This is a genomic window from Thalassoroseus pseudoceratinae, assembly GCF_011634775.1.
Classification (GTDB): domain Bacteria; phylum Planctomycetota; class Planctomycetia; order Planctomycetales; family Planctomycetaceae; genus Thalassoroseus; species Thalassoroseus pseudoceratinae.
The window spans coordinates 1,095,756-1,153,426 of the sequence record NZ_JAALXT010000002.1 but is presented as its reverse complement, the minus strand read 5'-3'; the positions used below and the strand labels follow the sequence as shown (position 1 = coordinate 1,153,426).

42 protein-coding genes (2 of these 42 cut by a window edge) are annotated in these 57,671 nt (G+C 55.5%); 22 read left to right on the top strand and 20 right to left on the bottom strand.

The genetic code is table 11. From position 1 onward, the window contains the following. The 3 genes from G6R38_RS09970 to ftsH all read left to right on the top strand — a co-directional run. A protein-coding gene (locus tag G6R38_RS09970) for an SNF2-related protein (RefSeq protein WP_166823709.1) crosses the window boundary here: on the top strand, positions 1-2,074 show its 3' portion. Its footprint begins 1,250 nt before the window's first position; only the last 2,074 of its 3,324 coding nucleotides appear in the window; the start codon falls outside the window, past its left edge; the stop codon is at positions 2,072-2,074. 229 nt (positions 2,075-2,303) lie between these two features. Further along, positions 2,304-3,500, top strand: coding sequence for a ribonuclease D (locus G6R38_RS09965; RefSeq protein WP_166823706.1), 1,197 nt, complete (start codon positions 2,304-2,306; stop codon positions 3,498-3,500). A 106-nt stretch (positions 3,501-3,606) separates the two neighbouring features. Further along, complete coding sequence (gene ftsH, locus G6R38_RS09960; protein ID WP_166823703.1) at positions 3,607-5,676, top strand: ATP-dependent zinc metalloprotease FtsH; 2,070 nt, start codon at positions 3,607-3,609, stop codon at positions 5,674-5,676. Here ftsH and purN read toward each other — a convergent pair whose 3' ends face one another. Both purN and G6R38_RS09950 read right to left on the bottom strand, forming a co-directional pair. Further along, complete coding sequence (gene purN, locus G6R38_RS09955; RefSeq protein WP_240928138.1) at positions 5,677-6,345, bottom strand: phosphoribosylglycinamide formyltransferase; 669 nt, start codon at positions 6,343-6,345, stop codon at positions 5,677-5,679. An 83-nt stretch (positions 6,346-6,428) separates the two neighbouring features. Continuing rightward, complete coding sequence (locus G6R38_RS09950) at positions 6,429-7,772, bottom strand: Nramp family divalent metal transporter (protein ID WP_166823700.1); 1,344 nt, start codon at positions 7,770-7,772, stop codon at positions 6,429-6,431. A 280-nt stretch (positions 7,773-8,052) separates the two neighbouring features. Between G6R38_RS09950 and G6R38_RS09945 the strand changes: the two genes are divergently transcribed. The 4 genes from G6R38_RS09945 to G6R38_RS09930 all read left to right on the top strand — a co-directional run bounded on the left by G6R38_RS09945 (position 8,053) and on the right by G6R38_RS09930 (position 11,931). Then, complete coding sequence (locus G6R38_RS09945) at positions 8,053-8,469, top strand: hypothetical protein (RefSeq protein ID WP_166823697.1); 417 nt, start codon at positions 8,053-8,055, stop codon at positions 8,467-8,469. A gap of 125 nt (positions 8,470-8,594) precedes the next feature. After that, entirely contained in the window at positions 8,595-9,314 is a 720-nt protein-coding gene (locus G6R38_RS09940) for a YggS family pyridoxal phosphate-dependent enzyme (RefSeq protein WP_166823693.1), read from the top strand. Between the two features lie 200 nt (positions 9,315-9,514). Beyond that, the gene (locus G6R38_RS09935; protein WP_166823691.1) at positions 9,515-11,125 is read left to right on the top strand and encodes a lipopolysaccharide kinase InaA family protein; all 1,611 of its coding nucleotides are present in this window, start codon (positions 9,515-9,517) and stop codon (positions 11,123-11,125) included. Beyond that, positions 11,125-11,931 carry a DUF1570 domain-containing protein gene (locus tag G6R38_RS09930; RefSeq protein ID WP_166823688.1) on the top strand — a complete coding sequence of 269 codons (807 nt, stop codon included), beginning with the start codon at positions 11,125-11,127 and terminating at the stop codon, positions 11,929-11,931. Before G6R38_RS09935 ends, G6R38_RS09930 begins: the two co-directional genes overlap by 1 nt. A 103-nt stretch (positions 11,932-12,034) precedes the next feature. Here the strand turns inward: G6R38_RS09930 and G6R38_RS09925 are convergent, their stop codons facing one another. Continuing rightward, positions 12,035-13,537 (bottom strand): Do family serine endopeptidase, encoded by a 1,503-nt coding sequence (locus G6R38_RS09925; protein WP_166823685.1) that lies wholly within the window; start codon positions 13,535-13,537, stop codon positions 12,035-12,037. Between the two features lie 469 nt (positions 13,538-14,006). On the opposite strand from G6R38_RS09925, the gene G6R38_RS09920 reads away from it, so the two are divergent. Continuing rightward, positions 14,007-14,738, top strand: coding sequence for a tetratricopeptide repeat protein (locus G6R38_RS09920; RefSeq protein WP_166823682.1), 732 nt, complete (start codon positions 14,007-14,009; stop codon positions 14,736-14,738). A 207-nt stretch (positions 14,739-14,945) separates the two neighbouring features. Here the strand turns inward: G6R38_RS09920 and G6R38_RS09915 are convergent, their stop codons facing one another. From G6R38_RS09915 to G6R38_RS09900, 4 genes are all read right to left on the bottom strand, one after another. After that, positions 14,946-16,202 carry an outer membrane protein assembly factor BamB family protein gene (locus G6R38_RS09915; protein WP_166823677.1) on the bottom strand — a complete coding sequence of 419 codons (1,257 nt, stop codon included), beginning with the start codon at positions 16,200-16,202 and terminating at the stop codon, positions 14,946-14,948. 77 nt (positions 16,203-16,279) lie between these two features. Continuing rightward, complete coding sequence (locus G6R38_RS09910) at positions 16,280-17,353, bottom strand: TolB family protein (protein WP_240928137.1); 1,074 nt, start codon at positions 17,351-17,353, stop codon at positions 16,280-16,282. A gap of 109 nt (positions 17,354-17,462) precedes the next feature. Beyond that, positions 17,463-18,263 carry a polyprenol monophosphomannose synthase gene (locus tag G6R38_RS09905; protein WP_240928136.1) on the bottom strand — a complete coding sequence of 267 codons (801 nt, stop codon included), beginning with the start codon at positions 18,261-18,263 and terminating at the stop codon, positions 17,463-17,465. Positions 18,264-18,282: 19 nt separating this feature from the next. Continuing rightward, positions 18,283-19,179, bottom strand: a complete 897-nt coding sequence (locus G6R38_RS09900; protein WP_166823673.1) for a tetratricopeptide repeat protein — start codon at positions 19,177-19,179, stop codon at positions 18,283-18,285. Positions 19,180-19,335: 156 nt separating this feature from the next. On the opposite strand from G6R38_RS09900, the gene G6R38_RS09895 reads away from it, so the two are divergent. Then, entirely contained in the window at positions 19,336-19,806 is a 471-nt protein-coding gene (locus tag G6R38_RS09895) for a c-type cytochrome (RefSeq protein WP_166823669.1), read from the top strand. A 96-nt stretch (positions 19,807-19,902) separates the two neighbouring features. Here G6R38_RS09895 and G6R38_RS09890 read toward each other — a convergent pair whose 3' ends face one another. Both G6R38_RS09890 and rnr read right to left on the bottom strand, forming a co-directional pair. Then, complete coding sequence (locus G6R38_RS09890; protein ID WP_166823666.1) at positions 19,903-20,649, bottom strand: SDR family oxidoreductase; 747 nt, start codon at positions 20,647-20,649, stop codon at positions 19,903-19,905. Positions 20,650-20,771: 122 nt separating this feature from the next. After that, positions 20,772-22,988, bottom strand: a complete 2,217-nt coding sequence (rnr, locus tag G6R38_RS09885) for a ribonuclease R (RefSeq protein WP_206028528.1) — start codon at positions 22,986-22,988, stop codon at positions 20,772-20,774. A 164-nt stretch (positions 22,989-23,152) separates the two neighbouring features. Between rnr and G6R38_RS09880 the strand changes: the two genes are divergently transcribed. The 4 genes from G6R38_RS09880 to G6R38_RS09865 all read left to right on the top strand — a co-directional run bounded on the left by G6R38_RS09880 (position 23,153) and on the right by G6R38_RS09865 (position 29,652). After that, a complete protein-coding gene (locus tag G6R38_RS09880; protein WP_166823659.1) occupies positions 23,153-24,238 on the top strand; it encodes a Gfo/Idh/MocA family protein in 1,086 nt (361 codons plus the stop codon). A 428-nt stretch (positions 24,239-24,666) separates the two neighbouring features. Continuing rightward, positions 24,667-26,040, top strand: coding sequence for a TolC family protein (locus tag G6R38_RS09875; protein WP_166823656.1), 1,374 nt, complete (start codon positions 24,667-24,669; stop codon positions 26,038-26,040). An 88-nt stretch (positions 26,041-26,128) separates the two neighbouring features. Then, positions 26,129-27,220: an NHL repeat-containing protein gene (locus tag G6R38_RS09870; RefSeq protein WP_166823653.1), complete on the top strand. Its 1,092-nt coding sequence runs from the start codon at positions 26,129-26,131 to the stop codon at positions 27,218-27,220. Positions 27,221-27,327: 107 nt separating this feature from the next. Further along, positions 27,328-29,652 carry an alkaline phosphatase D family protein gene (locus tag G6R38_RS09865; RefSeq protein WP_166823650.1) on the top strand — a complete coding sequence of 775 codons (2,325 nt, stop codon included), beginning with the start codon at positions 27,328-27,330 and terminating at the stop codon, positions 29,650-29,652. An 8-nt stretch (positions 29,653-29,660) separates the two neighbouring features. On the opposite strand, the gene G6R38_RS09860 is transcribed toward G6R38_RS09865, so the two are convergent. Then, positions 29,661-33,380 carry a COG1361 family protein gene (locus G6R38_RS09860; protein ID WP_166823647.1) on the bottom strand — a complete coding sequence of 1,240 codons (3,720 nt, stop codon included), beginning with the start codon at positions 33,378-33,380 and terminating at the stop codon, positions 29,661-29,663. Positions 33,381-33,595: 215 nt separating this feature from the next. Further along, positions 33,596-33,970 (bottom strand): chorismate mutase, encoded by a 375-nt coding sequence (gene aroH / locus G6R38_RS09855; RefSeq protein ID WP_166823644.1) that lies wholly within the window; start codon positions 33,968-33,970, stop codon positions 33,596-33,598. 352 nt (positions 33,971-34,322) lie between these two features. Between aroH and G6R38_RS09850 the strand changes: the two genes are divergently transcribed. Next, positions 34,323-35,114 (top strand): hypothetical protein, encoded by a 792-nt coding sequence (locus G6R38_RS09850; protein ID WP_166823641.1) that lies wholly within the window; start codon positions 34,323-34,325, stop codon positions 35,112-35,114. Positions 35,115-35,127: 13 nt separating this feature from the next. On the opposite strand, the gene G6R38_RS09845 is transcribed toward G6R38_RS09850, so the two are convergent. The 4 genes from G6R38_RS09845 to G6R38_RS09830 all read right to left on the bottom strand — a co-directional run bounded on the left by G6R38_RS09845 (position 35,128) and on the right by G6R38_RS09830 (position 41,858). Continuing rightward, positions 35,128-35,757, bottom strand: coding sequence for a hypothetical protein (locus G6R38_RS09845; RefSeq protein WP_166823638.1), 630 nt, complete (start codon positions 35,755-35,757; stop codon positions 35,128-35,130). A 110-nt stretch (positions 35,758-35,867) separates the two neighbouring features. Continuing rightward, on the bottom strand, positions 35,868-36,386 hold the full coding sequence (locus G6R38_RS27835; protein WP_206028527.1) for a hypothetical protein: 519 nt from the start codon (positions 36,384-36,386) through the stop codon (positions 35,868-35,870). Between the two features lie 160 nt (positions 36,387-36,546). Then, on the bottom strand, positions 36,547-38,337 hold the full coding sequence (locus G6R38_RS09835; RefSeq protein WP_166823635.1) for a hypothetical protein: 1,791 nt from the start codon (positions 38,335-38,337) through the stop codon (positions 36,547-36,549). Next, the gene (locus tag G6R38_RS09830) at positions 38,334-41,858 is read right to left on the bottom strand and encodes a DUF5682 family protein (RefSeq protein ID WP_166823632.1); all 3,525 of its coding nucleotides are present in this window, start codon (positions 41,856-41,858) and stop codon (positions 38,334-38,336) included. The genes G6R38_RS09835 and G6R38_RS09830 overlap by 4 nt, the downstream gene beginning before the upstream one ends. Before the next feature lie 185 nt (positions 41,859-42,043). Between G6R38_RS09830 and G6R38_RS09825 the strand changes: the two genes are divergently transcribed. Both G6R38_RS09825 and G6R38_RS09820 read left to right on the top strand, forming a co-directional pair. Next, complete coding sequence (locus G6R38_RS09825) at positions 42,044-42,982, top strand: DUF1559 domain-containing protein (protein ID WP_166823629.1); 939 nt, start codon at positions 42,044-42,046, stop codon at positions 42,980-42,982. 123 nt (positions 42,983-43,105) lie between these two features. Then, positions 43,106-43,525, top strand: a complete 420-nt coding sequence (locus tag G6R38_RS09820) for a hypothetical protein (RefSeq protein WP_166823626.1) — start codon at positions 43,106-43,108, stop codon at positions 43,523-43,525. A gap of 24 nt (positions 43,526-43,549) precedes the next feature. Here the strand turns inward: G6R38_RS09820 and G6R38_RS09815 are convergent, their stop codons facing one another. Beyond that, positions 43,550-44,710 (bottom strand): ATP-binding protein, encoded by a 1,161-nt coding sequence (locus tag G6R38_RS09815; protein ID WP_166823623.1) that lies wholly within the window; start codon positions 44,708-44,710, stop codon positions 43,550-43,552. 81 nt (positions 44,711-44,791) lie between these two features. Continuing rightward, entirely contained in the window at positions 44,792-46,198 is a 1,407-nt protein-coding gene (locus G6R38_RS09810; RefSeq protein WP_166823620.1) for a HEAT repeat domain-containing protein, read from the bottom strand. Between the two features lie 311 nt (positions 46,199-46,509). On the opposite strand from G6R38_RS09810, the gene ppdK reads away from it, so the two are divergent. The 4 genes from ppdK (at position 46,510) to G6R38_RS09790 (ending at position 51,758) form a co-directional block, all read left to right on the top strand. Next, complete coding sequence (gene ppdK / locus G6R38_RS09805) at positions 46,510-49,242, top strand: pyruvate, phosphate dikinase (RefSeq protein ID WP_166823617.1); 2,733 nt, start codon at positions 46,510-46,512, stop codon at positions 49,240-49,242. A gap of 168 nt (positions 49,243-49,410) precedes the next feature. Next, positions 49,411-49,899, top strand: coding sequence for a hypothetical protein (locus G6R38_RS09800; RefSeq protein ID WP_166823614.1), 489 nt, complete (start codon positions 49,411-49,413; stop codon positions 49,897-49,899). A 54-nt stretch (positions 49,900-49,953) separates the two neighbouring features. Then, positions 49,954-50,838: an ATP-grasp domain-containing protein gene (locus G6R38_RS09795; RefSeq protein WP_166823611.1), complete on the top strand. Its 885-nt coding sequence runs from the start codon at positions 49,954-49,956 to the stop codon at positions 50,836-50,838. Next, complete coding sequence (locus tag G6R38_RS09790) at positions 50,838-51,758, top strand: inositol monophosphatase family protein (protein WP_166823604.1); 921 nt, start codon at positions 50,838-50,840, stop codon at positions 51,756-51,758. The genes G6R38_RS09795 and G6R38_RS09790 overlap by 1 nt, the downstream gene beginning before the upstream one ends. Here G6R38_RS09790 and truA read toward each other — a convergent pair. Further along, entirely contained in the window at positions 51,749-52,558 is an 810-nt protein-coding gene (gene truA / locus G6R38_RS09785) for a tRNA pseudouridine(38-40) synthase TruA (RefSeq protein ID WP_166823598.1), read from the bottom strand. The two genes, G6R38_RS09790 and truA, sit on opposite strands and share 10 nt — an antisense overlap. Before the next feature lie 78 nt (positions 52,559-52,636). Then, complete coding sequence (locus tag G6R38_RS09780) at positions 52,637-53,341, bottom strand: YkgJ family cysteine cluster protein (protein ID WP_166823593.1); 705 nt, start codon at positions 53,339-53,341, stop codon at positions 52,637-52,639. A 292-nt stretch (positions 53,342-53,633) separates the two neighbouring features. On the opposite strand from G6R38_RS09780, the gene G6R38_RS09775 reads away from it, so the two are divergent. Continuing rightward, positions 53,634-54,917, top strand: a complete 1,284-nt coding sequence (locus tag G6R38_RS09775; RefSeq protein ID WP_166823588.1) for an OmpP1/FadL family transporter — start codon at positions 53,634-53,636, stop codon at positions 54,915-54,917. Between the two features lie 174 nt (positions 54,918-55,091). On the opposite strand, the gene gatB is transcribed toward G6R38_RS09775, so the two are convergent. Next, positions 55,092-56,591, bottom strand: a complete 1,500-nt coding sequence (gene gatB, locus G6R38_RS09770; protein ID WP_166823583.1) for an Asp-tRNA(Asn)/Glu-tRNA(Gln) amidotransferase subunit GatB — start codon at positions 56,589-56,591, stop codon at positions 55,092-55,094. A 197-nt stretch (positions 56,592-56,788) separates the two neighbouring features. Between gatB and G6R38_RS09765 the strand changes: the two genes are divergently transcribed. Then, on the top strand, positions 56,789-57,671 hold the 5' portion of the coding sequence (locus G6R38_RS09765; protein ID WP_166823578.1) for a DUF1559 family PulG-like putative transporter. It continues 131 nt past the right edge of the window; only the first 883 of its 1,014 coding nucleotides appear in the window; the start codon lies at positions 56,789-56,791; its stop codon lies beyond the right edge, outside the window.

Genomic DNA, 57,671 nt, shown 5'->3' with positions numbered 1-57,671 from the left:
CCGCTCGCCACGCGGCAAACGCTGGCATTGGGAACGATTGCAAGGCGATGTCCGTTTCGACTACCTCGGAACACAGGTGTCGGCATCGAGCACGCAATGGGCCATTGTCCAGCGTGAGCAAGGCCGTTGTATCTTGCGAAATCGGGAAGCCGAGGAAACCGCCTGGACACAACTGCAAGAGAACGGCTTCCGGCGACTGCTCGACCAACGTCGGAGTGGTTTTGATGTGGAAATCGCCGCTCGTTCGTTGGGGCCGGCGGTGCGGACGATGATCGAGCAAGGTTGGATCATCAAAGCCGACGGTCAAGAAGTTCGTCAACCTGGCAAAGTCCAATTCCGTGTGGAGTCTGGAATCGACTGGTTCGAGTTGCATGCGAAAGTCGATTTCGGTGGCGGCAGCGTATCGTTTCCGGAATTGCTCTCAGCGTTGTCTCGCGGCGACACCACGATTCGCCTCGATGACGGCTCGTGGGGGATTCTACCGGAAGAATGGCAGCGACAATTCGGATTGCTGTCTGGTTTGGGCATCCCCGAAGACGAACACGTTCGGTTTTCCCACAATCAAGTCGCATTGTTGGATGCACTGCTTGGCTCGCAGGAACTTGTTGAACGCGACGAGCAATTCGAAGAACTACGCACCCGATTCCGGGAATTCGGCGGGGTTCAGGAAGACAAGGAACCGACCGGCTTCAAAGGGGAATTGCGGGGTTATCAGCGGGAAGGGCTCGGTTGGCTCTCGTTCCTTCAAGACTTCCGGCTCGGCGGTTGTTTGGCCGACGACATGGGCTTGGGGAAAACGATTCAAGTGTTGGCCCTGTTGATGCGTCGCCGTCAAAATCGTGACAAACGACTGCCATCGCTGATTGTCGTGCCGAAATCTTTGTTGTTCAACTGGCATCAGGAGTCCACACGATTTACCCCCGAACAAGCCGTTCTGGATTACTCCGGTTTGGACCGCGAGGCACTTCGCGAAAAGTTCGATGAATACGACATCATTCTTACAACCTACGGCACGCTTCGCCGGGACATCGTGAATCTGAAGGACGTGCAATTTGACTACGTGATTCTCGACGAAGCCCAAACCATCAAGAATCCCTCGTCGCAAATTGCGAAGGCATCGCGGTTGTTGCGTGCGAATCATCGCGTGGCTCTCAGTGGGACTCCCATCGAGAACCACCTGGGCGATTTGTGGTCGATTTTCGAATTCCTCAACCCAGGGATGTTGGGACGAAGCTCGATTTTCAAGAGCTACACGACCGACACCAAGGACGAGAATTCCCGTCAGTTGCTCACCTCGGGTCTGCGGCCATTCATTCTCCGCAGAACCAAATCGCAAGTGGCGGGCGAATTGCCGGAGAAAGTCGAACAAACTCTGTACTGCGATATGGGGACCGATCAACGTCGTCTGTACGACGAATTGCGGGATCACTACCGCAGTTCGCTGTTGGGCATGGTCGAAAAGCAGGGTTTGGGCAAATCGAAAATGCACGTGCTCGAAGCCCTCTTGCGACTCCGTCAGGCCGCGTGCCATCCGGGTTTGTTGCGGGAAGACTCGAAAGCCGAGCAAGGTGCGAAGCTGGAAGTGCTCGTTCCACACCTGGAAGAGTTGATTCAAGAAGGCCACAAATCGTTGGTGTTCTCGCAGTTCACGAGCATGCTCAGCATCGTTCGCGATCACCTCGACGAAGCCGGCCTGAAGTACGAATATCTCGACGGTCAAACTCGTGACCGGGCCGAGCGTGTGGAATCGTTCCAGAACGATCCTGAGAAGGGGATCTTCCTGATCAGTCTGAAAGCCGGTGGATTGGGTTTGAACCTGACCGCTGCGGACTACGTGTTCCTGCTGGACCCATGGTGGAACCCCGCTGTCGAGGCTCAAGCAATTGACCGGGCGCACCGGGTGGGTCAGACGCGTCAGGTGTTCGCGTACCGATTGATTTGTCGCGGGACAGTGGAAGAGAAAATCGCCGAACTACAGAAGAAAAAGCGAGGGTTGGCCGAAGCGATTCTCGAAGCCGATAACAACCTGCTTCGGGATCTCTCGACCGATGACCTCGAACTGCTGCTTTCGTAATTCGCGGCGGTGTGTCACGACTCTGCGGGCTTGAAGGATCAAAATCCTTCGAAAAACCGGGTTCTCAGAGGCGTGACACGAGTTTTGCGCGGGAAGTTTCCGGCAAACTTCCGAACACGCTTGCAGTCCACTGAGCGTAATGGGATCATCAGTCCGAAAATTCAGACGCCAGCAGGTGAAGCGGCGTCTTTCCGGGACAGGATGGTGCCCAAAGCCAGAGATTGTGGGAATGTCAAGCCGGCTGATTGAGGATCAAAAATCCTTCGAAAAACTGTGTCAACAGATTGCCGAAGAAGGCCAAGTCGCCTTCGATACGGAATTCGTCTCCGAATACAGCTACCGACCAGAGTTGTGTCTGCTTCAATTCGCGACTCGGAATGAGTCGGCTGCGGTCGACCCTTTTCGAGTTGACGATCTGCAGTGTTGGTGGAACCTCATGGCCGACGACAACGTACAAGTTGTCGTTCATGGTGGCCAAGCGGAAATTCGATTCTGCCTAGAGTTGGGCGGTGTCCGACCGTCGAATTTGGTCGATGTCCAGCTCGCCGAAGGTCTTCGTAGTCGCAGCTATCCCCTGGCGTACAATACACTTGTGTCACGGGTGCTCAAGCAGAAAGTTCATGGTAAGGAAACGCGAACTGATTGGCGACGACGGCCGTTGTCCGATCGGCAAATCACCTATGCCCTTGAAGATGTGAATTACGTACTCGGTGTTTGGCGGAAGCAGGAAGCTTGGCTGAAACGCAATCACCGCCTTTCTTGGGCCAATGCCGAGTTCGAGCGAATGGTGACGGAGTTGGCCGACGACTGCGAACGGCCGCCCTGGGATCGCATCAATGGTTTGCATCGGCTCACTCGACGTGAGCTGGCCGTGCTCCATGCGCTGGCTGAGTGGCGAGATGCCGACGCCTGCGAGCGAAATCGGCCGGTTCGACGAATCCTACGTGACGACCTTCTCGTGGAAATGGCACGTCGCCAACCCAAGAACGAGAAAGAGATGTTGGCCACCCGGGACATGAATCGTGGTGAATACCGCCGGAGCTTCCCGGCTATGATCCAGGCGATTCAAGCCGGTCTGGCCGTTCCCGACAGTGAACTCCCCCCCGTGGTCAAACGCACGGACTCTGACAACAACCCCGATGAACAAGTCATCGGACAACTTCTGGGAATTGCCCTGGCGAATCGGTGTGCGGAGATGAATGTCGCGCGATCACTCGTCGGCACATCCGCCGATCTTCGTCACTTGGTTCGCTGGCATGTCTACAACGATCGCCAAGGCGACCCGCCCAAATTGACGCTCGGTTGGCGGGCGGAGGTCTGTGGTGAATTGCTGGAAGACGTCCTCGATGGCAAAATCTCGCTGCGAGTCGCCGACGTCAATTCGGATCATCCGCTGATCTTCGAACGAGTCGAGGACGACCGTTAAGCGGCCTGAAGTCGTTTCTATCGGCTTGCCTCCGCGATTCGACACCGTATGATTCGCAGAGAAACTTGGTTTCCGAACCGAATCCCGAAAAGGTTGGAAAACGCGAATGTCTAAACCTGAATTGCCCCCTGGTGAAGAGAAGCCGCAACGTCCGCCCCGTGATGGTGGAAAGCCGTCGGACAAACAGCCACCGACGAATTTGCTGTGGTATCTCGTCATCGGTGCAATCCTGCTCGCCGGCTGCATGGTTTGGCTGGGCACGCAGTCGCGTGGGAAGGTCATTTCCCTGGGGGAATTTGAACGAGGACTTGAAAAAGGGGAAGGCGAAGAAGCCCCTCGATTCAACAAGAACAACGTCTTCAATCTGAAGATCGGCTCCAAAGACATTACGTTTCAAGATCAGCCCGTTGAAGACATCACGGAAGAGGAGTTGGAGAAAGGGGATTTCTCCGCCCCCGACGATGATGTCACAACCTACCGCATTCCAGCTTTTGAAATTGGCGATGTCAAGAAAAATGATCTCACTCGGAAGCTCAACGAAAAAGGCATCGAGTGGGGGTTCGTCAGTGGCCCCTCGGAATGGTACCAAGTGGCATATTTGCTGCTGATTCCGATGATGTTCTTGGTGTTCTTCATCATTCTCTTTCGGCGGATGAACGGGCCGGGCTCGGCGTTGTCGTTTGGTCGTAGTCGCGGACGCATGCACGCGCAAGAAGACATCACGATCACATTCGACGATGTGGCTGGCATTGAGGAAGCCGTCGACGAATTGCGGGAAGTCGTGGAGTTTCTTCGCACACCTGGCAAGTATCAGGCACTTGGTGGTCGTATTCCCCGTGGTGTGCTGCTCGTCGGTCCGCCGGGAACCGGGAAGACTCTGCTGGCCAAAGCGGTTGCCGGGGAAGCCGGTGTGCCGTTTTATAGTTTGTCCGGTTCGGACTTCGTCGAGATGTACGTTGGCGTGGGTGCCGCCCGTGTCCGGGATATGTTCCAACAAGCCGGTGCGAAATCCCCGGCCATCATCTTCATCGACGAGTTGGATGCCCTCGGCAAAACTCGCGGGAGCGGCTTGCCAGGCGGACACGATGAACGCGAGCAAACGCTCAACGCACTTCTTGTCGAAATGGATGGTTTCTCGTCCGACCAAAGCGTAATCGTCATGGGAGCCACCAACCGCCCCGAGACACTCGACCCGGCGTTGCTGCGACCGGGCCGTTTCGATCGTCACGTGCTTGTGGACCGTCCGGACGTACGCGGACGGGAAGCAATTCTCAAAGTCCATGCCGCTAAAATTAAGATGGACGACACTGTCGATTTGGCTCGGATCGCCCGGATCACTGGGGGATTTGTAGGAGCCGATTTGGCGAACCTCGTCAACGAAGCGGCCTTGCTCGCGGCTCGATCCAACAAAGCCAAAGTGACTCAAGTGGAATTCGAAGAGGGCATCGAACGGGTGGTCGCCGGCTTGGAGAAGCAGACACGCATCATTCACGAGGAAGAAAAGCTTCGCGTTTCCTACCATGAATGCGGTCACGCCTTGGTTGCGTGCAGTTTGCCTCACACCGATCCGGTTCACAAAATTTCGATCATTCCGCGTGGGATGGGTCTGGGTTACACCCTGCACTTCCCGGAAGAAGAACGCCAACTCAACACGCGAACCGAATTGTACAACCGAATCTGCGGTCTCTTGGGCGGCATCGCGGCGGAACAGATTGTGTTTAACGATTCCTCAACCGGTGGCCAAAACGATTTGCAACGAGCCACGAGCATTGCCCGACGCATGGTGACCGAGTTCGGCATGAGTCCGAAACTGGGGCGAATGTTCTACAGCGAAAATGCCCGATCGCAGTACTTGGGTGCTCAATCGGGGCCTGGTGAAGTTTTGCATGCTGAGCAAACGATTCGAGAAATTGACATGGAAGTCAAAGCGATTCTCGATGACGCCTTCAACACTTCGCTGGAAATTCTGACCGATCGCCGAGACGCATTAGAACACATGACGCGGGAATTGCTCGAACACGAAACCATGGATGCAACGCAATTGAAGGCGATTCTCGACGAGCACAAAACCAGCCCGCAGATCAGTCCCGGCACCAACAAATCGGACGCTGATGACGCGAACCGGAATTCATCGTCAACCGATTCCGAAAGTGATTCACCGTCCGAAACAGGTTGATCAATCGAGAATCCGCACTCGATGGCCGGAAATTTCGAGAAGGCCTTCGGCGTAGAGTCGAATGGCTTCGGGGAACGCTTTGCATTCGGCGTCAAAGACGCGTGCGGCTAGGCTGTCGGGTGTGTCATCATCGAGCACGGCCACCGGTCGCTGCAAAATGATGGGGCCATGATCGTACTGGTCATCCGCAAAATGTACGGTGCACCCCGAAATCTTCACGCCCCGTTCCAGTGCCGCATCGTGGACATGATGCCCGTAGAAACCGGGACCGCTGAATGCAGGAATGAGCGACGGATGAATGTTCAACACCCGCCAGCGGAAGTCCTCGGGAATCGTGACTCGCGACAAATAGCCACCGAGAATGACAAGGTCCACATCTGATGTACGAAGCGACGCAAACAACGCGTCGCTCATGGATTCGCTCGAATCGAATTCCTTCCGTGCGATGACGTCAGTTGGAATTCCCGCTGCATTGGCCCGTTCGATGCCACGACAGTCAGCTCGGCTGGCCAAAACGCTGACCACTTCTGCTTCGAGCGCACCGGATTCGATGTGTTGCAGCAAATTGAGCAACGTTGTGCCGCCCCCGGAAATGAGAACGCCCAAACGAATCGGACGATTCATCGGCTCGGGAACGGGACGTACGACCGGATCGGTTGGCATGGTCATCAGGGAGTGTGCTCTTGGAAAGGATGAGGCAAACTCGCCTGATGATAAGAATATTGAGCCATTACGCCAACACCGTTAGTTGCTCAGGAATGCATCGTTTCCGGCTGCCAGATTACGGCCGCCGTCTTTTCCGCAGTGAGCTTGCCGTAAATGTTGGTCGCAGTCCGCCCCGCAACGAAAATTGAGATTCCCAGTCCAACAAACGCCACGATCTTCATCCAAACGGGAACTCCACCGCGTTCGGTCAGATCGGATTGGAAACTCAACCAGAGCAGCACGGCAGCCAAAATTGGCAGCCCCATAACGGTCATTGATTGGGCGAAGATAATGAGATTTACCGGTCTTTGCCCGGTCAGCTGAACATACAATGCGATGTTCATCCCACAGATCAAAGCCAAGACGGTCAAAAGTTTCGGACCTTTCAGGTCAATCGATCCTCCCCAACCGAGGCCGTCAGACATCATACAGCCACCAATCATGGCGTTCACCAAAAACGAGCTGAACGCACCGGCGAAAATTCCGAGACAGAACAAACCTGTGGCGAACGAACCGAACAACGGCTTCAACGCCAACGCGACATCGGCGACGGACTTCAGGGTAATTGGACCAGTTTCCGGCTTATTAAACACCGCTGCTGCCGTTGTCATCACCATCAAGGTGATGAAACCCAGGGTACAAATCCCGACAGTCGAGTCGATCAGCCCCGGTTTCAAATCGTCACGCGTCCAGCCTTTCTCGCGAACGAGGTACGACTGGTAAAACGCTCCCGCAACAGAAAACGTGGTGCCGAACAACGCCAGCAACGCGGTCAGACTTTCCGAGCTTCCACCATCCTCGGACGGACTTGGAAGTGATGGTTTGAAACCAGCGAACAGTGCGGAGATGTCGGGTTTTGCAATCACCAAGTTGGCGGCGAAGCCCACGATCATCAAGCCGATCAGTAGTTTCATCAGGCGTTCAATCGGTTTGTACAGCCGATCGGAACCGAACAACGCCACGATTGCGAACACGTTCAAGTTCACAATGACAACCGCCGGAACCCAGGTCGCCCCGTCTTCGAAGAACGGCTCCAACGCGGCCAGCACTCCTAAGTTGTTGCTGAACTGAAAGCAGGCCACGATCAGAAAGATGGTTGTTCCAGCCAGCAGTGCCAACCAACGACCGGCACGACGGGCCATCTCTTCACATAGGGTGTGGTCAAACAACACGCCCAACCGGGCCGACAATGCCGTCATTCCCAACATCAAACTGACGGCAACCAACAGGACCCAACTCATGGAGTACCCGTATTGTTGCCCGATTTTCGATGCACTCAGGATACTCCCCGGACCAAGCACAACCGACGCCGTAATGATCGCAGGACCAAGACTTCCCCAAAACCCGTAACGTTTGGACTTGGGGGCCTGTAAATTCGATTCGTTATCCATGAAAACCTTTTGTGTCTGAAGAGCAAGAGCCGCTTTGGCACGATAACGGGACAACGCCCGTGTCGCAACACTGAGTATTGATATGAATCAATCTCGAAGGTCGTCAGGTGAACGGGTTAATCCGGTTGTAGGTGTTGGTACATCCTCGACTAAGATAGTCATGAACACGTAGTGAAAACCCGATGTTATGTTTAGGCACACCGAAGTGTGAAAAATTCTCAATTTTCATGTTCTCTACTCAAGTGCCGCTGACTTCGCATCGGGTGTTGAGACCTTTGCCATGCCTTTATCCAGTATTGAAGAATATTCCGAAAACATCAGTCGGGCTGCTGTTCGCGCATTAGACGTGCTTGACCGACTCGAGACCCGCACCGGTGCCGTTTACGAGCAGCAGCGGAGCCACACGCGTTCCTGTTACCGGGGCATCATTCGAATCCGCGAAGCAATCAACACCGACGACATCACGGATTTCGATGAACTCGAGGAATGCATGGTCTGGGGCCGTTCAGTCTCCCAGAGCGGTTTATCGTTCATCTACCCGGAACAACGGCAGTGGCAATCGATCTTTGTGGGCATCGAAGTTCCCGGACGCGGGCCGACTTGGATGCGAGCGGAAACGGTTCGTTGCCGCCAAGTGACCGACGAAGATTTTTGGGAATATGGCGTGCGGTTTCTGGGACGGGCGAACTTTGATTAATCGAGTCTTGCCGCGCGATTGCCGTCAATTAGAATGACCGATGTGCGTTCCCATCGAACGTTCCACAGTGAAATTGTGCAGATACGGGTTTGGTGCGTGTCTTTATTGTTTGAGCTTGGCGGTCCATGTCGGCAAATCTGGCAATTTTACAGCAGAATCTCGATCAGATTTCCGGACGAATTGAAGCCGCCTGCCACCGATCTGGACGTGATCGAAGCGATGTCCAAGTGATCGCGGTGACAAAGTATGCTCGCACCGAATGGGTCCGAGAATTAATTCGGCTCGGCTGGACGACACTCGGAGAAGCCAGACCGCAGCAACTCGTCCAACGAGCGGAGGAGTTCCGCGACGATTCCGATCTACCTGACGTGCATTGGCATCTCATTGGGCATTTGCAACGGAACAAAGTCCGACCGGTTTTGCCGATTGTCGAGGTGATTCACTCCGTCGATTCCTTGCGTCTATTAGACCGCATCGAATTCATGGCGGACGAACTTCAAACCCGGCCGAAAGTCCTGTTGGAAATCAACATCGCTGAAGACTCCGCGAAAGATGGGTTTTCCGTCGACGCGCTTATTGACGAATGGCCCAAGTTGGTCGAACGATCGTCGTGGCAGCTCGACGGCTTGATGACGATGGCCCCACACACTGACGACGAAACGCAAATTCGCAAGACATTCGCCGCGTTGCGAACCCTTCGAGATCGGCTCCGTGAGCAAACGCCCGACGAACCTATCCTCCACGAACTTTCGATGGGGATGAGCGGAGACTTTGAAATCGCCATCGAAGAAGGTGCTACGATGATTCGGATCGGCAGCGCACTCTACGAAGGTCTCGATCGCTAACGGCCACCGCCGATGCACATACAAACACACCGGAACCCCTCCGGATTCGGGTTGCCGAAAATTACCATTTCTGCAAAACTTTCGCGCGAATACATTCAAGATATTCTGATGTTCGACAAGTCTGTCAGTTCCTGACTCGCCGATGGGCATCACCAGGAACCAATCCAGCGAAATATGGCAATCAGCTAGCGTTTCAACGCATGACCGAGGTTCACACAACTCATTCGCCGCAAACGGATGTCGTCAGCCGAGACTCTCGGACCGTGATTCGCTGGACGTTGACGCCCGACTTTGAGTTTCTGACAAACCGAAATGGCCAACTGCCGATTGACGAATGGCTCCACGCTTCAACGACCGAAGTGGTGAAATCCGGTGAGCATCGCGTGGTGTATCGGTTGCAACTCGAGTCTGGCGAATACTTTCTGAAACATTTTCGTGTGCCGGATTTGCAAACATTTGGCCAGAATGTGATTCGTCCTTCCCGAGCGAAGCTGGAATGGCGAGCGGCACAGCGTGTCAAAGAGACCGGGATTCCCACGATCGACTGCGTAGCCGTCGGTGAGCGGCGTGTAGGTGGGTTCGTTTTGGATAACTTCCTGCTCAGCAAAGCCATTCCCGATGTCATTCCGTTGGATGAGGTCCTGAGCGATATTCTGCCCACGTACAATTCCCACCGGGAAGCCCAACTCCGGCAACTGATCACACGAGAAGCCGGCGAGGTCCTCGGCAGACTTCACCGCAATAGCCTGTATCATCCCGACTTACATCCCGGTAACGTTCTGATATCCAGTGCCGACCTGCAAGCGTTTGAATCCGGGACCGATACGGTTCGGATGTGGTTGATCGACCTGCATTCCGTCCAATACCGTCGTCGGCCATCGGCACAAATGGCATGTCGCGATTTGGCATTATGGCACAATTTCTTTGCCCGCCGATGTTCGCGTGCGGAGCGATCCCGTTTCTTCCGGGCCTACACCGAGGAATACCCCAGACACCAATTCACCGCGACGGAACTCAGTCGTCGATGCACAACCGAATTGCGTCATGCCGATCGGCATGGAGATCGAAAGTGGCACCGAGCCAATAGCCGTCAATTGATCGCCGATCGCTGGGGATTATTCTGCCGGGGCATCGCTCGGTTGGGAATTGACTGGTTGAAAGCCTTTCGGAGCCAGCCGACATCGAACGCAAATCCTGTCAGCGAGTCTTTAGCTCCCGAATTGATCTCCTGGCCGATGACGCCGTCCGAACGACGACCGAAACACTCCGCCGCCCATGCCTGGCGAATGGGGCACGCCCTGCTCCGACGCAACTTGCCAACCATTGAACCATGGGCCGTCTACGAACCCAAACTCCGTGGTCAAAAAGCGTACCTGCTGTTAGCTCCCCAATCGTCTTTCCGACCACTACCGGACGTCTTGGATTCCACAAACCAATCGGCCGACATCGAATCAATCGCTTCCCTGATCGGGAGGGAATTGGACCGATTGCATCATTGCGGATTCTATTACCGTGAATGGGACGGCTCGAATGTGTTGATCGACCAGGAATCCATGAAGCTGGCGTGGTCGCATACGCATCGATTACGACAGCGGCGACGTTCACTCAGTATCCGGCAACGCGTGAAGCGTCTTCAAGAAATTTTGCCGGCCTTCGCCGATCGACCACGGTTTCAGGAACATTTTCTGCGAAGTTATACTCACCGTTTGACAGATTCGCAGCAAAAGCAACTCCGCCAAGAGTTACCGTTGGGCCGCTCTGGATCTGCCGTGTCCGCTGAGTGCCCCCCCACTTTCTTGCGAGCGGCCTAATGGCGGTGACTCAGACGACCCAACCAAGCCGCGTTTGGCGCGTCGTGCTGCCGATGGTGTGGCTATTGATCGGCTGCCAAGCGACACAACTTCAATCCGTCGGCCCGCCGAGTCGTCACTCGGTCCGGTCGGATCACTTGTTGGTCCTCAGCAACTTCAAATTGCCGCCGGAACATGAATTAATCGTGGACCTCGAACAAATGCGGGACCACATCACATCCGAATTGCAATTGCCACCGCAACGGCGTGAAGTGGTTGTCTACCTTTTCAGTGGACAACTCGAATACACTCAATACTTGAACCGCACGTATCCCGGACTTCCGCAGCGACGGGCCTACTTCGTCGGCACGCCCACGGAACTTGCGGTCTTCACTTTCTGGGGCAAACGCATTCAGGAAGACTTGCGACATGAATACACGCACGGCGTGCTGCACGCGAGTTTGGGGCATGTGCCGCTGTGGATCGATGAAGGATTGGCTGAGTATTTCGAAGTCAAAGGGAACATGAATTCCCGCACCGTCGCGTCACTGAATCGGCAATTGGCGGACGGCTGGCGACCGGATATCCGTGCATTGGAATCGCTAACCGAATTTTCCGCGATGCAACAACCGCACTATGAAGAGGCCTGGGCCTGGGTCCATTTCTGCATGCATTCGTCACCGGAAACCAGAGAGGCCCTACTCGCATATTTGGCGGACCTGCAGAGCGGTAACGTTGCGAAACCACTGAGTGATCGATTGGCGGAAGCCGTCCCTCATTTCGAAGACCGTTTGCTGGTCTATCTCTCCGCATTGCCGAAGTCGTAACACGAAAAAAGCCCGCCGCACACATTGGTGCGACGGACTTCGCGGAATGTCCAGCGGTTAAAGACAGGATCGAACCTGTCGGGGCAATTCCCCAAGCAAACGATTATTGTAGCACAACGAATCGTGATTTGCTTCCGCTGCGGACCAGCATCAGAATCCCATCTTCGAGATTCGCATCCTTCATGGCCGCGTCGAAGTCGTCCTTGGTACGAATCCGTTGATTGCCGACTTTCATGATGACGTCGCCGACATCAATCCCGACTTCACCCGCCGGGCTGTCTTCGTTCACCGATGACACAACCACACCTTCCGTGCGATCCAACCCAAGTTGCCGAGCAACGGCTGGGGTAACATCTTGGACGCTCAAGCCAACTTCTTCGTAGTCTTGAGCATCTTCCTTGGACGACCGTTGACTCAACGTTTCGCGAGAATAGTCCTCAGGCATTTCCTGAGCCGCAACTGTCAAGGTTTGAAGTTCACCATCTCGCAGCACAACGAGCGGGTATTTCTTGCCCAACTCGAGCCGTTCAACGGCGTCTTGCAGACCACTCGGCCCACGAACATCTTTCCCGTTGAGTTTCAGGATAAGGTCACCGGGTTCGACTCCTGCATCATCTGCGGGAGAGTCTTTGAAGACCTGACCAACCAAAGCTCCTTTGCCGAGTTCAACGCCCAATTGCTTGGCGATTGGGCTGCTGACTTCTTGAATCGTGACACCAAGATACGCCCGATCGACTTCGCCTTTGTCAATCAATTGCATTGCGACCCACTTCGCCATATTGATTGGGATCGCAAAGCCAATGCCGTCGTATCCGCCACTCTTAGAAGAAATCGCGGTGTTGATTCCGATGACTTCTCCATCCAAGTTCACCAGCGGTCCTCCGCTGTTCCCTGGATTGATTGCGGCATCGGTTTGCAGGTAATTTTCCCGCTCATTGATGCCAGGCACACGGCCTTTCGCACTGATGATGCCTTGTGTCACAGTGGTGGCCAAACCGAACGGACTTCCCACGGCCAGCACCCAGTCTGCCACTTGGACGTCGTTGCTGTCGCCCATCGGCAGAACATCGAGTGACCCCTTCGGGACATCGATTCGCACAACGGCGACGTCGGTCCGTGGATCGGTTCGCACATCGGTCGCGATGTATTCCCGACCATCGGAGAATCGCACTTTGACTTCATCCGCATCCTGCACCACGTGATTGTTGGTGAGAATGATGCCGTCCGCATCGATCACAAACCCGGAGCCCATGCCTTTTCGCTCGGGTGCTCGACGTTGTCCTTGCAATCCTCGCTGCTGTTCAAAGAACCGACGCAACTGCGGATCACGTTGGAAAAACTCTTTGAAAGGGCTGTCCTCACCAAACGGCGATGATCGCAACTGAGCTTCTTCCATGACCTTCGGCTTCGACGTTGTTTCAATTGAAACAACCGCCGGAGTGGCTTGTTTAGCCACGCTGCGGAACGCCGTCGAAAGGTCCCGTGCTTGCCGAATCGCTTGTTGATCCGCTGGCTTTCGGTCGGCTAAACCAACCGCCGCCCCCACAAGCAACATGCTTCCCGTCAATGCAACCAGCCAATGCCGTGTCGCTTGAAATACTTTCATACTACTTCCCTTCCGTTGAGAACCAAAAAGACGCGAGACCGCGTCTGAAATGAAGTGAAACCTACCCTCTGTACGAGATTCGACGGTCAATTGTTGGAGAGGAGCCAAAAAACAGAAATTTTTTGTGAGTTTCCTTTTTTCAAGCACACGTCCTTGACGATACTCCTCACGACGAGTAACTTCTGAGACTGAATCTCAGTTTCACTCGAATGCGTTACATGAACGGTCGCTTGAATAGTCCTGTTACCGGGGCTTCGATCGAGAGAAGCAACGTCATCGGCTGCGGATTGAAACCGTTCCTCCCCGCAATTTCGCAGCCGGTGACGCTTTTCGAATGATTTCAGCAGTGTGAGGTTCGCGAGAACAAACTGGCCAACGATGCATTGCCCATCGATTGGCTCTCTCAATGATCACCCGACAGTCAGGAAGTGCATTTCCTGGCTTGTGCAATTGCGAAGGCCCATTGGTCATGATGACGAAATCCTTGGAAACCGCGGAAAATGCATTCGAGAACGGCGAATTGGAAGTCGCTTTGCATTCAGCCAAGAACTACTTGAAACAATCCCCGGAGTGTGGCTACGGGTGGGAATTGCTTGGTCTGATCCAAGGCACACGAGGTCGCTTCGCAATCGCGGTTTCGGCACTGGAACGTGCATCGCTGTTTGTGCCGCTTCGCCCCCTTGCACGTGTCTGTCTTGGTTATGGATATGGCAAAATCGGGCGTACAGAGCTTTCACGCGATCTTCTTTGCGATCTGATCGACAACTCGCAAATGACGATCGATATGCTCTTGCAGATTGCGTCCGCTCTGGATGCGATCGATCAACCCGGTGACGCCATGCGGGCCTGTCGTGTGGCGACCGAACGAGATCCCTTGAATGCTCAATCCTATTACGACATGGGACACTATGCGGCTCGGTGTGGTTACCCAATTCACCTGATTGAAGGCCTGGCTCGCAAAGCGATTTCGCTGGACCCGGAAAATGTCTGCTACCGAATCGGCGTTGCGGGAATGCTCATCAAGCAGGACCGCCATGACGAAGCCTATGGGTTCGTTTCTGAACTCTCGCTTGAGCAGATTCAGGAGATCACCTGTGAGTGCTGTCTCCGCAAGGTCGTCAAACTCTACGAAACCCAGCACGATTACCGACGGGTTGTGCTGTGTCAGCAACGACTCTTGGATCTCGAATTGAGCAAATAGGTCGAGGTGTTTCTCGGCCTAGTTGCAACTTCGACTTTCCTCTGCACATCAACGACCCAGTGACGGTCTAGAGCGGCGAACTTGCCATGAGCGTCTTCACACTGCACGTCCAAATTTTCGCCTTCGTCGGAGTCTCGATGCTGGTCGTTTCTGCGGTTGGAAAACGACTATTCCCCAATCGCCCGTGAATTACGTCAGACGAGACGCTCACTCGCGAATACAGAACAAACTCTTCGCGGTGCGAATGACGACTTGGCCATTGGTAATAGCGGGCGTGGAGTTGCTGGGCTCGCCGAGGGGATTGATGGCCAATTCCCGGTATTCGTTTGGATCCGCCGCGAACACGTGCGTTGTGCCGTCTTGGTCGGTTGCATACAGCCGATCGCCAACTGCGACAATGGAGCCCCAAAAACTTTTCGCGCGAGCCTTCCACCGCTCCTTGCCCGTATTGAGTTCAATGCATTGAACCACTCCCGGGCCGGCTCCAACAGAATAAATAGACTCGCCAAGGATCACTCCCGAGCCGATCCGTTGCGGATTGCCCTGCTTGACCTGCCAGAGTTGATTCGTTTCCGTAACGTCTCCGTTTCCGCCCAATCGGAAGCCAATCGCCGTTCCGCGAAAGCCCCCCATGACCACACCGATTCCGTCGGATTCACTGATCATCGGCGAGGTATAGACCAATCCCTTCTGTTCAAGCCCCCCGACAAACCAGCGGATTTCTCCTGACTTGAGGTCATACGCGACAACGCGTTTTGGTTGGCCGACGATCAATTGTCCCTCGCCCTCCACTTGAGCGACGACTGGCGTCCCCCACGACCCGACCCATTCGCGTTTCTTCTGGCTAAGACCGCTCGCTCCACCGGGTTCGTTGGTCCGCCACAACTCGTCACCGCTCTTCAAATCGAAGGCCACCACGAATTGCCGTTCGCCCGGTCCGGCGTTCAAGTACACGGTTTCGTTGTGGACGATTGGCGACGAACCAAATCCCCAAATGTGAATGAATTTGCCCAGGTCCCTCTGCCATATCAGTTTTCCTGATAAGTCGTAACAGAAGAGACCAGCGGAGCCATGCCAGACAACGACACGGTCCCCCTGAACCGCCGGTGTGGTCGGCGCGTACGGGTTCGTTTTGTGGGTGGGCTCTTCCTCGTCGAAATCGACAGTCTTGCTCCAAATCCGCTTACCGTCGGACTCGGCAAAGCAACCGAGTGACCGTTCTCGGCCATCCGGATTGGCCCACGTGATGAAGACTTTTCCATCCGCGACGACGGGGCTACCGTTTCCGTTGCCGGGAAGTTCCACACGCCAAGCGACATTCGCGGTGGAACTCCATTCCAACGGGGCGGACTTCGCCTTGGAATGGCCATCGTTGTTCGCACCACGGAACTCCGGCCAATCCGCGGAAAGCCGACTCGCGGAAATCCCAATGACAACCACCGACACAAGAACACAACGGCTCATCGTTCGTCCCCTCTTCATGTTCGGATCTTATCATGGACCAACGCGGATGTGCGTATCCTGACATACGTGGTGATCTGCTACTTTTTCGGTTCTCCGCGGAGCCAGTCGGCCATCCAGAGTTGACTGCTGCCGTCTTCCGTGCGTGTGCTGGTCCACATTAGTTTGGTGCCATCGGGACTAAAGACAGGAAGCACGTCGGCACTGGGAGCAGTTGTAATTTGTGTAACTTGGCCGCCTTTGAACGTCTCGTCGTCGTACTCGATATCCATCGTCTTGAGTTGGAAGTGAGCCCCAACTGGACCGCGACTGTAGTCGGCACTCGACCAGATGATGTACTTCCCGCTGGGATGAAAATAGGGGCACCAGTTGACTTCGTTCAAATTGTCGGTCAGTTGGACTTCGTGTTTGCCATCGACCGAAACCGCGTACAGTTGCAGCATGTGTTCTTTATCACGGTCACTTCGGAAGATAACCCACTTATCATCCGGTGAGAAGAACGGTCCGCCGTCGTAGCCGTCAACATTGACGATTTGCCGAACATTTCCACCGTCGGCATCCATGATGTACAAATCGGGATCGCCATCACGAGTCGACGTAAACACGATGTGTTTGCCGTCAGACGAGTAACTTCCTTCGGCATCGTATCCGGGTGCATCGGTGAGTTGGGTCAGATTTGTGCCATCTCGGTCGACAGTGTAGATATCCATGTACTCATCGAAATCCCATTGGTAGCGTCGGCGTCCACCTTCAGCTGCGATTTTCCGAGCGGTCAACTCTTCCCGTCCAACGTGTGGATGGGTATGAGCCGAGGCGAAGAGAATCTTTCCGGCATCGGGAGTGAAGTACGCACAGGTTGTCCGCCCGCGACCGGGGCTGATTCGCCGCACGTCGCCGGATTTCAGGTCCTGTGTATAGATTTGGTAGAACGGATAGCCAACCGGATACGCTTGGAACACGATGGTTTTGCCGTCCGGCGAGAAATACCCTTCCCCCGCCCGAGGCAAGCCTTTGGTAACTTGGTGGATGTTCCCCAAATACTTGGCTTCCGATTCAGAGGATGCCGATTCGGACGATGCCGGTTCGGCCGCTTGTGCCACACTCCCCATGAGCAAACCAAACGCGAACGCCAAAGTTAAAAATCGATCAATCATGGATGATCCTCTGTGATCGTGAAATATGAATGGTTGTTGATAACAGCGTACGCCATCCGCTCCAAACTTTCACCCGTGCCGCCGTTCCCGATTCGTTGTGAATTCGGTTCTACGAGGGTGTTTTCTCACCGGCCTCGCGGACCGGCACACGACGGACGTTGTCGATGCCCAATCGGAAAATATCCCACAAGGCCCGTCGGACTTCACGAGTGTTGATCTTCGATTGTCCATGTTGGCGGTCGAGAAAGACGATTGGCACTTCCGCGAATCGGCAACCGACCCGGCGGCAGCGATACAACACTTCCTCTTCGAACGCGTAGCCTTTCGCTCGGACGCGGCTCCAGTCGATCTCTGCGAGTTTACTGACCCGGTAACAGCGGAACGAACCGCTGTTGTCTTTCGTTCGTAATCCGAGTGCGGATCGGGCGTAGAAGTTTACGCCTCTGCTCATCACGTGTCGAAGCGGTCCCCAACCTTCGATTCCCCCGCCCTTCACATATCGCGAACCGATGACAACATCCACGGGTTCGCCATTCGTCCCGGTGATGGCCGCGCGAAGTTCCGGCAGGTGTCGCGGGTGATGACTGAAATCCGCGTCCATGTTGATCAGCCAGAAGTAACCTCGGTCAATCGCCCACCAAAACCCAGCCAACGTGGCGGCACCGATGCCCTGTTTCTCCGCGCGATGCAAAACGTGAATTCGAGAATCAGTCGATGCTAAATGATCGGCAATTCGCCCCGTGCCGTCTGGGGAATTGTCGTCGATCACCAACACATCGACGTCAGCCGCATGCTGATGAATTTCTGCGATCAGCCCCGGCAGGTTTTCACTTTCGTTGTAGGTACAAAGCGTTACCAGTGTTCGTTCGTTGGAATTGTTCGATGTTGTCGATGAATCTTCGGTGGTCAATCGATGCCTCGTGTTTTCCTCAGGGTTCATTCGCGTTGGCGGGCGGAATCGCGGCAAGCAATGGATCGAACCAACCCGCTCGCGGCGAGAGTTTGCGACCGGACTCGAGCAACTCTTTCGCCCGCTCTGTTTGGCCGTCGAATTGCAACAACGCCCCCGCCAGGAACAGCCGATCGGGGTTTTGCTTCTCTTCTTCCAACCATTCGAGAACCGCGAGCAACACTCCTTGCTTGGCGACTTCGTTCTCCGGCCCAAACACCGTTTCTAAGGTGTCCGCCTCCTCGACGAGTGCCGGGTCCGCTCGCAGTCCCTTTTTGAGTTGCTCGGCCGCCCGGTCGAATTGATTAATCGCCGCGAGGGCAATCGTCAACCGTAAATGGGCCGCTCCACGGTCACGAGCTTGATTGACAGCATCCCGATAACGACGATACGCAGCGCTGAATTCCTGTTTCCGGAACCAATGGTCTCCACGAATCTGCGTCCGTAGACTTTTGAGAATCGAGGTATGTGACGACGGTTCCGGCAGGATCGGTTCGGTTGGTCCGACGATCGCATTGACCGGGCCACCGATCGAGTTCCGGAGAGCGAACGTGTTGGGAACCGGAAACTGATTCGGCACAAATGCCGGCGTCCATTGCTCGGGTGGCCATTGTCCCACGGTTGGGACCGGGCCGGAAATAGCCACTGGTGTGTAGATCGGCGTGGATTCAAACAGCACGCAATCGGTCCGCGTCCAGATTGGTGGCGGGCTGACCACGCAACTTTGTAAACCGTATTGACCGCAAACGACCGGAAATCCGCCGCCAACGGGGCCGTGGTAGTATTGGAAGTCGAAGGAATGCACGATCTGCCCGCTGGCGTGCGGAAGGCCCCCAGAGATCCAAACTGCCATTACGGCGAAGACCAAGTTCTTCATCGCTCGACCGCCTTTCGCTTCCCGCCCTGAGCCCGCAGTTGCATTATGGGATCGCCAGTACAGGCGGTCAACACGCCGCGATTCTTGTCGGCTGGTTTTCGTTGCTGAAACGACTATGATTCGATTGTGAACAATCCAACTTCAAGGAGACGTACGGTGAGTATCTGGATTCGAATCCGCTCGGGTTTGGCCCTGCTGGTTCTTGTTGGCTGCGTGGGATTTATGATGCAAACTCCAACGGATGTCGTTGGCCAGGATGACGACCCAAAGAAATCGGAATCGTCCAGCGACATGAGCAAGATCGAACGCGGGAAGTATCTCGCGACGGAAGTCGCAATGTGCGTGCAATGTCATTCGCCGCGTCGTTCCAATGGCGAAATCGATTCCCGCAAACTCTTCGAAGGTGCTCCCGTCCCTGTCGCTAGCCCGTATCGCTCGACGCAATGGGCGTTTCATGCACCTTCGATCGCTGGTTTGCCAGGGGGATGGAGTGAAGCGGATTTGGTCATGCTCCTCACCACCGCCAAACGCCCGCGTGGTCCGAAACCGGATGCCCCAATGCCCCCCTACAAAATGACCGTCGAGGATGCTTCTGCCATCGCTGCATACTTGAACTCGCTCGAATAAACCTCGCCCGATGGAAAACCAATCACAAAAAAAGAGCCGGGAACCAACGACGGCCCCGGCTCTTTTTGATTGCTATGTTGAATGGATATCCATCGTCTAGCGTTGTGTCATTCCGCCATCGACAACGAATTCAGCAGCGGAGACATAAGACGCGGCGTCGGACATCAAGAACGCTGCCACTTCAGCGACTTCTTCCGGCTCGCCAAATCGCCCCAATGGAACTTGTTGCTTGATTTGCTCGGTCATCTGTTCTTGTTCGTCGTCGCCCATGTTGGTGCGGTCGAAGAAGTCGGAACCGATAGGACCGGGAGCGACTGCGTTGACACGAATCTTGCGGTCTGCCAGTTCGCTCGCAAGAACACGCACCACAGTCCGCAGAGCTCCCTTGGTCGAGTTGTAAAGCACTCCGCCATCCATCCCCAAGTATGTCGCAACCGAAGTCGTGAACAGCAGGTTCCCGCCGTCCTTGATCAGTGGCGATAGGACTTTCGCATGGAGTATCGGTCCCCGAACGTTGACATCGTATTGCGAATCAAACAAGTCGGACGTGACTTCATTGTGGGGAACAAACTGACCATAGCCCGCATTCAAGAACGCGGCGTCGAGTTGCCCGAATTGTTCTTTGACTGCCCCGGCTAGTTTCTCGGCGGCTTGTGGATCACCGGCGTCGTTCTTGATGGCCGTGATGTTCGGATGGGCTGATTGCACATCGTCCAACTTGGACTCGTTCGTACCAGTGACCAGCACCTCGGCACCTTCTTTGGCCAACTGCAGTGCGGTTGCCTTCCCGATGCCACCGGACCCGCCAGTAACGAGGATCTTCTTTCCCTCAAAACGATTCATGACTGATATTTCCATCTTTGAAAGTGTTCGTGTGCTCGACTAGATTCCAACCAAAGCAAGAACCATTCCAAAGGGAGGGTGCCCATCCCAAAACCAATGCAACTCGATGGCACGCCGATCGACTATTTCCGGCGTTTCCGCTTCACGCGAATCGTCTTCTTGGGCTTTGGCTTGGGCTTCTTTTTCGTTTTTGACTTCTTCGTTTTCGGTGCGTTGTCTGGTGCGACACGGAAATCGAGTTCGCGGCGATCGACGTCCACTCGTGCAACAACAACGCGAATGCGATCCCCCAAACGGAACCGGGCCCCAGTGCGACGCCCCACAAATGCGAAGGTTGATTGCTCGTAGTCGTAATAGTCCGCCGGTTCCAAGGCGGTGACGTGAATCATGCCTTCGGCGGGCACATCGACGCCTTGGCAGAACACCCCGAAGCGTTCAACCCCAGTGATGACGGCCTCCAGCGTCTCATCGACTTGGCTCTCCATATACGTGAGCAATTTGACCTTCGTCAGTTCACGCTCAGCGGTCGCAGCTCGGCGTTCACGGTCGGAACAATGCCGCCCTTGTTTCGCGAGTTCCGAGAAATTGTCAAAGCGGGCCTTCTTGTTGTGCTTGACGATTTCATCGAACAACCGATGCACGGTCAAATCGGGATACCGCCGAATCGGGCTGGTGAAGTGACAATAGTTCTCCTCGGCCAATGCATAGTGTCCGACTTCCTCCGGCGAATATGACGCCTGCTTCATACTGCGAAGCAACGCGAAATTCACTGCCTGCTCACCCGGTTTCGCATGGACATCGTCAATTAACGCCTGCAAATGCGATCGGCTTTGATACTTCTTGATCGGAAACCCAAGTGCCGTTGAAAACTCTGCGAATGCCTTCAATTTGAGTTCGTCCGGTTCTGGATGGACCCGACGGAGGAACGGATACTCCATGTCATCCATCGCCGTCGCCACAGCGATATTGGCGGCCAACATGAACTCTTCGATGATCTGGTGACTCTCGTCATGCTCGACAGTGTGCGCTCCGCTCACGGCACCGTCGGAATTAAAATCGAGTTTGACCTCTTTCAGATGCAGTTCCAACGCCCCGGATTCGAAGCGGCGTTTGCGAAGTGTCATGGCGAGTTCGTGCATCCATCCCAACATTTGGCGAACCTTCGCACTGATTCGGCCTTTGTGCTTGTCGGGATTCCGAATGATCGGCATGACTTCTTCATACGCGAATCGCTTATTCACCTTGATGACCGAATTGTGGAATTGCACATCCACAGGGATGCCATCCGGGGTGTATTCGATTTCCACGGTCTTGGTGTAGCGAATTCTTCCTTGCTGAAGACTCGCAAGACCATTCGAGATTAATTCCGGGAGCATCGGAATCACACGACCGGGAAGATAGATACTCGTCGCCCGATCATAGGCTTCCCGATCCAGCGGCGACCCCTTTTGCACGAAGTGAGCGACATCAGCAATATGCACCATCAACTGCCAATGCCCTTTGCGAGTCCGTTTCAGCGAAATCGCATCGTCAAAGTCTCGGGCATCGACGGGGTCGATCGTTACTGTGATGTTCTTCGTGAAATCATCGCGGTCGCCAACAACTTCCTCGTCGAACAACTCCGCTTGCTCACGTGCTTCCTGCAAGGCATCTTCCGGGAATGCTTGCGGCAAACCGAATTCGTGGATGATGCTCTGCATATCCACGCCGGGTTCACCAAACGCGCCGAGCACTTCCGTAATGACGCCTTCACCTTCATAACGCGGAGTCGGAAACCGCAGCATCTCGATGACGACTTTGTCACCAGGCCGGGCCGACTTCGCACGGGAATCGCCTACGAAAATTGGATCGGTAAATGTCGTTCCATCGACTCGCACCAAACCGATTTCGCCATCCACGAAATAGGTGCCGACAAAGGTTTGCGTCGCCCGTTGGATGATCGAAGTGACACGGCCGCAACGCTGCCCGTTGCTGCGTCGACGGTTCGACAGACGGACGGTGACTTCATCACCTGTGTGCGCAGCAGCTACATCCTCAGGCGCAACGTACACATCGAGTTCTTGTAACTCCGGGGTGCGTTCGTGCGGAATCACATAACCGCCGCCGCTGCCCACGCGTTTGATGATGCCGACAACTTCCCCCGCGAGTGCGCGCGGACGAATCCGTCCATTGCGGTTCTCACGGACTTGGCCATCTTCAATCAGTTGTTCCAAGAGATCGTGGAACGCGGATAGTTTCGACTTTGGAACCCGAAGCTTCTTTGCTAGTAGAGACGCCTTGATCGGCTTATAGTCGGGCTGCGTGAGGTAGTCGAGAATCTGTTGTTCGAATTCGTTCATCAATTCCATCTTCAATTGTTTGCTACAGCGAGCGTTGGCAAATCATACCCGATTTGGCAACACTCTCGATATGGTAATGCGTTCGGCCGATCGGCCGGAATTTGTGTGTGATGTGTCCGCTTCAAGTTCGTTATTGGCTTGCGGACCGTGCAACGAGGAAAACTATGGTTCCGGTTCGGACAGCACTTGTTGGTTGTGGCAAGGTGGGGCAGATTCATGCGCAAGCCTTGGCGAAGCTGGCGGAATCGAATTTCGTCGCCGTGTGTGACGGTCAACGGGACCGAGCCGAGCGGTTCGCCAGCGAGTACCATGTCTCGGCGTTTGATTCCGTTTCGGAAATGGTAAGCAAAACCGGTGCCGAAGCTGTGATGATCTGCACACCGCATCCGCTGCACGAGCAACCGTGCGTGGAAGCCGCCAAGCTGGGTGCTCACGTTCTCGTCGAAAAACCGATGGCGTCTTCGTTGGAATCTTGTGATCGAATGCTTGATGCCTGCGATTCGGCGGGTGTGCAACTGGGAATCGTCAGTCAGCGTCGATTCTTCGAACCTGTCCAACGCATGAAAACGGCGATTGATGCCGGCAAGATCGGCAAGCCAATTTTGGGCACGTTTTCGATGTTCAGTTGGCGGGACCAAGCATACTACGAATCCGACCCGTGGCGAGGCCGCTGGGACACCGAAGGCGGTGGTGTGTTGGTCAATCAATCGCCGCATCAGTTGGACATGCTGCAATGGTTCATGGGAGACATCGAGGAAATATCCGGTTACTGGAGCAATTTGAATCATCCTTACATTGAAGTCGAAGACACCTCCGTAGCGATCGTGCGGTTCAAATCCGGTGGACTCGGCAACATCGTGACGAGTCTTTCCCAAAACCCCGGCATCCACACGAAAGTGCATATTCACGGATCGAATGGAGCATCGGTCGGGGTCCAAACCGATTCCGGAGCCACGTTTGTCGCCGGGATGTCATCCATCGCCGACCCGCCCCTGAACGATCTCTGGACAATCTCTGGTGAAGAACACCGACTCGCGAAATTTGAAAAAGAAGATCGTCAACGGTTCACCGAGATCGACGCCACAACGTTCTACCACGAATTGCAGATTCAAGATTTTCTGCAGGGTATCCGTCAGAATCGCCCGCCGTTGGTCAGTGGGATCGAAGGCCGCATCGTCGTTGAAATGTTCACAGCGATTTACCAGTCCAATCAAACTCGTCGACCAATCGCATTTCCTGTTGCGTGTTGATGTCCCGTTATACGTCTCGTGCCCATCAGAAATTCAGCAGCGCGCGAAGATTCCGATTTTTTGTTCAACGAGAACGCTTGAACTCAATTGACTGATGGCTGTGCGATCGAAATGGCAACCGTGGCTGGGTCCGCAAAATCGTTTCAAGCGTCATTGGCGATCAATCCGATACGATCAGATAGTACTCACGTATCGATCCCCTTTCAGACGTCTCTGAATTCTGGCTGCGGAGTCTCATGACAAACCATCTCAGACACATGCAGGCAGAACGGCCCACCTCACCTCGCCGGTTGAAGTGGTCGAGAATCCAACGAATCGCGGGGACGCTAGCGGTTTGCGGGCTCTCGTCTTGCGCGAACCTAGACTTCAAACCGCCATCATATGAACCGACAGCGAAACAAATTTCCGCATGTCGCCCGACACAACCAATGGTGAGCGAAGCCCTGTTGGTTTCGGCAGTATCTCCCGGTGAATCGGTCGAGTTGGAAATGCCACCGGCACCGGTGCCAGCCCCGGATCAGTTGCCGACCACGCTTACCAATGGACTCACGTTGCAATCGTTGGAAGCGATGGCCCTGGAGAACAATCCAACATTACGACAAGCCGGTTTGCTTGTGCGGCAAGCCGAGGGCAATTGGCTGCAAGTCGGTCTGTATCCCAACCCAACGGCTGGTTATGTCGGTGATGAAATCAACGATGATGGAACCGCTGGTCGTCAGGGCGTGTTCGTCAATCAAACCGTCGTGACCGCCGACAAACTCGAGCTGAACCAAGCGGCAGCCAGTTGGAACGTCGAACAATCTCGTTGGCAGGCAAACGCACAACGTTGGGCCGTCATCAACAGCGTCAGGAGCCAGTTCTATCAACTGCTCGCGGCCCAAAGAACCGTCGAGATCGCTGAAGATCTCCACAAAATTGTCAGCAAGGGACTCGAGACCGCTGAGGAGCTCAAGAAAGCTGGTCAGGTCCCGCAAACCGACGTACTCCAAGCAAAAATTGAATTGAATGCCGTCGATGTCATCTTACAAACAGCACGGCATCGACAGATTGGCACGCGACGTGAACTCGCCGCGTTCATTGGGATCGATGAACTTCCCAATGATCCGCTCGAGGGAACACTCGATCGCGATCCGACGCCGCTCGATTTTGAATCGGAATGGCTTCGACTGCAAGCAGACAACCCGGTTTTGCAATCGGCACACGCACAAGTCGAGCAAGCCAAAGCCCAGTTGCATCGCGAGCAAGTTCAACCCATTCCAGACGTCCAATTACAAGGCAGTGTCTCGAACGATTTCGCCGCCGATAACGCCGTGTTCGGTTTGCAAGTGGGCGTGATGCTACCCGTTCACGACAAGAACCAAGGAAATATCTCCGCAGCGTATGCGGCATTTCATGCGGCTCTCGAAAACGTACAGCGATTGGAACTTGCTCTGCGTCAGCAACTCGCTCAGTCTGTGCAACGCTATGAAGTCGCACGGGCTCAGGTTGAACTCTATCGAGACGAGATTCTCCCAACGGCCCAAGAAGCACTGGATTTGACTACCCGCGGATACGAATCCGGTGAGATCGGTTTTCTTCGGCTGCTCACCGTTCGCCGAACGTATGTCGAGAATCAAATCAACGCCATCGCCGCCATGCGGGAACTCAATTTGGCTGCCGTCCAACTCGACGGGTTGTTGATCACCGGCGGACTGAATTCGCCTAGCCAAACTGTAGGGAACTTTGGAGGTTCCACGGGACGATCGAGCCAAAACCGTATCGGCCGGCCTCAATCGATGATCACAATGCCCCGGCCGGAATAAGGCGATACGCTTTCCCTCACGAACGGAAGACGGCACAATGTGGGCACACATTCTGCCAAACTCGTGACCTTCCGTTCGGAGAGACTCGATGACTTCCGCGCCCAAGTCCGCCGTTAACCGTCGAGAATTCCTCGCTCAATCCGCGACCGCGACCGCCGCAATCGTTGCTGCTCCCGCTGTGATCACCGCCGCGAAAACCGACAAACCACTGATCGTCGGCGAAGGCGAACACCGCTACGAAGTCCAGCACAACTGGCCGGAACTTCCGAGCGAATACACGTGGCAAACGACACACAACGTCGCGGTGGACAAATCCGGCAACCTGTATGTCATTCACGAAGGCCGTGCGAATCTCAAAGACCATCCATCCATTTTCGTGTTCGATGCGAACGGAAAATTCATCCGAGCATTCGGGAATCAATTCCAAGGCGGCGGTCACGGGTTGGAAGTCCGTCAGGAAGGCAGCGAGGAATTTCTCTACGTCTGTGCGTATCAGCAAGTCAAAGCCTTCGCAAAACTGACACTCACCGGTGAAACCGTCTGGGAAAAGTACGCCCCGATGGAATCCGGTGTCTACGCTGCCAAGGAAGACACCGACCGCAAGAAAGTTTGGGGGCGGGACCGATTTCTTCCCACGAACTTCGCATTTCTGGATGACGGCGGATTCCTGCTCGCCGACGGATACGGTTCATTCTACATTCACCGGTACGACAAAGACGCAAACTGGGTTTCCAAGTTCGGCGGCCCCGGTCAGGGTGAAGGCAAGTTCGCCACACCGCACGGCATTTGGATCGACCGTCGCGGCGACGGAGACCCCGAAGTCGTCATCTGTGACCGAGCCCATCACACATTGCAATACCTCACACTTGATGGCAAATATCTGCGAACACAAACCGGCTTCGGTCTGCCCGCCAACATCGACACGTGGGAAGACTTGCTTCTGGTGCCGGAACTCCATGCCCGTGTCACGCTGTTGAACGACAAGAACGAAGTCGTCGCGCAACTCGGTGACGACGTCAAACGTGTGACATCGAAAAAAGGCATCCGCAACGATGCCTCACGTTGGCAAGCAGGCAAGTTCGTGCATCCCCACGATGCCTGTTTCGCGGCCAACGGAGACATCTTCGTCGCCGAATGGGTCGCCACAGGCCGAATCAGCCGACTGAAAAAGTTGAGCTAACCGATTTTCGCCAACATCGGCGACCTGAATATGAGCAATCGCGTTGTCTTCAATACATCGCGACTTGACCAACAAACTCACAATTTGATGATTAGGAATTGTCCAATATGCCTTCGCTGACTCGTAGGATGGCTCTCAAATTCGTCGCGCTCGGAACTAGTGTGGCGGGTGTTTTATCGCCGCGACGCTCTCACGCTCAAGCCTCCAAGGATTCCGCACCGCCGAGCTTCAAGAGCCAATGGCACAATACCCACGATCGAGTTTGGCTCGGGGAAGATTTGTGGGCGAATCCGATGGAGAATTGGCGGATCGTCGACGGAGCCGCGGAATGCCAATCGTTCGGAGGCGATCGCAACATTCATCTTATTACCCATCAACTCACAAACCCCAAGGGCGAGTTCCAAATGACCTTGCACGCTACCCGCGTGAAGGTCAAACAGAAGGATGGTGGGTTCGGCTTCCGTGTAGGCATTCGCAGCGACCTTAACGAATACCGTAGCAACTGCTTTGCAAAGAACGGCATCACCTGTGGCGTGGTCGACAATCAACTCGTCCTCGGACCGCAAAAGACCGGTCTGAACATGGACGAAATTCCGAGTTCCTACCGCTTGGTGCTCACGGGAGAACCAGCCAAAGATGCGTACAAGCTCACGCTGACGGTACTCGACCCCGAAACCGGTACTCAGCATGGCGTGATCGTCCGGAATGTGCCCACGCAAAACGTCCTCGGCAACATTGCTGTCGTGAACAATCTCGATGCAAAGATCAAAGGCGGACGCGGTTCCCAATATCGGTTCCATGAATGGACGGTCGGCGGAGACGCATTCACCGTCAAACCGGAACAAAAATTCGGCCCGATCCTTTGGTCGATGTACTCTCTCAGCGATTCCCGCAGCGATGAGGGTTTCGTGATGAAAATCAGCGCACTCACCGGGCCGTTGGGTGAGAAAGACAATCAGACCGTCGAACTCAAAGCCAAATTAAACGACGAATGGAAATCGCTCGGCGAAGCCAAACTAGATACCGACGCCTGGACCGCGACATTCCGAATTCCCAACTGGAACGAAAAACAGAGCACGCCATTCAAGTTGATCTATCGCGAGCAACACAAAGATGGCTCCGAAACTGTCTCGGAACGCACGGGAATCATTCGGGAAAATCCCGCAGGTCGACCATTGCGACTCGGTGCGCTGACCTGCCAAAACGATTACGGTTTTCCCTACGAACCGGTCGCGAACAACTTACTCGCGCTCGATCCAGACATGCTGTACTTCTCCGGCGATCAACTCTATGAGAACCACGGCGGTTATGGCATCATCCGCGATCCCGCCGAACCAGCCATCTTGAACTACCTGCGGAAATTCTACCAACATGGCTGGGCCTTCGGGGAAGCCATGCGTGATCGTCCGACACTCTGTCTCCCCGATGATCACGATGTCTTTCAAGGCAACATCTGGGGCGAAGGTGGAGCGAAAATGACGTCCGGGAGTACGTCTTCCAAAGGCGGCTATCGCGAGCCGGCCCGGATGGTCAATGTTGTCCACAAAACCAACACCGCCCATCATCCCGACTTCTACGATCCCGAGCCCTGTAAACAGGATATCAGCGTTTATTACGGAGTAATGATCTACGGTGACGTCGGTTTTGCAGTCGTTGCCGACCGACAATGGAAGAGCGGTCCCGAACGGGTCGAGACCGGTAGCGGTCGGGCAGATCACGTCTCCGATCCTGACTTCGACACACAAAAGCTCGACAAACCCGGCTTGGTTCTACTCGGAGAACGCCAAGAAGAATTCCTCGAAGAGTGGGCCAGGAACTGGGACGGTCATGCGTTAAAAGTCCTACTCAGCCAGACGGTCTTCGCCGGAGTGGCAACGCATCATGGTGGCTACAACGGTTACCTGAAAGCAGACTTAGATTGTGGGAGCTGGCCCCAAACTCCGCGGAACAACGCCATCCGCATCTTCCGTGAAGCGAAACCGCTGCACATCAATGGTGACCAGCACCTCACCACGCTCGTGCAATACGGAGTTGACGAACAGCGAGACAGCAATTGGTCCTTCTGTACGCCGGCAATCTCAGCGGGTTATCCGCGATGGTGGCGTCCGGATGAGATCGGCATGCCCCACGAGAATCGACCGCAACACGGTTTGGCGAACACCGGAGAATTCATCGACGGGTTCGGCAACAAGGCCTATGTGTACGCCGTTGGAAACCCCGAAGTTGGAACCAAACGAAACCGTTACGAAAAGGCCCATCAAAAAGGCAGCGGGTTTGGTTTAGTCACCATCGATCCGAAAGAGAAAACCTACCTTATCGAGTCGTTCCGTTTCCTCGTCGATGCCACCGATGGTAACGCCGACAACCAATTCCCTGGTTGGCCCGTGACCATTCATCAGCAGGAAAACGGTGGCGATAACCTTCTCAGCTGATCGATCCGTTATCGGTCCACCCGATTCGTCGCAAGCTCGTCGACAGGTTTCGCTTCGACACGGGCGATAATTGGCATCGCGGAGTCTTCGCCGACTGTGGCGGAGACTTCCGTCCGGTGCGGCCCGGTATCCTGCGGACGAAGGGTGACATCGAGCGTTCGTGTTTGGTGAGCCGGAATCAGCGAGAGATTCCAGGTGATACGGTGAGTGACCTCATCGTAGATTCCCCCCTGCCCCACATCGACAACTTCCATCCCATTGGGCACAAATTCCTCGACGCGAATCCGCTGAAGGTCCCGATCCGTATGGTTTTCGACATGGTTCGTGAAAGTCACGGCTCGCCCCACCGTGATCTCTCGCCAACCCTTCCGTCGTAGACGCAAACCGGGATCGTACACCACCGGTTCTCGTCTAGCGATGTCCGCTTCCTCACCATCAACCAGAATGACGGCGTCGATTGGCAACTGCCCAGCGGTTCTCGCTTGCGGAGCCAAGTGAATTTCCTTCGATTCCCCCGCAGCGAGGCGGCCGACGATGTACTCTAACCGTTGACCAATCCGGTGAGTGAGCGTTTCCGGTAGCGAGGTTCGCAACCAAACGCCCTCGACTTGTTCGGTGCCGTTGTTCGTTACCGTGAACACGATGCCACAGGGCTGCCCGATTCGCAGACGGTCAGGAACCCCCATGTCCAATCGCAACTTGATTGGCGAAGTCCGCGGTTGGGGTCTCGTTTCCGGGGCTGCGGTTCGTGATGGAATCGGTTGCGTCGGTTCCGGATTCAAATTGGGAAGCGGTTGCGATTCGACATTGGTTGACGAAGAGACCGTAACCGTCGCCTTCACGTAGGCCGACGTTTCGATCGTGCCGGTCTGTGTTGGGACAAGTTCCACGGTCAGTTTGCGACGCTCGTTTGGTTTCAGATCTCGCAATCGCCAACGCAGCATATTCTGGTCAAACAGAGCCGGCGGATTGACGGCAATAACACGATGCGTTGGTGGCACGTTGTCGTCGACATCCACACTTGGAATCGGTTTCCCACCGCGATTGTGCACCCAGATTTCATATTGCGTGGGCAGATTCGCCGCGACTTGCGACGGACTGCGTTTCTCGACGGACACATCCAATTCATGTTCCCGAAGGTGATCCTCACGATTGCCCGCAGTCACAACCGGCACATTATTGCTGGCGGGGCCGTCACTGAGGTCCGCTTCGAGTTGGCGGCGGGTCTCGTCCGAAAGCCGCTCCTGATACGACCGAACGGGAGCCGCGATTTGAATCGTGGCCCCCGTGGTTCGTTCCCAACGGTCGCGGGAAATTGTCGTCGGACGCGGTATTCGGTCCGGTAGTCGAATTCGTGAGGAGAGATTGAACGTCGCGGGATCACTCGGCGGCAACGCAAGAACCTGCACTTCGAACTGGTCCTCGGGATCGACCATGGCCCGTTTCGGTTCGGTCACGGGTCGCGGCGGCGGAGGCGTCGCGCTGGGCACACTTGGGAACAGCGAATCCAACGGGTCCCCCGGCACACGTGGCGATGTCGGTTTTCTCTCCACCGGAAGACGTTCGATGGGCGGTTCGATCGACGGTCGCGGTTCCACCGAATACGGAACCGATGATTCGTTCATCGCTGGTTTGTTCTCGTTGGCATTCGGCTGGCCAGCGGCGTTGAAATCCGGTTCTGGTTGCAGCGGGCGTTCGCCACGATCGTTGTCATCCATTCGTGGACCAAACAACGAGTCCAACGGGTCGACTGCGTCTGTTTGCGGTGTCGGTCGTGGTTCCTGAGTCGCTGGTCCGTTCGAGAAATCCGGCACATCTAAAGTTGGCATCGGTTCGGGCGACATCGGTGGCGAATCGAACAACCCATCCAAGGGGTCTTTTCCAACCGGTTTCGATTCCGTTGGTTGAACGGTTGGTGTTGGGGGATTGGAGAAATCCGGTACGTCGGGCATGTCCGTTGTTGGAACTGGTTCCGGCGACACTGGTTTCGAATTGAATAAGGAATCCAACGGGTCATCGGACCGCCGTTCTGGTTTCGGTTCCGCTCGGTTTGGCTGTGGTGGTGTTCTCGGTTCGGGCGTTGGTGTCGGTGTCGGTTTCGTCGTTGGCTCCCAGAGTGCATCCAATGGATCGACCGCTTCCGGGACGGGCGTGATCTTCACGTCCTCTTCACGTGGCGACGGAGAAAAGTCCGGGAGTTCGAGGTCCGGCTTGGCTTCCGGTGGTGCCGATGGCGTCTCCGTTTTGGGCGGCTCAACCATTGGCCCGAACAGGGAATCAAGTGGATCAGCCGCAGCAGGTTCGGGTTCCACGAGCGCCGCCGGTGTTCGTGGCGGAACCGTTGCCGGATTCGAGACTGGCGTCGTTGCGGGCGGTTTTGCACTCGGGGCAAACAAGACATCCAACGGGTCGTCTGAACGAGCGGGTGTTGGTTCCGGACGAACAGGTTCCGATAGTGTTGGTTGTGGCGGTTCAGTTTTCGGCGGCATCGGGTTTGGCCCGAATAACGCGTCTAACGGATCGGTATCCGCGGGAGCGGACGGAACTTCGGATCGCGCGGGTTGTGGAGATGGCGGCGTCACCGATTCCGCTGGCAGCGGTTCCGACGACGGCTTCGGCTGCGGCACTGGCCCGAACAAACTGTCGAGTGGGTCATCGGCCGGCAGTGGAACCGAGTCACGCCACGGTTCCGGGTCCGATGCAATCTCCACTGGAATCGGTTGAGAGTCTCGTGGATCGGCAGTGGGAATCGGTGTAGGAACAACTGGGTCGAATGCCGACGAACTTGGCTGCGGACTTGCGGGCGGCGGAACGTTCGACGACAAACCATCCTGCGGGAATAGATTGTCTAATGGATCGTTCGATCCCGTTGGCTGCGGACTTGGCACACTCTCGGTGGGGATCGTTTTGATCGCCGGTGGAGTCGACGCGGAACTCTCGTTCGCCGCTGGCTCAACATCCGCGTTCACTGGCGGACGTGCGACCGGGCGTGTCGGCACAAACGGCTTGCTTGGGTCGAACGAAGGACGATCGGTCTGGGAGACCTCAAGAGCCGGGCGTTCGTCGAGACGATGCTTGTCGAAATTCCCCGTCGGAGCGAAGTCCGGCAGATCAATAGGGAACGGAACCGGTGTGGCCGACGTTCCCGTGCTGGTGATCAGCGGCAACAAGTCACGGGCTTCGTGCGGTCCGACGGCTGTTGGTGAATCTTGCGACGACAGGGAAGCGGTGGTCGGCAGCACATACATCAACTGCATGATTGCCATCAGCACCAATCCGGCGGTTCCGGTGATACTCGCGCATAGCCAAGCCGTGTCGCGGTGAATACGATCGCCAAGCCACATCACACCTTGTCGCAGACGGATCGAAGCCACTCGCTGCTGACGCCCCAACCAATGACCGACGGCGGCCGTCGATGGCTTCGACATATCCTTAGCGGTGGCCTTGGCATTCTTCTTGGAATTCAGGACCGCGTAACGTCCCGAGCGGAACGGTGCCGTCAGTGGCGAGAGTACCCAAGCCACGACCGCAAAGGCCCACCGCAAAATTGTTCCGGTCGTGCGAAGGAGATATCCCAGAAAACGGAACACCCCCACGGACATCAGCCATCCAAAGCCGGCATCTTCCGGAATCAGCGGTTCCGGGTGATCGGCTGCCGATGCAGACCGGTCTTGCGGGCGGGAGACGGGCGAATCTTTTCGATCCGCTGGGTCTGAATAATCGTCCATGCATCCTCTCCGGAACAAGTCGGTGATCCGTCACCTGAAAAGACCCTGTAACAGATTCTCGGACCTGACGAAAGAGAAGTTTGCGCGCGAAACGATTTCCGTGCCAGACGCGGTGCCTCACGCATCGTCAGCGCAGGCCGCTACATGGTCATGTCGGACGTAAATATCCGTCACAGTATGGCAATGGCGATTGCAATCGCTCTCACGACACCGGCTTATTGAGCACTGGTGACGTCGGGACGCAGGCGGCGTGCTTCTCGGAGATAGATGTGCCGCATTTCCGCCTGGGTTTGCTCGGTGTTCACATGCAACAGCACGCGAATACACATCGGCATACTGCCACTGACGGGAATCTCACGAGCACACAACAACGGAACCTGCGACATCCCCAGACGCCGCGCCGCTTCGGCGGGAAACGTGGAGGAGAGGTCTTCCGTCGTGGTAAAAATGGCCGAGACAATGTCTTCGAAGTGATCGATGCGGTTGGCCGAAAGAATTTCCTCGAGTAACTCGCGTGTAGCCGCAAGCACTTCCTCCGGTTCATCAACCGTGACTGAGGTTGCCCCTCGAATTCCACGAACTGCCGACATGAGCGATATCATTTCCCAATGAAGATGAGTGTGTTTCGCAGTATAGCAACGCTTTCGAAGGGACGCGAACCCGGAATTGCAAATCCTGCACGCCCCTCACGAGATTCTTGCACGATCGACCAACATGAACCACCACACGCACCCCGTCGATCGGTTTTTTCACTCAACCGGCTCCCGCAATTGAGTGATCGTGAACGTCGAAATTCCCTGGCAAAACTGAGTTAGAGTTCTTCAAGTTGCTGTTCCTTCCCTAGATGAACTTCCATTTTCTTTCGATTCGGCTCTCATTTTGCTCAAGATGCGGATTGCCGATGGATCGGCGTTTATTTGCTACCTCGCTGGAAAGGATGCCATGCGATCTTCTACCGTTCGATTGTTGTCGACATTCACCTGTTTTCTGTTCGCTTGGCAACCGCTCTCGGCTGGTGAATCAGTCCCGATCGCAGTGAACTTTCCCATTTCTGGCAATCTGGAGAACATTCAGCATCAGGTCCAGAAAAACGGGGTGGCTTTTCAATGCTTGTTTCAAAACCTCTCGTATCAAGGGGAAGTCACACGAGCCGTCATCGAACAGAAATCCAATGACCAAGCAACGTTATGGCTTGGTATGAAGAATCTTCGGTTGTCGATTCAAGGAATTTCGCTGGCCGGTTCAGTCGGTCAGGCGAATTGTGGTCCACTCCAATTGACGATGGGGCATCGCAAGGAGTTGTGGATCGCCTTTGACTTGGCGAGAGTCATGCAGAATGGCCAACCGCAATTGTCGGTTCAGGGAACCCGATTCCAACTCCCGCCAGACAACTGGGCAATCGGCGAACCGGCGTGGGTGCGAACGTCCGGTTTGCTGATGAACGAACGTAGCGTCCGAGAAGGGCTTCGCAACGGTCTCCGGAACAGCCGTCAGCGTGTCGAGCATCGTTTGATGCAAGGAGCACCGGGAATGCTGACCAAAGTTTGCCAAGTGGCCGCCGATCCGCAACGACCGGAACGGAAAATCGTTGAAGCGATGCGATCGGCGTTGCTTTCGCCTCCGGCAGCGACAACAGCGACGGCCGGTGCCGCGGTTAGCCAAGCGGGAACGCCGAAACGGTTGCCTCGACCGCCGATCAATGCTGCGACTCAAGACATGACCGCCAGTCGGTAGTTGTGAGCGGGACCTATTTTGCGGAGCGTCCGAACAATCGTTCGGCGACGGCGACAGAAACTCCCAGAATCAGAGCGGAGAATGCCATCACGGTAGCCAAACGTCCCCAATCGAGCGGGTCCAAGGCTGCCGTTGTAATTTCCGACCATCCGTTTTCGCGATCCCACGCCCACATTGCCAGTCCGCCACACAGGCCGACCAACAGCCCGAACCAACCGTATCGGCGACCACCAATCCATCCTCCCATCCGACGACCGAAAGCTTGACCGACCATTAATCCGATCAATCCGCCGATGGGAGCGGTTGCGATGCTCAGTATTCCACCGGCCCAACCTTGTTGGAATGCAAACCACAAACCGGCCGTCACTCCGCCATAGATTCCCAAGATCAAACCAATCGCTTGCCCCACACGACGACACGTGAATTCCCGGACTCGACTGAGAAATCCTTTGCGGGTTGAGTTGGGAACGGTCAATGGAGGTGAAGTTTGCGGCTGTGTGGGTGTCGTTGTGGTCGGGACAGAGTCTTCTGGCAGCGTCAACTCTTCCCCGCAGTGAGCGCATGCGAGCGTTCGGCCCGCGAACTGTTCGGGAAATAGGTTTTCATTACCGCACAGTGGGCAACGGATTGAAATTGCGCTCATTGGATTCGAACCCCTCCACCGCATTATACGGAGAGCAAGAGGGAATGGATCTCAATTTGAGCAAAATAATTCGCCCCGAGCGAATGGGCAACAATGCATTCCCCCGCGATTCACCAAGACCATACTTCGCGTTTGCGGTTGCCCTGGCACTCTGTGGATCTTTGACAGTGATCGGGGCCGATCAACGCATCGGCAACCGGTGCGACCACATATTTCACCGGCCAAACGCCGTCTTGTTCGGCTCGCCCGAAGCGTGACGACAATGACTCATCGGGATCACCACCGAGAATCGCATTGCACATTTGCGATCCTGAGAGAATCACGTTGTAACCGTACTGCCACAGACAGGGGGCGGTTCCTTCGGTTAATCGAGGGTCGGAAAACGTCGGTCCGAGCAACCCCCAACCACAGTCAGACGATTTCGCTGTGACGCAGCCGCCGGATTGCGTGCAACCGGTCTGGTTGGATGCACACGACGTATCCGTTTGGCCGCACTGAACGGAAGCGTGTCCGTAGTCCGATGCGGGCACCAATCCGCAGCTTGATGACGAAGATGACCGCAGCACACTGGTGCAACCGACGCTCAAAACGAGTAGCATCCCGCAAGCGCATTTTCCGATTTCACGCATTCTGCCCCACTCCTTTGGGTTCAGATCGATTCGAATTGATGTCGCACAATGTGCGCCGCCTTCCTTGGCACACTGTCCATGATCGGCTGGAGCATTTGACATCGCGAGAATTCTGGGCAGGAGTGGCATACGCGCCACAAGTCATACAACCGGACTCGGCTCATTGCGTGTCGAGTTGTCGCCATCCGTCTTGCTCAAAATGACGACGAGCAGACATCTCGTAACATGATGCAGCCAAGTAGGTTTCGGCAAGTGGCGACGGGTCGTTCGGGAAACGGATTCCCTCAAAATCTGTCTGCGATGCCGTCGCGGAACGGGCCAATGTCCCTAGCAAACTCGCCGCCATGGGCTGTTTCTGGATCTCAAGTCGACGGACATTGCGGGTCAATTCCGGCAGACGTCCCGTCGGAATGGCATGTCGCCCGCCGAGCAACAACCCTCGGAGACATCGTCGCAACGCTTCCAAACCATCGGGGCGTGTTTCCATCTGAAAACTGTGATTGCGGAGCGTTGGTGTTCGCGTCGCTGACGTCAAATGCCCTCGTTTGAGTTCTTCGATCCCCAAACTCACCGTCCTGCGGAATTCCTCTGGCAGCTTCAATTGACAATCCGATTCCTCCGCAAGTGGGTCGGACGAAATAGCCAAGATCGATGCGGTTCCCGGCTTCGCCAGATCAACACGGACGACGCACCGCACCGGCAGGTTTTGACATCGGCTCAGAAGCACGATATTCGTGCGATACATTAGCGGCGATTGGTCCTGAGCGATTGTAAGCCAAAGTGGCACTGCTGCCGATGAAGGCTGAAACAGGAGTTCCTCACCATTGCCGCCCAGAATCACACCGCGAGCAAAAACGAAATCCCAGCCGGCCGGTCGATGGGTTTCCGGATGAGATTCGTGCTGAAAGCAGCGTTCGATCTGTTCGTGGATTGGAACAGCCCAACGTTCCGCCACCTTCGGGGTATCCCAACCGCTTCCATCAACGACAACCGCTCGACAATCCTTGCCACCACCAAGCCGACCATCCTTTGACCGCGTGGCTTTCTGAACCAGTACGGTTGCCCGGTTCAGTTGCTCATGACTCGTCGAAAGTTGGCCGAATTCGGCGCCGGTCTGCCAGGCGTCGAAGATGCGGGATTCCGTCCCAGCCCGCACGTTGCTAATCGTCCCGAGACTGCCATCTTCGGCCATAAGATAGGTCAAGACGCCCGCAAATCCGCTGCGGGTGAGGATGGGCTCAGTGAACAAACCAGTTAGCCGTTGATTGGCGATCGGTTCGTACTTCCGTCGAGCCGTTCCGATCCATTCCGAATCAGCAGTGCCGTCCGAGTGAATGATTCTCCATCCGCATCGCAGCAACTCTGTCAGATCGGAATGAGCGGCGTCTGTGGAAAACGCCGCGTCCAAATTACGTAGCAAACGGATGTCTTGCATCACCCGCATTCCCGCGGCCGCCAAACGATGCAAACCCTGGCACCGACATTCATGCACCGCACGAAGAAGTTCCGCTTGCAACAAAGTCCCCGCCGCACGCAACCCAACCGCCAACACCGACGCCGCCGCTTTCCAAAGTTGGTTGGCGGCATCGCGTTGGGCATCCGCAATTTCCATCTGCTCGGGCTGTGTCTCTTCATCATGAGATTGAGACGATTCCGGTGTCGGTTCATCGACGGGAGCATCGTCGATATCCAAGACCGACAACACTGCCAAGACGTGAAAACATCTCGGACTGAGCAAACACGAACACCGCACGTGATCCGTGATCTCTACTTGACCTTCAAGAGCGACCGTCTCATTCCCGGTCGAAATCTGCCAACCGTCGGTTGTGGAATTCCAGTCCCATTCGTTGGCAATCTGCGGTTGCTTGTCGAGCTTGCGACGTAACCGCGCCGGTGCGGCGGAAACGATTTCCGCGATTACCAGTGGGCTAACGACAGGACGACCGCTCATCGGATTTGCTCTCCTACCCAACGAGCCAATTCGAGAGGACTCAACGCCGACACCGGCATACCACAACCAACGACCTGACCGGCGATCCCCTTGTTGTAACGCGGTTTGCCATCGTCATTTAAAGCCGCGAGCCCCAGACATTTGGTACCGGAATCGACCAACGCACGCACCTCACCGAGTAACCCGTTCACCGGCCATCCTTCCTCAAAGTCCGAAACCAGCAAAACCAACGAACGGGTTGGTTGGGTTAATCGTTCGCGAGCCGCTCGGAGTCCCTTTGCAATGTGCGTGCCACCGCCAACTTGCACTTCCATCAGCATTGCCAGTGGATCGTCGACTCGTTCGGTCAAATCAATGACCTTGGTGCTGAAGGCGAGAAAGGTCACACTCAGAGCCGGTAGTCCAGAGAAGATCGCCGCCATCATCGCGCTGTAGATCACGGATGGTTCCATCGATCCGGAAACATCCACCACGAACACGACATGCCAATCCATACTCCGTTGCGATCGACTGCGGAAGATGAGACGTTCGGGCACGATTGTTGTGCGGCCATCGGGGGAACGTTGCGCTCGATGCAGGTTCGCCCGAAGTGTGCGATCCAGATCGAGCCTGCGTGTCCGCCGATAGGTCGGCTTCGATGTGGATAAACCAAACAACGCCGGCCGAAGACGCGTGGCCAACTCCTTGGTCAACTCGTCGACAATCCGTCGAGCCAACCGCCGGAGTGTTTCTAACTGCGTTTCGGGAACGGCTCCTTTGAGTGAGAGGACTTGTTCGAGCAATTCGATGGACGGCGTTACGGATTCTGTATCAAGGATCGACAGGACGGCACTCCGCCCGTCTGCGAGTGCGGCGGCTAAAACGTCTTCGCGGACGCTGTCACCGAACAACTCTCCGAGATCATCCGACCAAGTACGCACGTTTGGATACGGAGCTTCCTGACCAGCTCCGCTTCCCCCACCCCGTCGCGACGCACCTTCGCCCTGCCCATGACCATAGAGCTCATCCAACGCTCGCGCCGCCGCACATCCCATCGGCGGAAGTTGTTCGGGTTGAGAACCGAGAATTAACCGCCATCGATCCGCGAGTGATAGTTGCTGTCCCGGCATTGGAGTCGGTCGCCGTGTTTCGGTCGTTGTGGGGAGATCCCAATCGATCTCCCATGACTTTCCGGGCATCAGCTCTGCGATGGCGGCACGACCGGCCTCATCGGCAGCGAAACGCGATGCGGTCATTGCTGGATCGGTAGTTACGTCGACGGCATTCGTTTCTGCTTCGGGTAAGCGTTCCAGCAGAACTTTCAGCAACCGGTCGCGTGAAGCTGGGCTCACCACATGAAACCCACCCCGTAATGGCGATAATTTCGTGAGAAATTCCTGATCCGAATCAGAAGCTAACCGTCGCTCCACGTCATCCAAGCAGGACACGTCCGCCGTCAATCTCGGCAAGCTGATCGTCACGCACCCTCGAATTCGATCTAATAGTGATCGTCGACTCTCGGTATCGACGGCTGCATCAACCCAACCACCGACTCGTTGACTGAATTGCTCCGAAGTTTGTTGATCCAATAGTAACAAAGCTCCGGATGCAGCTCCTTGCATCAATGCAGAACCTTGCATCAATGCAGAACCTTGGGCAGCGAGATTTTGCAGCGTCCAAACCAAACGCCCTGCAGCCACACTGTTCCGATCGCTTGATTGACGTTGAAACCAGAGGATTAAATCCAGTAAACCGGTCACGTCAGTCATGTCTTCGGAACCGCTGATGCCTTCCACCCGTGAAATTGCGGCTTGAAGTAACGGAGTGGTTTGGATCTCCTCAGAGAGTTCGAATTTTTGCACGACGTGGGGCCAATCGTGCTCATGATGCGATGGCAGGCCCGGGTGATGTCCTGCTCGAATTTGCTCGATCAATTCCATCGCGTGCGTCAATTCCGAGAGCCCGGCGGTCAACAAGAACGGTCCGACCAGCCAATCCAGACCCGTCGCGATCGTATCCCCCAGTCCACACCGGGCGGCTTGAACGAGCAGAGGCAATTCCGCAGACGACCATTCTTCAAGCGGTTTGCCAAGCCCGGCGATTTGCAGGGCTCCAAACGCAGCTTGGCGAAGAGTCGCACCGCGAGCGGCCGAAAGTTCGATCATCGCGGCCGTCGCGGACTGCCATTCCACTTGCCAGACTTCGGTTAAGTTTTCACGGTGGGCGAGGTCCTCTCCGGCTTCTTGCGTGGCGTAAGGAATGCCACAGGCGAGCAGTCGCTCGAATGTCACGACACGAGCCCGGTCCAATGGACTTCGCAACGGGTCCAATCGCATCCGTTTTTGCTCGCCGATTCGCTTCGGTCCGGGAAGTTTCAGTTCTTCGAGCAGACCTTCAACATACGGAGCCAAACCGGATCGCGGTAGATCGACTGGCAGACTCCCGAAATGATTGCCAACCAGCACTTCTTCCATCGCAGCGGCGACCGCCCGACCGATCCCGAGTAGTTCCCCCCGCGTGAGACACGTTTGTACCGCCTCGATGAATTCGCCACGTCCCGGTGCCCACCAACCTCGCAAGCGAGCCAGATCGCGAGCCATTCGCAGCACTTCCTTGCCATCCGCAACATTAATGGGATGCTTCGCCGTTCGGAGCGCTCGGCAAACCTGAACGGTCAGTTCCGCCGTGCTTGCATCGAGTTCGTTCGGCGATGTGGCCGACCAAGCGTTTTGATGCCAAATCGGATCGCGAATGCCGGCGGGATACCCCGATCGTTCATCGAGTTGCCCGAAGGAATACGGAATGAGTGCCGTCGTGATTTCACTCGGGCTCTGTTGCAGTTCCGTTTCCAACGCAGCGGGTTCCGACCACAGCATCGGCTCGGGTAACAACGCCGGTGCGTGGTACGCTCCCACGATGACCACAACTCGTCCCGTTTCGTTCGCGATGCACTCCCGCATGTGAGCTTCGCGGCGTCGATCGTATTCCGATGCCGTGCCGTCGTTGACCCGCAACGCATAACCGAACAGCAATCCCGATCGGCGAATCGCCTCCGGTGTGGCCCCCATCGCTGGCGTTTCGACCATTCGTTCCCACAGCGTTCCGACGTCGCGAGTCTGTGTTTTCTGAAAGAGCCGTTCCAGCAACCCCTCCGCCTCGGAGACGGTTGGTTCGTGAACTTCATTCCGATGCTGAGCAATCGGCAAATCGCAGGGTTTCACAGGGACATCATTCCGCAATGCCCAGCGAACCGCCGCCAACTCTGGAGAAAAATCGGCGAACGGATAGAAGCACAAACCGAACGCGTTCGCCGCACACCCGGCGAGCGCCACCGGAGCGGTCGTCTCCTCATGTCCCAACCACGGCAACCACTCCGCGAACTCCATCGGCAATTCGATGAGCACACATTCCGGCTGAAACGCATCGAGCAAGTTCGGAATAGACCGCGACAGTGCCGCCGAGTGATGTCGCACACCGATCAAGAACGGTGACGAAGACTCAAGCAGCGGTTGAAACTCTGCGTTTACAAACATAGTGCTCATTGAACTCGATTAGTCGTTCGTTCCATTGAGTGGCTTTCTCAATTCGATCCCGACAAGAAGTTTGCCTCAAACATTAGTGTTTTTTCATGGTTGCTATTTCGATTATGAAAGGATACCGTGAAAGCGAGTTCACACGTTAGCTCTCGGCGTAGTGAGTTTCTAGGTTTTATACTGGATCGAGAGCTATGCAGAACCAACAGAATCCACGCGGATTTACGTTAATCGAATTGCTTGTCGTCATTGCGATTATCGCCATTCTGATTGCCTTATTGCTACCCGCGGTTCAACAGGCTCGTGAAGCCGCCCGACGGACTCAGTGCAATAACAATCTTAAGCAAATTGGCATTGCAATGCACAACTATCATGGAACGTTCGGATCGTTCCCGTACGGCGTCCGTGAGCACGGCGGTGTCGATTCCCTGAGCAGAGACACATGGTTTCATCGCTTGCTCCCATTTGTTGAGCAAGAGAATTTGTCAGAGGCCTATGAGACGGCGAACCCGCCGCATTGTTGGCACGTCGGAGATGACGTGAAATCCGTTCCGGTCGATGGGTTCATGTGTCCGTCCGACCCCGCAGGACCAGCTTTTGGTGGGGCCTCGACTGCAAACGGTTTCCAAGGCAACTATGTCGGCTGCACAGGGGATGCCCGGATGGTCCGCAGCAACAGCAGCGGTGGGAATTTCCGCGGATTATTCTGGGAGACCACCAATACAAGTAAGACTGCTCGTATCCGAGATATCATTGATGGAACGTCCAATACGCTGCTCGTCAGTGAAGTGATTATTCGAGGTCGAGCACCGAAATCGGGTGCGTGGGGAGCCGGCGGTGGATACTGGGGTGGTGGCACCGGGGGCGGCTATGGTTTCACCACGCTGGAAGCTCCGAACACGTCCGTCCCCGACATTCTGTACGGCTGCAAGAGTACGACATTCCCACGTTCACCCTGCACCTCCGTCACCAATTACAATGAGCCGCTGATCTCCGCACGCAGCTATCACCCTGGTGGTGTCCAAGCCGTGATGGCCGACGGTTCGACTCGGTTCATCACCGAAAGTATCGACATCGACACTTGGCACGCGATCGGAACACGTCAAGGGTCGGAAGTTGTGAGCGGACTCTAGATCACTCGTGTCGAGTCGAAGCATCTTTCAGTCAGCATTCGCTGAGTGATTGCCCTAACTGTGAAATGATTGATTGCGCTTGGATTCCGTAGGTTCCTTTGCTGAGAAAATCGAGTTAATTGGATGTTTCCCAACACGTTATTCAGAACCACGCTCTCGCTCGCTTTATTGATCATTCTTGGTTGTGGCTCTGCCCCTGAAGGCCCCGAAACGGTGTCTGTTTCAGGGGAGGTCACCTTCGATGGCGAGCCGGTGGAAAGCGGCGATATTATTTTTCGTCCCCAAACCGGTTCGGGGCGGTCGTATGCTGGCAAGATTGAGAATGGTAGTTATCAGTTCGAAGTCGAATCCGGCGAAAAACGCGTGGAAATTACCGCTCACAAAGGGAGTGGCCAGATGGACGATTCTAATCCAGATGAAGCGACCGAGATTCTGCACCAATATCTTCCGTCTCAATACAATGCCGACACGAATCTATCGGCAAGCGTCGGACAAGATGGCGAGAGTGGCTTGGACTTCGAATTGAAGTCGGACGGGACCTAATAGAACCGAGAATTGAGACAGGAATTATTGTTCTTCAAGTTCGCGGCGAAGTTCGAAGAGGCGTTTCCAGAGTCGGGAACCATCTTCGCTTCGTCGTTTGATGACACTATCCCAGTAGGCCAACAGTCGACCGCGATCTTGAGCCTCGTCCTTCAAGACGACTCCCAGTAGCAGACCGGGCAGCAGCGATAGCGGGTCTTGCTCTGACGGAAAGTATGCGGATTGACGCCCCATCGAGGTTGCAACTGCGACGGCTTCGGCGGTACTCATGACGGTACTCGGTTTCTCGACAGACCACCCTTCCGACGTGCGACCTTCTCGCAGATCGCGGAACGCAGTCACCAAGATGTCGAGGACGCCATCGTCGACCGCAAGGTCCACACCGCCGGTTTCCAGGTAGGTGGTCGCTTGCGATTTCACCAGCGCGACTTCTCGCTCGTGCGAGGAAATCGGCGGGATGACTTCAAAGTTGAACCGCCGTTTCAATGCGGCTGACATTTCCGAAACACCACGGTCACGCAAGTTCGCGGTTGCGATGATGTTGAACCCCGGTTTCGCGAACACACTCCCTGCGTCGCCGGAGAGTTCCGGCACCATCAACCGCCGTTCTGAGAGCAAGGAAATTAAGGCGTCCTGAACTTCCGGCAGACACCGAGTGACTTCTTCCACCCGCACCAAACGCCCTTCTTGCATGCCGATCATGATAGGCGATGGGACGAGTGCGGCTTCACTCGGACCTTGTGCCAGCAAGAGGGCGTAATTCCAGGCGTAGCGAAAATGATCTTCCGAGGCCCCGGCTGTTCCCTGAATGGTGAGATCGGCATTCCCGCTGACTGCGGCAGCGAGCAACTCCGAGAGCATCGACTTTGCGGTCCCCGGTTCACCGACGAGTAACAGTCCGCGTTCCCCGGCCAGTGTGACGACGCAACGTTCGATCGTGCTGCGTTCACCGACGAACTTCTCCGTGATGGCCAACGACTTCTCCACACCCTTCGGGGTACGAGTGCCCTTCGGCAACTTCAGCTTTTCGCCATCAGTTCCGCAAATGAATTCCACCACCCGCCGTGGCGACAATCGCCAACCTGCCGGTTTGGGAAGATCGTCAGCCTTGTCCAATGCTGCCAGAAATGCCAACTCATCGGCGAACCGAATTTCTGCGGGTGGGGATTGTCGATCGTCAGACATGAGCGGCTTCACTTCGAATGGGAGACGGGGTGAATCTGGCCCAAATCATACCAGCGTTCGCCCCTCATCCCAACCAGCCGGTCAAGTTTGATCCGACGAGGGACTCATCTGAACCCGACGGGCCGCGACGGCTTCCAAGGCGTGCCGGGCGAGTTCCAAATCGCCATCCTCAAAGACTTCGTTGATGACCGCTTCCGGGTCATCTGTCACAGCCATCAACGAATCGACCGCTTGGTTGATCAACACTTCTTGGACGCGAACCAAACCGAGTTTCAACACGCGAACCAAATGCGGAGCGGTTTCCTTTGCAGTCTGACCATATCTCCCGACAGCCCACGTCGCAGCGTTCACGACGCTCAAGTTTGCATCTTTCAAGACCTGAACCAACTCGGGCAGAACCATTTCCGGCTCACGTGCTGTCCCACCAATCGCGAATGCCGCCGCCTGTCTCACTGTTGGTTTCGGATCGGTCAACGCGAGCACGATTTCCTGGAAGTGTGGTTCCGCGGCCGGTCCTAACCGATCGAGTGTCGCCAACGCATCGGTCCGAACAATCGGATTATGATGTCGAAGGTTCTCCGCAACCAAATCGGAGAGCCGACGTTTTTCGTCTTCGTTCTCATTCGGCCAATCTTGAACGGCCCAAAGTGCCAACATCCGCCGACCGTCGGTACCGGATTTCAAATCGGCTTCCAATGCGGACAGTGATCGTGACGGTGTTGGGGAGTCCGGTGAAAACCATGCATCTCCGGTTTTCGTCAGATATTTCAAGCCGTCTACACACGTTGCTTCCGCGTCACGTCGAAGATGTCGGCTCCAAGACGGCTGCGTTTCGCCTGTCATCCAACTGGCCAATGCCAATGCATAACCAAAGTGACGGGCCTGCAATGTGCTCCGTGCGTTCAACGAACCGCCAACGCCCGTCGCGGACTGCCCGGATGATTCAACCAACACGGTATTGGCTGTGAAAATCCCCAAGCCGAACCAGATCGGCATCAGCTCGACAATCTGGTGAAAGTCTTCCGACATCTGCGAGATGCGGCGGTCACGAACCAAACGGTATCCGGCGATCCCCCGTGCGAAGAAGGCGATGAGTGCCTCCAAGTTGCCCATGACACTCTGACCGATGTACAGCCGCGCCGAATGCGATGAAGACCCCGGATCGCACGCCAGCAGTCCGTGTGTAGTCGTCAGAAAGTCCGGCCCAAAGACCAAACGTTCCGATGGATCGGCCTGGTCATCGAAGAACGTGACCGGCAGTTCCTTCGCGTCTTGTCTCGCGTACTCACAAACGCGGCTGTAAATCGTTTGAGCAGCCGACTCCGAACCATCGTAAGGAAGCGGAAAGAAATCGCCGGTTGGCAACACAGTTTTTGCGTCTCGCAGGGTGTCCCAACCGAGCTGTTCGCCCAACCACGCCATCCGCAGTTCGATCCAGGCTTGCTCACGGGCATCCACAGGGCATTTGGGGCGAAACAGTCCGAACATCTTGATTTCTCCACATCGCTGGTTCGTCAATTGCTGTCGCAGGAATACCAGGATCGACAACATCCCGCCAGCCTGCCCGTGCCGTGATCGGCAAACTCACCCCAGTTTAACGATTCCACGAGGATTGGCCCGGTCGCTTGACGGTCCGGAAGTGCGCTGTTAGCTTCCACGTCGCGTGAAGGCGAAGACTGCGCTGAGCGTGCATTTTGCGCACGTCACCCCAGATTCGTCAGGACGGCATCTATTGGCAATTGAATACCAACCCGGTACTCGGAATTCGCGAGAAACTTAACGCGACAAGGACTTTTGGAATGGCTGAGAAGCACGTCTACTACTTTGGCAATGGAAAAGCCGACGGCAATGCGACGATGAAGGAAACGCTCGGTGGCAAAGGGGCGAACCTTGCCGAGATGACGAACATTGGCATTCCCGTTCCCGCCGGGTTCACCATCACGACCGATGTCTGTGTCTACTACAACGACACCAACAACCAATACCCCCCCGGCTTGAAAGACCAAGTCGAAGACGCCCTGAAAAAAGTCGAAAAGGCGATGGGCGCTAAGTACGGCTGCACCGAGAACCCGCTGCTCGTTTCCTGCCGATCTGGGGCACGCGAATCCATGCCGGGGATGATGGACACCGTCCTCAACATCGGTCTGAACGAAGACACCGTCAACGCTCTCGCGAAGCAAGCCAACGACGAGCGTTTCGCTTGGGACAGCTACCGTCGCTTCATCCAAATGTACGGCGACGTCGTGATGCAACTCCCGTTGACGTCCGACGGTGAAGACCGCTTCGAGTTGATCCTCGAAGAACACCGCGAAAAAGCGGGCGTGCACTACGATCACGAATTGACCGTCGATCAACTCAAAGCCATCGTCGACGACTACAAAAAAGTCGTCAAAGATACGCTCGGCAAAGAATTCCCCACCGATCCCATGGAACAACTCTGGGGAGCAATCGGTGCCGTCTTCGGCAGTTGGTCGAACGACCGTGCTGTCGTTTATCGTCGTCAGTACAACATCCCGCACGAATGGGGTACCGCGACCAACGTGCAAGCGATGGCGTTCGGTAACCTCGGTGACGATTGTGCCACCGGTGTGGGCCTCACTCGTGACTGCTCAATGGGTGATCCCGGCTTCTGCGGCGACTACCTCATCAATGCCCAAGGCGAAGACGTGGTGGCGGGGATTCGCGTACCGAAGCGAATCGAAACGCAACTCGAAGACGACATGCCCGAAGCCTACAAGCAACTCGATGACATCGCGAAGAAACTCGAAAAGCACTACAAAGATGTGCAAGACATCGAGTTCACGGTTCAACGGGGCAAAGTTTGGCTTCTGCAAACACGGAATGCTAAACGAACCGGTTTCGCCGCTGTGCGGATCGCCGTCGACTTGGTTGAAGAAGGTCTGATCGACGAAAAAGAAGCCGTCGGTAACAAACGACGTATTCCCGCGGACGACCTCAACCAACTCTTGCAACCGATCTTCGATCCAGCCGTCAAGAAAGCCGCTCAGGACGAAGGCCGTCACATGACGACCGGCATCAACGCCGGTCCTGGGGCTGCAACGGGGCAAATCGTGCTCTCCGCCGAGAAAGCGGAAGCCATGTTCAACGAAGACAACGACGTTGCCCTGATGTTGGTTCGCAAAGAAACCAGCCCGGAAGACTTGCGTGGGATGCGGGTTTCCAAAGGGATTCTCACCGCTCAAGGTGGTGCATCCTCGCACGCCGCTTTGGTGTCTCGTCAGATGGGGAAAGCCTGCGTCGTGGGTGCCGATGAACTCAGCATCAACTACGCCGACAAAACCGTTTCCGCTGGCGACAAAGTTCTCAAAGAAGGTGACTGGATCACCATCGACGGCTTCACGGGTGAAGTCTTCGAAGGCAAGATCGACACTTCACCGAGTGAAGTGATGCGGGTTCTCGAAGGCAAAATGAAGCCCGAAGAGTCCGAAACTTACCAACGCTACGCCAAGCTGATGAGTTGGGCCGACGAACATCGCAAACTCAAAGTTCGCGCCAACTGTGAACCAGGCGATGTCGCTGAAGAAGCCGTTGCTTTCGGTTGTGAAGGTGTCGGGCTCTGCCGAACCGAGCACATGTTCTTCGACAAAGTCGAAGCCATGCGAAAAATGATCCTCGCCGAGGACCTCGAAACTCGCAAGAAAGCCGTCGACGAAATCCTGCCACACCAACGGGAAGACTTCGAAAGCCTCTTCCGCACGATGGCTGGTCGTCCGGTGACGATTCGTCTGCTCGATCCGCCATTGCACGAGTTCCTCTCCGACCGTCACTTGGAAGAAGAACCCGGCTTGGACAAGAAACTCGCCGAAATGACCGGCAAGTCGGTCGAAGACATTCACCGCCGCGTGGCAGAACTCGAAGAACTTAACCCGATGCTTGGTCACCGGGGATGTCGTCTCGGGGTTGTCTATCCGGAAATCACCGCGATGCAAGCACGGGCGATCTTCGAAGCCGCTTGCAACGTCAAAGCCGATGGCATCGACGTGCATCCGGAAGTCATGATTCCGCTGGTTGGTTTCCTCAGCGAATACCGCAACCAAGAAAAGATCGTTCGCGAACAAGCCGATGCCGTGTTCGAAGAGAAGAACACCAACATCGAGTACATGGTCGGTACGATGATCGAAATTCCGCGAGCCGCCCTGTGTGCGGATGAGATCGCCCAAGGAGCTGAATTCTTCAGCTTCGGAACCAACGACCTCACTCAAACCACACTCGGTATGAGCCGGGACGACTACGGGACGTTCATTCCTTACTACAAAGAGAACGACATCGTTCCCGCCGACCCATTCCAAACCGTCGACCAAGACGGTGTGGGCAAGCTGATGAAAATCGGTGTTGAAGGTGGCCGCAGCACACGTGGCGACTTGAAAATCGGCATTTGCGGTGAACATGGTGGCGACCCGGCGTCGGTCATGTTCTGCCACACCATTGGTTTGGATTACGTCTCTTGCTCGCCTCGTCGAATCCCGATCGCTCGCCTCGCGGCTGCTCAGATCGCGTTGACAAGCAAGTAAGTTGAGACAACTCAACGGCAATAACTCACAGCAGTTGATGAGCAATCATCGGCTGCTGTGTTTTTTTATGGACCATGATTTGCGCTTGTGCGTGATCTTTTCCGGCTGGGAGACGTATAATCCCGTAGACTCCTTTCCCACACCAAATACTGCACCAAGGGTTCGGCAATGATGGTCGAAATCGAAGAGATTCTTGAAAGCGGATTACTGCGAGACCCCGCGATTCAATTCTGCGGAGCGGCTCTGCTCTTGTTTCTGATCTCCATGCCGCCATTCATAATGATTCTTCGATTGAAACGCGCGAACCGCAGTCTGCTTCACGAAGAACGTCTGCAGGCATTGGAGAAAATCGCGAGTCTCCCGGATGCGTCCAGCGTTCAACCATTTCTGAACGAACTCGAGGAAACCGGGCAATCTCCGAATTCCGGTCGGTTGTGGATTGCGTTCACGATGGGCTGCCTCGTTCCCGTTGCGGCCTTTGCGGCAGTCTCGATGCAGAATGGCACGAAGGAAGGTGTGCAAATCGCTAGCTGGATTGCCGCCATTATTGTCAGCGTCGCATGTGTCATTTGCGCAACAATTTTAGCGGCCACTTCTTCCCGCCGAGCCAATCCGTCATTGAAAGGAAAATCCCCTGGTGTCTCGTCGATGTTCTAACGTGACCACGTTTCATTAGCAGTCGATGATGCCATTGGGGTTTTGAGGCGTGCCATGCGGTTGGGAATTCTAGGCAACGAAGGGAGTTGGTACGTTCACGACCTAACACGTGCCGCTGATTCGCGTGGGCATCAAGCCGTGCGAATCGATTTCCCTAAGTTTGTGGCAACGGTTGGTTGCGACCGCCCGCATGTAGTTGCGGATGACATCGACTTGCCCCGCTTCGATGCCATCATCGTCCGCACCATGCCGCCAGGCACTCTGGAACAAGTCGTGTTTCGGATGGATGCATTAGCCCAACTGTCGACCGATGCCTACATCCTCAATTCGCCGAAAGCCATTGAGTGTGCTGTCGACAAATACTTGACGACCTGCAATCTGGCCAACGTTGGTTTGCCGGTACCCGCGACAATCACTTGTGAAGATGCCGAAGCCGCGATGATGGCGTTTGAGTGGCTGGGGGGAGACGTTGTCGTCAAACCGATCTTTGGATCGGAAGGGCGTGGAATTTGTCGAGTGAGTGATCCGGATTTGGCATTTCGCACGTTCCGCACGTTGGCGAGATTGGGAGCAGTGCTGTATCTTCAACGCTACATCGATCATCCGGGGTTCGATGTGCGGGTCGTGGTGCTCGATGGAGCGATCCTTGGCGGAATGATTCGCCGCAACGGAACCGACTTCCGCACGAACGTGGCACGTCAAGGTTCGATCGAACCACATGTCCCCACTTCGCTGGAGTGCGAATGGGCATTGCAAGCGGCCCGATCCGTGGGTGCAACTTTCGCCGGCGTGGATATTCTCTATGATCGCGAGGGAACCGGTTGGGTCATTGAAGTCAACGCGGTACCGGGATGGCGGGCGTTTGGACGAGCGACCGGCATTGATGTGGCTGCGAAGGTCATCCAATTTCTGGAATCACAATCAACAAGAAGCATCTGATGAATCTCACCGAACTGACGACCGCCCTATCCACCCATATGCCGCCCGTGCTTCGATGGGCCGGAGCGGTAGCCAAACGCCTGCGGCAATTCGATATCAGCGTTTCCGGCAAGACCTCGGGAAGTTCCAATACCGACGCACTCACGCTGGCCGATCTCTCTGTGCAAGAACTGATTGTGGCCGCGTTACGGGACACATCGCCATTGTTTCGCGAGTGTCGGTTGGAGGCCGAGGAATTCACCGGCGATCTCGATAAATTCGCCACCGATGCGGAATACACAATCGCCATCGATCCGATCGACGGAACCAAGCAGTATCGTGACAAGAGCGGCGATGGCTGGGCGGTGATGTTGTTGCTGCGATCGGTCGAAACCGTGCACTACTCGCTGGTCTACATTCCCGAAACCGGCGAGCATGGGACATGGGTGGAAGCGGTCGATGATCGGGTGGTCTGTGGTCCTGATGACCCAACACGACCAGCTGCGGAAGTGTTGCGGTCCATCACGCCTGTCGATCCTCAAACCCGTCCAGATTCCAAGAAGATTTATCTCATCGGATTCCAAGACGAAGACCCCGCGAAAGCACAAGCGGTAACTGATGCCGGTCTGGAAGGTGTTGTCGCTGATGAAATGCCCGGCAGCATTTTCGAGTTGTTCGCACGGGGCGAGTTTGGAGGGTCGTTGATCCACACACCGAACGTGTACGACTTCCCTGTGTCGCTACAAATCGCTCGGATTTTGGGTGGGGATTCCATCCGTGCCGATACCGGCCAACCAAGTGACTTCCGCGAACTGTGGAATGACGAGCGAGCCGACATGCTCCGAATGACCGGAATCATGGCGTGTAGTCACAATCCAGAAACGTTGAAAACACTGACGGAGCTATCTAAAGACTGGGACCTTGATCGGTATCACGATTGATCCGGATATTCGACGTTGACCAGATACAGCCCGCACGCCGGGGCGGTTTCTCCGGCTTGGCTGCGGTCTTGTTGATCGATGATGGTCCGCACGCGATCGGGCTCCCATCGTCCGCGTCCCACTTTGACAAGCGTGCCCACAATCGCTCGCACCATGTTGTAGAGGAACCCATCAGCAACGACCTCGAACCATAAAAACGATCCCGATTGGTCATCCGATTCACCATCCGAACCCACTGCGGCGGGTTCCCACATCGACCATGTGGTGGAACGCCCCCACTTCGCTTCGAAGATCGTTCGCACACTCGTCGCTTTATTCGGCCAATGCGACTCAAAACATCGGAAATCGTGCGTACCGATGAGATGTTGCGACGCCGCTCGCATGTGATCCAGATTCAACCGTTGACGCACGGGCCAGACGAAACGGCCAAGAAATGCATCCCCCTCCCGACGGTTGAGGATCACATACCGATACCGCTTGCGAACCGCGGAGTAAGTCGCATGAAATTCGGGTCCGACGTCGCATGATTCTCGAACGACGACATCGTCCGGCAGAAAGTTTTGGAGTCCGCGACGGAACTGGTCGGCGGGAATACGGGAATTTGTCGGAAAACTGACGACCTGGCCCAACGCGTGCACGCCCGAATCCGTTCGTCCTGCCGCCAGGATCCGCACGGATTCGCCGGTTAGTTTTTCAATGGCCGACTCGACAACAGACTGCACGCTCGTGCCGTTGGGCTGAACTTGCCAACCCACATAGTTCGTCCCGTCATACGCGATCGTCAAGCGAAGATTTCGCATACCGATTTCACAACCCGTCCATCATGAATCTCTGGAAGCTTGGAACCTGAGTCATGATTCCTACCGTCGAACAGCCGGTCAAGCCACGCGTCTTTCGACGTTTTCCGATGGGGTGGGAAACGGGATGGTTTGGGGCGCTTCGTCGGTGGTTTGCGTGTCCTTCAGAACTCGACTCTTGTAAACCAGTCGAAGGAACTCTGGGAACAACGCCCATTCACGCGGCTTGCGATTCCAGAGATGCGCCAGTTGCTTGAAAAACCCCATTTCGTAGCGGGCGACGACTAAATCCTGAATGCCACCGATGCTATCGACATCTTCCGGCTCCCAAGGACGTGGACAGAGATCGTATATGGGGGACGGATCAGACGGGCGCCCCTGCCCTGGGACATCGTAAATAACGGCAAGTTCACCGGTTTCGTTCAGTTTCGTCGGAAACACTCGACAGGCACCGGGACGACACGAATGAATGCCACAGCGGGAAACTCCGAGTGGATGTTCCGCATCGGGTTCGCCTTCCAGCAAGAACCGACATTTTGAGGAATTCGGGAAGAATTCGCTGACTGTGTGACGCAGGCAAATTACAAACGGCGTTTCGGGTTCGTCCGCAAAATGGAACTGAGGAGCATAATTCCGCGCAATGTTCCCGTCCGGATCGGCCCATCGACAGACGAAATCTCCAAAACCGAGTTGGAGTCGCTGTTCGATTCGTAGCACGTCCGCACCGGTTACTGGAACCGCGAAGGCTCGACAACAACCTGCATGACAGGACTCACAAGGACTCATATGCACTCCGTGTTCGACTCCAGCCCACAGAACTCTTTTGACTCTATCGGCCAATCGTTGAATTCGATTCAATCGAAACCCGGATATCCGTTGCGAACGGTGCGAGATTCCTAAGCCGAACAATCGCCCCAAACCCGTGAACCCCCTAGTCCCCGTGGAAACATCATGCTTTTTGTTTCGCCAGGTCGATACAAAGACGCAGACCAAATTTCTGTCACCTTTCAATGCTCTCATCGCGACCCCGATCCGGATTTGAGAGGCTCGCGGGCTTATTTTGGAAATGGAGTTTCTCATGCCATCCACTCGCATGATGCGGTGTCTTCTCACACTCACTTGCTTGATCGTTCCCTCCGTATGCCTCGCTGACGGTCTGATCCGTGACGGCGTTGGAGCGATTTCCATCGGTCGTGGCGGTACCAATATCGCTCACTTCGACAACGGGGCGGTCTTGCTGGACAATCCAGCCGGGATTCTCAACATGCCCGGCAATGTATTGTTGGAAGCCGGAATCGATGTCCTGATCACCGACCAAAGGTATTCCGACCCCGAGAACAACAATGTTGGCGATGAACCCAATGCCCGGCCGATTCCGCACGGTTCGGCGTTGTTCAAAAGTGATGATGGTCGTTGGGCAGCCGGAATCGGGATCTACATGCCCGCGGGTTTCGGAACGGACTGGGATTTGGTCAACCCGATCTTCGGGAAACAGCAATATCGTGCTTTGGGAATTATGACGAAAATCATTCCTGGCGTTGCGTACCGGGTGACAGATGACCTCAGCATCGGAGCAACTCTGGGAGTTGGGTTGAATCACTTGGAAATCGAAGGCCCGTTCACGGGGCAAACTGGTGTGATGACCGGCGTCCCCACCCTTTTCGATCTGAAAACCGACGGTGCGGCGTTGGTGTGGTCGGTCGGGGCACAATACCAAGTCAGCGATAACACCATGATCGGTGTCACCTACATCAGCGAGAGTGACTTCACGATGGATGGCCAACTCGATGCTCAAATCGCGGGGTTGGCTCCGGTTCCAGTGTTCTCACGGTTTGATGCCGAAGTCGATCAGAAGTATCCCCAATCGGTCGGAGCAGGGATCACGCACCTGATCGCCGACCGGCACCGCGTGTCAGCCGATGTCATTTGGTACGATTGGTCGTCAGCGTTCAATAGCCTCGATTTCAAATTCACCAATGCCGATAACCCACTGCTCGCTGCGGCGTTGCCACCAACGATCACCGATTCGGTGCAGCAAAACTGGGACGACAATGTCTCGGTGCGACTTGGTTACGAGTACTTCGCCGAAAGTGGTGACATCTGGCGACTCGGTTACGTCTACCACGACAGCCCCGTGCCAGATAACACGCTCACGCCCTACACCGACGGCATCCTGCAACACGCGGTTTCGGTGGGATACTCCACATGCATCAGCAGTTGGCAGCTCAACACCGGCTACCAATACAGCTTCGGTGACACCCAAAGCTCCGGCCAAAGTGCCCTCGTTGGCGGTGACTTCAGCAACAGCACCCTCGACGTCAACGCCCACTGGCTCGCCGTGAGTTTGCTGAAGACGTTCTGATACCTCTTAGTCAGTGCCTGACCAACAACTGTTACCCAAACGACGAGAAATCTACCCAAGTGTGCCACGGTTCTGTGAACCATGCCGAGCGATCGTAAGACATTGAAGAAAGCACGGCTTACAGAGCCGTGGCACACTGTTGGAAGTTAAAAGACGAAGCAGTGTTTGCTTCCGTCAGCCTTGTTGAATCCGTTCGATGAGCATTGAACGCACGACTTTCGGGTCGGCTCCTTTGAGTTCTTTCATGGCTCGACCGATCAGCGGGCCGACGGCTTGTTGTTTGCCGCCGCGGACGTCTTCGGCGATCTTGGGATTCTCGGCAATCAGTTTGTCGATCACCCCGACCAGTGCACTCTCGTCATTGACGACTTCCAAACCGCGTTCGGCAATCAACTCGTCAACGCGTTGACCAGTATCGTCCGATGATTCCTCTTCGATCAAGACGCCGAAGATTTCCCGAGCACTTCCTGTTGTGATTTTGCCGTCCACGACTCGTTTCAAGAGTGTGCCGAGCGTCCCCGAAGTAATCGGAAACTCCCGGATCGAGATCTGACGATCGTTGAGTTCCCGTTGGACATCCTGAGTACACCAGTTGGCCGCTTGCTTGCCGTTGCCGCAGCGATCGAGAACGGCGTCGAAATAGTTCGCGAAGTCAGGCCCCTGATCGATAATCACCCCAGCATCGTAGGGCGAAAGTTCGCACGTGGTTTCATAGCGTTGGCGTCGTTCGGCGGGCAATTCGCCGAGAGATTCCTGAACCGCTTGCGTTTGCTCGTCGGTAATCGTAACTGGCACCAAGTCCGGATCAGGAAAGTAGCGGTAATCGCTGGCGTCTTCTTTGCCGCGTTGCAGATATGTCTGCCCGCGATCGGCGTCCCAACCCCAAGTTTCCTTCATGACTCCCGGATCACCCAACTTTCGCCCGGTGCGTTCGAATTCATCGAGTTGCCGATGCGCTTCGTACAGAATCGCCGCCTCGACACCGCGGAACGTGTTGAGGTTTTTGATCTCGGTGATCGGTGTCGCAGCGATGTGTCCGTCCGGCTGAGGAATATGCCAATTGACGTTGGCATCACACCGCAGCGACCCCTCTTGCATGTTGCAATCCGAGACGCCCAGATATGTCATCAGCAGTCGCATATCCTCGAGAAACGCTTTCGCTTCGGCGGCTGATCGGATTTCCGGTTCCGTGACGATCTCCAACAATGGCGTCCCGCAGCGGTTCAAGTCGATACGGCTATCTCCACCGCGACCGGATTCATCGTGCGAATTCTTGCCGGCATCTTCTTCCAGGTGCGCCCGAATGATCCCGACCCGTGTGGACTTTTCTTCGTCGTTCTCGGTGAACGTGACGTCGAGATAGCCATCATGGCAGATCGGTAAATCGTATTGGCTGAGTTGATACGCCTTCGGTAAATCCGGATAGTAATACTGCTTGCGGTCCCACTTGGTGAACGAAGAAATCTCGCAATGCAACGCGAGTCCGGCTTTCGTCGCCAGTTCGACCGCCTTGCGATTCATCACCGGCAACGCCCCCGGAAGCCCGAGACAGACGGGGCAAGTTTGCGTGTTGGGTTCGTCGGGGTTGAATCGGTTCAGACAGCCACAAAACAACTTGGTCTGTGTCAACAACTGAACGTGAACTTCCAAACCGATGATTAACGTGTTTTCCATCGTGCCTATTTTCACAATCGAAGAATTTGAACTTCCGATAGTTCAGCGAAGTTGATGGCAGACTTCAAGACCAAAGCCTCGATCAGCCTGGAATTGAAAGAGGCAGGACCGCCGCTGGAAATGATCAACACCCGATTTTGCTCGTCCGATGACACGGCCTCAAGTCATAGGACATCATTTTGAACGATGGGATTCGCATGTTCGTTCCCGCCAACTCTCGAAGATTTCGTCCCGGTTTTACGTTGATCGAACTTTTGGTGGTCATCTCGATCATCGCGGTTCTCATTTCCCTGATTGCCCCCGCCGTTCAAAGTGCCCGAGCGGCGGCACGACGTGTAAAATGTCTCAACAACATTCGCAACATTGCATTGGCAATGATCAACGATGCCAGTGCTCACGGTGATCAATTGCCCCACGTCCGCACACAGGGTGGCGGCATCCCAACGACTTGGCCGATCCACCTGCTTGATGATCTTGACGCTTCCGGGGTCGCGAGGCAAGTTCGCCAGGATGGTGTGATTGATTCCTCAACCGATACGGAAATTTGGCTCGAAGTTTTCAGTTGTCCGGATGACCTCGCCCGCACTCGACAAGCCAACGCACTGAGCTATGTGGCTAACGGTGGCATTTTTTACGACACGAGCGGAGTCAATGTGAACCATCACACCGCGAGTCGGATTGCCGAGGAACTCGTGACCGGTGCACCAAACCGATTGGGCTACGCAACGGGCGTGCTCTGGCAGAAGACATCGACGGATTCCCGACGCATGGGCTTCGGTTTTGTCTCCCAGGGTGACGGCATTAGCAACACACTTCTGCTCGGTGAGAATAGTGATCCGCGTGTTGATCTTTCCGCATCCACGAACCCGACTGGCACTTGGGGGACGACTTCCATGTATTCGCTCATTTTTGCCATCGACACCGATGATGTGGAATTTGGTTCCACGAAGTTGCATAACAAGTCGGGCACCGTCGACGATATTCTTGATTGGACGGGGGTTGAACTCCTGGAGGATTCTCAGATCAACGGTCGTCGTGATAGCGGCGGACTCCGACCGGCCTCGAACCACCAAGACATCG

Bases quoted from the DNA above. Each gene is read 5' to 3' on its own strand.
- G6R38_RS09860 (WP_166823647.1), bottom strand. From the start codon at position 33,380: ATGGACGATTATTCAGACCCAGCGGATCGAAAAGATTCGCCCGTCTCC.
- G6R38_RS09940 (WP_166823693.1), top strand. From the start codon at position 8,595: ATGTCGGCAAATCTGGCAATTTTACAGCAGAATCTCGATCAGATTTCC.
- G6R38_RS09830 (WP_166823632.1), bottom strand. From the start codon at position 41,858: ATGAGCACTATGTTTGTAAACGCAGAGTTTCAACCGCTGCTTGAGTCT.
- ftsH (WP_166823703.1), top strand. From the start codon at position 3,607: ATGTCTAAACCTGAATTGCCCCCTGGTGAAGAGAAGCCGCAACGTCCG.
- G6R38_RS09935 (WP_166823691.1), top strand. From the start codon at position 9,515: ATGACCGAGGTTCACACAACTCATTCGCCGCAAACGGATGTCGTCAGC.
- ppdK (WP_166823617.1), top strand. From the start codon at position 46,510: ATGGCTGAGAAGCACGTCTACTACTTTGGCAATGGAAAAGCCGACGGC.
- G6R38_RS09920 (WP_166823682.1), top strand. From the start codon at position 14,007: ATGATGACGAAATCCTTGGAAACCGCGGAAAATGCATTCGAGAACGGC.
- aroH (WP_166823644.1), bottom strand. From the start codon at position 33,970: ATGTCGGCAGTTCGTGGAATTCGAGGGGCAACCTCAGTCACGGTTGAT.
- G6R38_RS09825 (WP_166823629.1), top strand. From the start codon at position 42,044: ATGCAGAACCAACAGAATCCACGCGGATTTACGTTAATCGAATTGCTT.
- G6R38_RS09890 (WP_166823666.1), bottom strand. From the start codon at position 20,649: ATGAATCGTTTTGAGGGAAAGAAGATCCTCGTTACTGGCGGGTCCGGT.
- G6R38_RS09790 (WP_166823604.1), top strand. From the start codon at position 50,838: ATGAATCTCACCGAACTGACGACCGCCCTATCCACCCATATGCCGCCC.
- G6R38_RS09900 (WP_166823673.1), bottom strand. From the start codon at position 19,179: ATGAAGAACTTGGTCTTCGCCGTAATGGCAGTTTGGATCTCTGGGGGC.
- G6R38_RS09925 (WP_166823685.1), bottom strand. From the start codon at position 13,537: ATGAAAGTATTTCAAGCGACACGGCATTGGCTGGTTGCATTGACGGGA.
- G6R38_RS09880 (WP_166823659.1), top strand. From the start codon at position 23,153: ATGGTTCCGGTTCGGACAGCACTTGTTGGTTGTGGCAAGGTGGGGCAG.
- G6R38_RS09965 (WP_166823706.1), top strand. From the start codon at position 2,304: ATGTCAAGCCGGCTGATTGAGGATCAAAAATCCTTCGAAAAACTGTGT.
- G6R38_RS09795 (WP_166823611.1), top strand. From the start codon at position 49,954: ATGCGGTTGGGAATTCTAGGCAACGAAGGGAGTTGGTACGTTCACGAC.
- G6R38_RS09950 (WP_166823700.1), bottom strand. From the start codon at position 7,772: ATGGATAACGAATCGAATTTACAGGCCCCCAAGTCCAAACGTTACGGG.
- G6R38_RS09810 (WP_166823620.1), bottom strand. From the start codon at position 46,198: ATGTTCGGACTGTTTCGCCCCAAATGCCCTGTGGATGCCCGTGAGCAA.
- G6R38_RS09775 (WP_166823588.1), top strand. From the start codon at position 53,634: ATGCCATCCACTCGCATGATGCGGTGTCTTCTCACACTCACTTGCTTG.
- G6R38_RS09875 (WP_166823656.1), top strand. From the start codon at position 24,667: ATGGTGAGCGAAGCCCTGTTGGTTTCGGCAGTATCTCCCGGTGAATCG.
- G6R38_RS09910 (WP_240928137.1), bottom strand. From the start codon at position 17,353: ATGATTGATCGATTTTTAACTTTGGCGTTCGCGTTTGGTTTGCTCATG.
- G6R38_RS09930 (WP_166823688.1), top strand. From the start codon at position 11,125: ATGGCGGTGACTCAGACGACCCAACCAAGCCGCGTTTGGCGCGTCGTG.
- G6R38_RS09835 (WP_166823635.1), bottom strand. From the start codon at position 38,337: ATGAGCGGTCGTCCTGTCGTTAGCCCACTGGTAATCGCGGAAATCGTT.
- G6R38_RS09815 (WP_166823623.1), bottom strand. From the start codon at position 44,710: ATGTCTGACGATCGACAATCCCCACCCGCAGAAATTCGGTTCGCCGAT.
- G6R38_RS09800 (WP_166823614.1), top strand. From the start codon at position 49,411: ATGATGGTCGAAATCGAAGAGATTCTTGAAAGCGGATTACTGCGAGAC.
- G6R38_RS09915 (WP_166823677.1), bottom strand. From the start codon at position 16,202: ATGAGCCGTTGTGTTCTTGTGTCGGTGGTTGTCATTGGGATTTCCGCG.
- purN (WP_240928138.1), bottom strand. From the start codon at position 6,345: ATGACCATGCCAACCGATCCGGTCGTACGTCCCGTTCCCGAGCCGATG.
- G6R38_RS09945 (WP_166823697.1), top strand. From the start codon at position 8,053: ATGCCTTTATCCAGTATTGAAGAATATTCCGAAAACATCAGTCGGGCT.
- G6R38_RS27835 (WP_206028527.1), bottom strand. From the start codon at position 36,386: ATGCGTGAAATCGGAAAATGCGCTTGCGGGATGCTACTCGTTTTGAGC.
- G6R38_RS09820 (WP_166823626.1), top strand. From the start codon at position 43,106: ATGTTTCCCAACACGTTATTCAGAACCACGCTCTCGCTCGCTTTATTG.
- G6R38_RS09850 (WP_166823641.1), top strand. From the start codon at position 34,323: ATGCGATCTTCTACCGTTCGATTGTTGTCGACATTCACCTGTTTTCTG.
- G6R38_RS09865 (WP_166823650.1), top strand. From the start codon at position 27,328: ATGCCTTCGCTGACTCGTAGGATGGCTCTCAAATTCGTCGCGCTCGGA.
- G6R38_RS09870 (WP_166823653.1), top strand. From the start codon at position 26,129: ATGACTTCCGCGCCCAAGTCCGCCGTTAACCGTCGAGAATTCCTCGCT.
- G6R38_RS09845 (WP_166823638.1), bottom strand. From the start codon at position 35,757: ATGAGCGCAATTTCAATCCGTTGCCCACTGTGCGGTAATGAAAACCTA.
- G6R38_RS09780 (WP_166823593.1), bottom strand. From the start codon at position 53,341: ATGAGTCCTTGTGAGTCCTGTCATGCAGGTTGTTGTCGAGCCTTCGCG.
- truA (WP_166823598.1), bottom strand. From the start codon at position 52,558: ATGCGAAATCTTCGCTTGACGATCGCGTATGACGGGACGAACTATGTG.
- gatB (WP_166823583.1), bottom strand. From the start codon at position 56,591: ATGGAAAACACGTTAATCATCGGTTTGGAAGTTCACGTTCAGTTGTTG.
- rnr (WP_206028528.1), bottom strand. From the start codon at position 22,988: ATGAACGAATTCGAACAACAGATTCTCGACTACCTCACGCAGCCCGAC.